Source organism: Xenorhabdus littoralis (genome assembly GCF_033949345.1).
Lineage (GTDB): Bacteria > Pseudomonadota > Gammaproteobacteria > Enterobacterales > Enterobacteriaceae > Xenorhabdus > Xenorhabdus littoralis.
The window spans coordinates 1-51,917 of record NZ_VCDP01000020.1; the positions used below are offsets into that span (position 1 = coordinate 1).

44 protein-coding genes and 1 tRNA gene are annotated in these 51,917 nt (G+C 44.6%); 11 read left to right on the forward strand and 34 right to left on the reverse strand.

Annotation, left to right across the window (positions count from 1 at the left end):
- Positions 1-116: 116 nt before the first annotated feature.
- The 19 genes from tilS to rpsB form a co-directional block, all read right to left on the reverse strand.
- The gene (gene tilS, locus FE394_RS05920) at positions 117-1,451 is read right to left on the reverse strand and encodes a tRNA lysidine(34) synthetase TilS (RefSeq protein WP_319925480.1); all 1,335 of its coding nucleotides are present in this window, start codon (positions 1,449-1,451) and stop codon (positions 117-119) included.
- Between the two features lie 9 nt (positions 1,452-1,460).
- The gene (locus tag FE394_RS05925) at positions 1,461-2,378 is read right to left on the reverse strand and encodes a DMT family transporter (RefSeq protein ID WP_319925481.1); all 918 of its coding nucleotides are present in this window, start codon (positions 2,376-2,378) and stop codon (positions 1,461-1,463) included.
- A 206-nt stretch (positions 2,379-2,584) separates the two neighbouring features.
- Entirely contained in the window at positions 2,585-3,544 is a 960-nt protein-coding gene (gene accA, locus FE394_RS05930; protein ID WP_319925482.1) for an acetyl-CoA carboxylase carboxyl transferase subunit alpha, read from the reverse strand.
- Between the two features lie 12 nt (positions 3,545-3,556).
- Complete coding sequence (dnaE, locus tag FE394_RS05935; RefSeq protein WP_319925483.1) at positions 3,557-7,039, reverse strand: DNA polymerase III subunit alpha; 3,483 nt, start codon at positions 7,037-7,039, stop codon at positions 3,557-3,559.
- A 28-nt stretch (positions 7,040-7,067) separates the two neighbouring features.
- Positions 7,068-7,658: a ribonuclease HII gene (gene rnhB, locus FE394_RS05940; protein WP_319925484.1), complete on the reverse strand. Its 591-nt coding sequence runs from the start codon at positions 7,656-7,658 to the stop codon at positions 7,068-7,070.
- The gene (lpxB, locus tag FE394_RS05945; protein ID WP_319925485.1) at positions 7,658-8,842 is read right to left on the reverse strand and encodes a lipid-A-disaccharide synthase; all 1,185 of its coding nucleotides are present in this window, start codon (positions 8,840-8,842) and stop codon (positions 7,658-7,660) included. The genes rnhB and lpxB overlap by 1 nt, the downstream gene beginning before the upstream one ends.
- 4 nt (positions 8,843-8,846) lie before the next feature.
- Complete coding sequence (gene lpxA, locus FE394_RS05950) at positions 8,847-9,644, reverse strand: acyl-ACP--UDP-N-acetylglucosamine O-acyltransferase (protein ID WP_319925486.1); 798 nt, start codon at positions 9,642-9,644, stop codon at positions 8,847-8,849.
- Between the two features lie 3 nt (positions 9,645-9,647).
- Positions 9,648-10,100 carry a 3-hydroxyacyl-ACP dehydratase FabZ gene (fabZ, locus tag FE394_RS05955; protein ID WP_319925487.1) on the reverse strand — a complete coding sequence of 151 codons (453 nt, stop codon included), beginning with the start codon at positions 10,098-10,100 and terminating at the stop codon, positions 9,648-9,650.
- 151 nt (positions 10,101-10,251) lie between these two features.
- Entirely contained in the window at positions 10,252-11,280 is a 1,029-nt protein-coding gene (gene lpxD / locus FE394_RS05960) for a UDP-3-O-(3-hydroxymyristoyl)glucosamine N-acyltransferase (RefSeq protein ID WP_319925488.1), read from the reverse strand.
- A gap of 4 nt (positions 11,281-11,284) precedes the next feature.
- Positions 11,285-11,782, reverse strand: a complete 498-nt coding sequence (gene skp / locus FE394_RS05965) for a molecular chaperone Skp (protein WP_319925521.1) — start codon at positions 11,780-11,782, stop codon at positions 11,285-11,287.
- A 153-nt stretch (positions 11,783-11,935) separates the two neighbouring features.
- On the reverse strand, positions 11,936-14,317 hold the full coding sequence (gene bamA / locus FE394_RS05970; RefSeq protein ID WP_319925489.1) for an outer membrane protein assembly factor BamA: 2,382 nt from the start codon (positions 14,315-14,317) through the stop codon (positions 11,936-11,938).
- 34 nt (positions 14,318-14,351) lie between these two features.
- The gene (gene rseP / locus FE394_RS05975; RefSeq protein WP_319925522.1) at positions 14,352-15,707 is read right to left on the reverse strand and encodes a sigma E protease regulator RseP; all 1,356 of its coding nucleotides are present in this window, start codon (positions 15,705-15,707) and stop codon (positions 14,352-14,354) included.
- A 6-nt stretch (positions 15,708-15,713) separates the two neighbouring features.
- Positions 15,714-16,577: a phosphatidate cytidylyltransferase gene (gene cdsA, locus FE394_RS05980; RefSeq protein ID WP_319925490.1), complete on the reverse strand. Its 864-nt coding sequence runs from the start codon at positions 16,575-16,577 to the stop codon at positions 15,714-15,716.
- Positions 16,578-16,586: 9 nt separating this feature from the next.
- Positions 16,587-17,282: a polyprenyl diphosphate synthase gene (gene uppS / locus FE394_RS05985; RefSeq protein ID WP_419836308.1), complete on the reverse strand. Its 696-nt coding sequence runs from the start codon at positions 17,280-17,282 to the stop codon at positions 16,587-16,589.
- A 313-nt stretch (positions 17,283-17,595) separates the two neighbouring features.
- Positions 17,596-18,792: a 1-deoxy-D-xylulose-5-phosphate reductoisomerase gene (gene ispC / locus FE394_RS05990; protein ID WP_319925491.1), complete on the reverse strand. Its 1,197-nt coding sequence runs from the start codon at positions 18,790-18,792 to the stop codon at positions 17,596-17,598.
- 216 nt (positions 18,793-19,008) lie between these two features.
- Positions 19,009-19,566, reverse strand: coding sequence for a ribosome recycling factor (frr, locus tag FE394_RS05995; protein WP_319925492.1), 558 nt, complete (start codon positions 19,564-19,566; stop codon positions 19,009-19,011).
- Between the two features lie 158 nt (positions 19,567-19,724).
- Positions 19,725-20,453: a UMP kinase gene (gene pyrH / locus FE394_RS06000; protein ID WP_319925493.1), complete on the reverse strand. Its 729-nt coding sequence runs from the start codon at positions 20,451-20,453 to the stop codon at positions 19,725-19,727.
- A 144-nt stretch (positions 20,454-20,597) separates the two neighbouring features.
- Positions 20,598-21,455, reverse strand: a complete 858-nt coding sequence (gene tsf / locus FE394_RS06005) for a translation elongation factor Ts (RefSeq protein ID WP_319925494.1) — start codon at positions 21,453-21,455, stop codon at positions 20,598-20,600.
- 240 nt (positions 21,456-21,695) lie between these two features.
- Positions 21,696-22,421, reverse strand: coding sequence for a 30S ribosomal protein S2 (rpsB, locus tag FE394_RS06010; protein ID WP_319925495.1), 726 nt, complete (start codon positions 22,419-22,421; stop codon positions 21,696-21,698).
- Positions 22,422-22,798: 377 nt separating this feature from the next.
- On the opposite strand from rpsB, the gene map reads away from it, so the two are divergent.
- From map to dapD, 3 genes are all read left to right on the forward strand, one after another.
- Positions 22,799-23,596, forward strand: coding sequence for a type I methionyl aminopeptidase (gene map / locus FE394_RS06015; protein WP_319925496.1), 798 nt, complete (start codon positions 22,799-22,801; stop codon positions 23,594-23,596).
- Positions 23,597-23,749: 153 nt separating this feature from the next.
- On the forward strand, positions 23,750-26,404 hold the full coding sequence (gene glnD, locus FE394_RS06020; protein ID WP_319925497.1) for a bifunctional uridylyltransferase/uridylyl-removing protein GlnD: 2,655 nt from the start codon (positions 23,750-23,752) through the stop codon (positions 26,402-26,404).
- Between the two features lie 40 nt (positions 26,405-26,444).
- Positions 26,445-27,269 (forward strand): 2,3,4,5-tetrahydropyridine-2,6-dicarboxylate N-succinyltransferase, encoded by an 825-nt coding sequence (dapD, locus tag FE394_RS06025; protein WP_319925498.1) that lies wholly within the window; start codon positions 26,445-26,447, stop codon positions 27,267-27,269.
- 64 nt (positions 27,270-27,333) lie between these two features.
- Here dapD and FE394_RS06030 read toward each other — a convergent pair whose 3' ends face one another.
- Positions 27,334-27,981 (reverse strand): hypothetical protein, encoded by a 648-nt coding sequence (locus FE394_RS06030; RefSeq protein ID WP_319925499.1) that lies wholly within the window; start codon positions 27,979-27,981, stop codon positions 27,334-27,336.
- Between the two features lie 267 nt (positions 27,982-28,248).
- Here FE394_RS06030 and FE394_RS06035 point away from each other — a divergent pair, with 267 nt between their 5' ends.
- Positions 28,249-28,635, forward strand: coding sequence for a DUF3461 family protein (locus FE394_RS06035; RefSeq protein ID WP_319925500.1), 387 nt, complete (start codon positions 28,249-28,251; stop codon positions 28,633-28,635).
- Positions 28,636-28,746: 111 nt separating this feature from the next.
- Here the strand turns inward: FE394_RS06035 and FE394_RS06040 are convergent, their stop codons facing one another.
- The 4 genes from FE394_RS06040 to syd all read right to left on the reverse strand — a co-directional run bounded on the left by FE394_RS06040 (position 28,747) and on the right by syd (position 31,456).
- Positions 28,747-29,193, reverse strand: a complete 447-nt coding sequence (locus tag FE394_RS06040) for a flavodoxin (protein ID WP_319925501.1) — start codon at positions 29,191-29,193, stop codon at positions 28,747-28,749.
- A gap of 35 nt (positions 29,194-29,228) precedes the next feature.
- On the reverse strand, positions 29,229-29,981 hold the full coding sequence (gene truC, locus FE394_RS06045) for a tRNA pseudouridine(65) synthase TruC (RefSeq protein WP_319925502.1): 753 nt from the start codon (positions 29,979-29,981) through the stop codon (positions 29,229-29,231).
- 3 nt (positions 29,982-29,984) lie between these two features.
- Positions 29,985-30,311, reverse strand: a complete 327-nt coding sequence (locus FE394_RS06050; protein WP_319925503.1) for a YqcC family protein — start codon at positions 30,309-30,311, stop codon at positions 29,985-29,987.
- A 593-nt stretch (positions 30,312-30,904) separates the two neighbouring features.
- Complete coding sequence (syd, locus tag FE394_RS06055; protein WP_319925504.1) at positions 30,905-31,456, reverse strand: SecY-interacting protein; 552 nt, start codon at positions 31,454-31,456, stop codon at positions 30,905-30,907.
- Between the two features lie 698 nt (positions 31,457-32,154).
- Between syd and FE394_RS06060 the strand changes: the two genes are divergently transcribed.
- The 4 genes from FE394_RS06060 to xni all read left to right on the forward strand — a co-directional run bounded on the left by FE394_RS06060 (position 32,155) and on the right by xni (position 37,574).
- Entirely contained in the window at positions 32,155-33,876 is a 1,722-nt protein-coding gene (locus tag FE394_RS06060; RefSeq protein ID WP_319925505.1) for a cholesterol oxidase substrate-binding domain-containing protein, read from the forward strand.
- 562 nt (positions 33,877-34,438) lie between these two features.
- Complete coding sequence (gene queF, locus FE394_RS06065) at positions 34,439-35,284, forward strand: NADPH-dependent 7-cyano-7-deazaguanine reductase QueF (RefSeq protein WP_319925506.1); 846 nt, start codon at positions 34,439-34,441, stop codon at positions 35,282-35,284.
- Positions 35,285-35,385: 101 nt separating this feature from the next.
- Positions 35,386-36,753 (forward strand): nucleotide 5'-monophosphate nucleosidase PpnN, encoded by a 1,368-nt coding sequence (gene ppnN, locus FE394_RS06070; protein ID WP_319925507.1) that lies wholly within the window; start codon positions 35,386-35,388, stop codon positions 36,751-36,753.
- 62 nt (positions 36,754-36,815) lie between these two features.
- Entirely contained in the window at positions 36,816-37,574 is a 759-nt protein-coding gene (gene xni, locus FE394_RS06075; protein ID WP_319925508.1) for a flap endonuclease Xni, read from the forward strand.
- A gap of 169 nt (positions 37,575-37,743) precedes the next feature.
- Here the strand turns inward: xni and FE394_RS06080 are convergent, their stop codons facing one another.
- From FE394_RS06080 to FE394_RS06115, 8 genes are all read right to left on the reverse strand, one after another.
- Complete coding sequence (locus FE394_RS06080; RefSeq protein WP_319925509.1) at positions 37,744-39,135, reverse strand: TolC family outer membrane protein; 1,392 nt, start codon at positions 39,133-39,135, stop codon at positions 37,744-37,746.
- Positions 39,136-39,140: 5 nt separating this feature from the next.
- Positions 39,141-40,478: an HlyD family type I secretion periplasmic adaptor subunit gene (locus tag FE394_RS06085; protein WP_319925510.1), complete on the reverse strand. Its 1,338-nt coding sequence runs from the start codon at positions 40,476-40,478 to the stop codon at positions 39,141-39,143.
- Positions 40,479-40,541: 63 nt separating this feature from the next.
- Positions 40,542-42,338, reverse strand: coding sequence for a type I secretion system permease/ATPase (locus FE394_RS06090; protein ID WP_319925511.1), 1,797 nt, complete (start codon positions 42,336-42,338; stop codon positions 40,542-40,544).
- Positions 42,339-42,357: 19 nt separating this feature from the next.
- Positions 42,358-42,690, reverse strand: coding sequence for a protease inhibitor Inh/omp19 family protein (locus FE394_RS06095; RefSeq protein ID WP_319925512.1), 333 nt, complete (start codon positions 42,688-42,690; stop codon positions 42,358-42,360).
- Positions 42,691-42,859: 169 nt separating this feature from the next.
- A complete protein-coding gene (locus tag FE394_RS06100) occupies positions 42,860-44,290 on the reverse strand; it encodes a serralysin family metalloprotease (protein ID WP_319925513.1) in 1,431 nt (476 codons plus the stop codon).
- 372 nt (positions 44,291-44,662) lie between these two features.
- A complete protein-coding gene (rlmM, locus tag FE394_RS06105; RefSeq protein ID WP_319925514.1) occupies positions 44,663-45,760 on the reverse strand; it encodes a 23S rRNA (cytidine(2498)-2'-O)-methyltransferase RlmM in 1,098 nt (365 codons plus the stop codon).
- Positions 45,753-46,148: a DUF423 domain-containing protein gene (locus tag FE394_RS06110; RefSeq protein ID WP_319925515.1), complete on the reverse strand. Its 396-nt coding sequence runs from the start codon at positions 46,146-46,148 to the stop codon at positions 45,753-45,755. Before FE394_RS06110 ends, rlmM begins: the two co-directional genes overlap by 8 nt.
- A gap of 82 nt (positions 46,149-46,230) precedes the next feature.
- Positions 46,231-47,148 carry a transcriptional regulator GcvA gene (locus tag FE394_RS06115; protein WP_319925516.1) on the reverse strand — a complete coding sequence of 306 codons (918 nt, stop codon included), beginning with the start codon at positions 47,146-47,148 and terminating at the stop codon, positions 46,231-46,233.
- A gap of 405 nt (positions 47,149-47,553) precedes the next feature.
- On the opposite strand from FE394_RS06115, the gene csdA reads away from it, so the two are divergent.
- Positions 47,554-48,759: a cysteine desulfurase CsdA gene (gene csdA / locus FE394_RS06120; RefSeq protein ID WP_319925517.1), complete on the forward strand. Its 1,206-nt coding sequence runs from the start codon at positions 47,554-47,556 to the stop codon at positions 48,757-48,759.
- Between the two features lie 266 nt (positions 48,760-49,025).
- Positions 49,026-49,484: a cysteine desulfurase sulfur acceptor subunit CsdE gene (gene csdE, locus FE394_RS06125; protein WP_319925518.1), complete on the forward strand. Its 459-nt coding sequence runs from the start codon at positions 49,026-49,028 to the stop codon at positions 49,482-49,484.
- A gap of 8 nt (positions 49,485-49,492) precedes the next feature.
- Here the strand turns inward: csdE and tcdA are convergent, their stop codons facing one another.
- Together tcdA and mltA are read right to left on the reverse strand one after the other, a co-directional pair.
- The gene (gene tcdA, locus FE394_RS06130) at positions 49,493-50,305 is read right to left on the reverse strand and encodes a tRNA cyclic N6-threonylcarbamoyladenosine(37) synthase TcdA (RefSeq protein WP_319925519.1); all 813 of its coding nucleotides are present in this window, start codon (positions 50,303-50,305) and stop codon (positions 49,493-49,495) included.
- Between the two features lie 74 nt (positions 50,306-50,379).
- Entirely contained in the window at positions 50,380-51,474 is a 1,095-nt protein-coding gene (gene mltA / locus FE394_RS06135) for a murein transglycosylase A (RefSeq protein WP_319925520.1), read from the reverse strand.
- 227 nt (positions 51,475-51,701) lie between these two features.
- On the opposite strand from mltA, the gene FE394_RS06140 reads away from it, so the two are divergent.
- Positions 51,702-51,778, forward strand: a tRNA-Met gene (locus FE394_RS06140).
- The last annotated feature ends 139 nt before the right edge of the window (positions 51,779-51,917 follow it).

Below are 51,917 nucleotides of genomic sequence, written 5' to 3' on the forward strand. Positions count from 1 at the left end.
TGGCTAAAGCCATAAATAAAGAGATTGATCAAGGATGATTCAATCTCTCCGAACAAAAATTCATTGGGCCATATCTCAACCGATAAATGGTAACCTCTATAGTTCAATACCGGGCATCATTTTTTCCATTGAACCGAAAATCCCCTATCATCAACCAAACTCTGACCTTCTTTCGTGACGAAAACGCCCAGTGCCGCAATCAGTTTTTCATCATAATAGAGCAAAGGAGTTCTCTCTCTAAGCCAGGGGGCAACTTTCAATTCCTGCCACAATTTTTTGCTATGACGGGAATGCTGGCGCCCCACAATACTGATATTCCCTTGATGGACACCAAAACGAACCGTCACGTGCTCATTGCTATCCGGTTTCCTCACTTTGGTACCATTTTCTTCGGAACGAATGAGCATCCCCAATCCATCAGGCAATGTCAGCGCTTGTTCCACATTCCATTCAATAATAATATCCGCCAAAGGCGGATATTGAGGAACCAGCCAAAGTTGCTGCTGATAGCGACGAATGTCATATTGTCCTAACCTAAAACGAGGTTCTGCATCTTTCCGGGCAAGCGCCACTTCTAACCAAATTCGTTGAATGTGCTCCCGTGATGGCATTTTTACACCGTGCTGACTGAGCCATCGACGCAACAAGGCATTTCTTTTAGCTTCAGAACAATTTTCCAGAGGCGAAATAGATATCGCGCCTTCTGGTGTAACCAATGAGTTCAACGACTCACTCAATAACTCATCCAGCAATTGTTCTTGTTCACCACATAAACTGGCACTACGGGACACGGCTTGCGGAAAATGAAGCCAACGCTGATTCAATAGCGGCATAATATGCAATCGCAGAAAATTGCGATCATAACGATCATCCTGGTTGCTATCATCCTCAATCCATAGCAATTCCTGCGTCTGCGCATAAACTTCCAATTCTGCACGGCTAACGCCCAACAACGGTCGAAGCAATATCGTTCCCGCAAATGACATGCAAGCAGGCATGGAAGATAATCCGGCAGGGCCACTGCCCCGCTTCAATGCCAACAGAAACGTTTCTGCCTGATCATCAAGGTGTTGCGCCGTGATTAAAATTTCATCTTGCTGTAATTCACGCTGGAAAGATTGGTAACGAGCATCCCGAGCAGCAGCTTCAATACCATTCTGACGGGTATCTAACCTGACTTTTTCAGTCAGGAAATCAACCTGCCAGTCAGCACAAATCTGGCGACAATGTTCAACCCAAAAATCCGCCTTTGAGTTTAAGCCATGATGAATATGAATCGCTCTTAACGCTATTTGATCGCGGCTTACTTGTTGATATTGATCTCTCAGGCGCACCAGTAAATGCAGTAATACGGTGGAATCCAATCCACCGCTAAACCCAATCAAAATCTTTTTATGTAGCCCTATGTATTCGGACAACATGGTGAGCAGAGGTTCATGAATGTTTGTCATTTTATTAGCTCAATCTTCAATCAAATCATCCGTCAGTTTCTTCTGTCCTGAAACCTTACGCTTGGCACTGATACACAGTAAGCCTGAGATAATAACAAGTGCCAATCCCATCACATAAGCCGGAACAAAAGCATCACCAAAAAACAGAATAATCCACATCATCGACAGGACTGGCGACAAGAATAAGATTGAGGCAATTTTATGAGAATCCGGGCTGCTCATGGCTTTAAACCAAATGATATAAGAGATGCCGTTCAGTATGATACCGTTGAGCAACGTTGGCATCAGTGAATCACCAGCAGGTAAGTTGATGCTGCTGAAGGCAAACATAAACACTGCGGAAACTAATGTGGAACAAACAAAGACCCAGAACGTACTGATATAAGGATCAATGGCGAATTGTCTTGATAATACGGACATCAACGCAAAGCAAAAGGCTCCGCTAAATACCAGCAACAGTGCCTGAGGGTGTTCGACCGCAATTTCAGTGATATTGCCTTTTGTGAAGGTAATTACGACCGCAGTGAATCCCATTGCAATACCAATCATCTGTCTGATCGATAATTTCTCTTTGAATAAGAAAAATGACAATCCGATAATCATGAGCGGCCAGCTATATTGGATCACTAAAACAGCAACACCATTCTCAATGGAATAGCCATAGTAAAGCAGCAGATAGAAGAAACAATCTAATGCGCCCAAGATCAATACCTTGAGCATGACGGAAAAAGGAATGCATACGAGTTGCTTCCAGTTTCGCCCCATAATAAGAGCAACAACAAATACCGCAATAACAGATAAAACGTTTGACCAGAACAAATATTGGAAATGATCCATATCCTTCTGACCAAAACGGGCGACAGCCGGAATAAAGCTCCAGATAAATACACAAGAAAATGCATAAATAATATGTTTATATTTAGCCATAGGAAAACTCAACTTATTATTTTAAATCCCAGCCAATGAGGTATCCGATTTCATCAAGAATAATATCAAACGGGACAGAATGTGATGATTTTACCCACCATATACAACAAAACAGGTGGAAATACTGAGGAATTATAACTCCTCAGCGCTTTCCACCTGTTATTAACGAGATTAAATAGAGAGCTATGATTATTTAATTTTTAAATTTAGCAATAACCATATTGCATTAAACGTTCGTAACGACGGTTAACTAACTCTTCCTCATTCAATTCGCTCAACTCAGTGAGATCAGCCAGCAATTGTGTTTTCAATGATGCTGCTATTTCTTCATAGTTACGGTGCGCACCACCCAATGGTTCAGAGATAACATTATCAATCAACTTCAACTCCTTCAGACGTGGAGCCGTATTTCCCATCGCTTCAGCCGCCAATGGCGCTTTATCAGCACTTTTCCATAAGATGGAAGCACAACCTTCTGGAGAGATAGTAGAGAATGTACTGTACTGCAACATATTCACTTTATCGCCGACACTGAGTGCCAACGCGCCACCAGATCCACCTTCACCGATAATCGTACAGATCACCGGAACGGAGAGACGGGACATTTCACGCAGGTTACGGGCAATAGCCTCTGATTGACCGCGTTCTTCGGCACCCACGCCAGGATACGCGCCGGGGGTATCAATGAACGTAATGATTGGCAATCTGAAACGCTCAGCCATTTCCATCAATCTCAGTGCCTTGCGATATCCTTCCGGTGATGGCATACCAAAGTTACGACGGATTTTTTCTTTCGTTTCACGGCCTTTCTGGTGGCCAATCACCATAACCGGACGACCATCAATGCGAGCCAATCCACCTACAATCGCTTTATCATCAGCATAGGCACGATCACCTGCCAACTCTTCGAAGTCAGTAAAAACGTGCTTAATATAATCCAGCGTATAGGGACGGAGAGGATGACGTGATAACTGGGAAATTTGCCATGCCCCTAGATCAGAGAAAATCTTGCGGGTCAGCTCAAGACTTTTCTCCCGCAGACGCTGGACTTCTTCATCCAGATTTATATCTAGCTTTTCATCTTGACGGCTAACTGCGGTGAGCGAATCAATTTTCGCTTCCAACTCAGCAATCGGCTGTTCAAAATCCAGAAAATTCAGACTCATAACGTTCCTATTTTAGTCAAATTCTAATTCTACCTGCTCGTTACCCAGCAGAGTTCGCAGATCTGTCAACAGGGTGTCCGTTGGCGTTACCCGCCATGTTGCACCGAATCGTAAACGGGCACGGGCATCCACCCGCTGGTAATAAAGATGAACCGGTATCGTACCTGAACGATGTGGAGCCAATACGCCACGAAGACGGTTCAATAATTGTTCATCAATTTGCCTGTCTGACAACGAGATAGCAAGCCCGCGTGCAAATTTTTCACGGGCCTCACTGATGTCCATTAATTCACGGACCGTCATTTTAAGGCCACCACTGAAGTCATCAAAGCTGACTTGTCCAGTAGCAATCAAAATTTTGTCCTGCTCTAATAAATGCTGATACCTTTCCAACGCATCAGAAAACAGCATTATCTCCAGACGTCCTGAGCGATCATCCAATGTACTGATACCAATGCGATTACCTCGTTTGGTTGTCACTATCTTGGATGCCAGCACCAAACCTACCACAGTCGTCACTTGACCACGAGGTGTCGGGTTCACATCTTTTAGACGCAACCCGTTCGTATATCGTTCAATCTCTTTTAAATAACTTGTGATTGGGTGACCGGTTAAGTACAGCCCCAGAGTTTCCCGCTCACCATCCAAGACCACCTGATCCGGCCATTTCGGTGTACTCGCATACGAACGCTCGACCTCTTCTGGCTCTTCGGCCAACACACCAAACATATCCGTTTGGCCAATAGCTTCTGCCTTGGCATGTTGACCCGCTGCTTTTAAGGCATCTTCCAAAGAAGACATCAACGCTGCACGGTGCGGCCCAAGCCGATCGAAAGCACCAGACATAATCAGCTTTTCCATCACCCGACGGTTTAGCTTTTTGATATCAACACGGGCACATAGGTCGAAGAGTTCCTTGAAGTGTCCCCCTTTCTGGCGGGCTTCGATGATAGCTTCAATCGGCCCTTCACCGACGCCCTTAATCGCCCCGATGCCGTAAACGATTTCACCTTCATCATTGACGTGAAAATGATACAGCCCACTGTTAATATCGGGTGGCAAGACCTTAAGCCCCATACGCCAGCATTCATCCACCAGCCCAACGACTTTTTCGGTGTTATCCATATCCGCCGTCATCACTGCCGCCATAAATTCTGCCGGATAGTGAGCTTTCAGCCATAAAGTTTGATAAGAAACCAGTGCATAAGCTGCGGAGTGAGATTTGTTGAAGCCATAACCCGCGAATTTCTCCACCAAATCGAAGATTTTCATCGAGAGTTCGCCATCAACGCCCTGACTTATCGCGCCTTCCTCAAATACCGAACGCTGTTTAGCCATCTCCTCAGGTTTTTTCTTACCCATTGCACGGCGAAGCATATCGGCGCCACCGAGGGTATAACCCGCCAATACCTGAGCAATCTGCATTACCTGTTCCTGATACAGGATAATACCGTATGTTGGCTCCAATACAGGTTTTAAGGATTCATGCTGCCATTCAACATCAGGATAAGAGAGCTCTTCCCGTCCGTGTTTACGGTCGATAAAGTTATCTACCATGCCGGATTGCAGAGGCCCGGGACGGAACAACGCCACCAGTGCGATCATATCTTCAAAGCAGTCGGGACGCAGGCGTTTGATCAGGTCTTTCATACCGCGGGATTCAAGCTGGAAGACCGCCGTCGTTTCGGAGCGTTGCAGCATATCGAAACTTTGCTGGTCATCCAATGGGATTGCCGCAATATCAATCAGCTCCAGACCCTTTTTGGCATGACGGACATTCACCATCTCAAGTGCCCAATTGATGATGGTCAGGGTTCTCAGGCCAAGGAAGTCAAACTTCACCAGACCCGCATATTCCACATCATTCTTGTCAAATTGGGTTACCGGGTTTTGCCCTTCAGGATCGCAGTAAATCGGGGCAAAGTCGGTGATCTTGGTCGGTGCAATAACAACACCTCCCGCATGTTTACCCGCATTACGGGTAACCCCCTCCAACTTACGCGCCATGTCGATCAAAGCCCGGACTTCTTCATCCGCTTCGTAAATTTCAGGCAGTTGTGGTTCTGCGACAAAGGCTTTCTCAAGCGTCATGCCGGGATCAGGAGGGATTAATTTCGATATCCGATCGACAAACCCATAGGGGTGTCCAAGTACACGTCCAACATCACGGATAACCGCTTTCGCGGCCATTGTACCAAAAGTGATGATCTGCGATACCGCATCACGTCCGTACATATCTGCAACGTGATCAATCACCTGATCACGTTTTTCCATACAAAAATCGACGTCAAAGTCGGGCATGGAAACACGTTCAGGATTAAGAAAACGTTCGAACAGCAGATCGAATACCAGCGGATCGAGATCGGTGATTTTCAAGGCATAGGCCACGAGGGAACCCGCACCGGAGCCACGTCCCGGCCCAACCGGAACGCCGTTATCTTTCGACCACTGGATAAATTCCATCACTATCAGGAAGTAACCGGGAAACCCCATCTGATTAATGACTTTCAGCTCAATATCCAGACGATCATCATATTCCTGGCGTTTTTGTGCCCTGATTTCCGGATCGGGATAGAGAAATGCCAGACGCTCTTCCAAACCTTGTTTGGATTTTTCAACCAAGAAATCTTCGGTACTCATTTCTCCCGTCGGAAACTGCGGAAGAAAGTATTCACCGAGACGGATTGTGACATTACAGCGTTTAGCAATTTCTACGCTATTTTGTAGTGCTTCAGGAATATCAGAGAAAATCTCACACATTTCCTGTTCACTGCGCAGATATTGCTGAGAACTGTAATTTTTAGGTCGTTTCGGATCAACCAGCGTATAGCCATCATGGATAGCAACCCGAATTTCATGGGCATCGAAATCTTCACTTTCCAGAAAACAGACATCATTAGTGGCTACAACAGGAAAGTTTTTTTCTGCCGCCAATGCAACAGCAGCATGAAGGTAATTTTCTTCATCCTGACGACCAGTACGAATCAATTCAAGGTAGTAACTGTCAGGGAAATGCTCCTGATAAAAATCAAGGCACTGATCCACCATTGCACGATTACCACGCAACAGGAATTTACCTACATCCCCCATCCGGCCACCCGATAACAGGATCAATCCGGCCTTATATTTTACCAGCCATTCCCGTCTGATAGTCGGGCCAATCGCTCCGTAGCCTTTTTGATAAGCTTCAGAGATCAGCAACGTCAGGTTTTGATAACCTTCGTTATTGCGGGCTATGATCGTCAGATGGGCATATTCATCCCCCAACAAATCACTTTCCACAAAAAAATCAGCACCAATAATCGGCTTGATACCCGCATCATGCGCACTACCATAGAATTTCACCAATCCACATAGGTTGGTAAAATCCGTAATCGCAAAAGCCGGCATACCCAACTTGGCGATTTTTTTCACCAGTGGGCCAGTCTTAGCCAAGCCATCAATCATTGAATAGTCGCTGTGAACACGTAAGTGTACAAAACGTGGTTCTGTCATAATCTGCCCAGATCCTTATCCCAGATTTTTATCCAAGACCCAGTGCCCGTTTGACCGGGGCAAAACTTTTACGATGATGTTCCGTAGCGCCCAGCAGTGCTAGTTTTTCCAGATGCAGGGCCGTAGGATAACCTTTATGTTTGGCAAAGCCGTAGTCAGGAAGCTGTTTATCCAGTTCTGCCATTTCCCTGTCACGCGTCACTTTAGCCAGAATAGAAGCGGCGCTTATTTCAGCAACCAGACTATCTCCCTTAACCACCGCTTGCGAGGGCATTGCTAATGCCGGACAACGGTTGCCGTCAATCAGGACATAATCAGGTGTGATCGCCAAATTCGCCACTGCACGCTGCATGGCAAGCATCGTGGCATGAAGGATATTAAGCTGATCGATTTCTTCCGGCTCCGCGCGTCCCAGACTCCAGCACAGCGCTTTTTCTTTAATTTCCAGATACAGTGCTTCACGGCGTTTTTCCGTGAGTTTTTTCGAATCCTTCAAACCCGCAATAGGGTTAGCAGGATCAAGAATAACCGCCGCAGTAACGACAGCACCTACCAATGGGCCACGCCCAACTTCATCAACACCGGCAATCAAATTCGCCTGAGGATAAACAAAATCCATTATCTTCTCGCTAATTCCAGAACGGCTTGCGCAGCCTGTTCATCAGCATCACAGCGAATGCTTTTATGCAAATACAGGAATGTCTGTTTCAACGCTTCCACACCAGCACCACCTTGCAGAAGAGGCAATAACGCCTCCGACAACGCTTGTGGTTCGCATTCATCCTGCAATAACTCTTTGACTAATTCTTTACCTGCCAGCAGATTAGGCAAGGAAACATACGGGGTTTTCACCAAGCGTTTTGCTAACCAGAATGTAAAAGGTTTCATTCTATAACCCACCACCATTGGGCATTTGGCCAACATACACTCCAGTGCCGCTGTTCCGGATGCCAATAAAGTGGCATCACTGGCAATCATTGCTTCACGGGCTTTGCCATCCAGCAAATGAATCGGCAAATCCGGCGCAACTTCATCTTTAATTATTTGAAACTGTTCACGCCGTTTGGCATTCACCAAAGGAACCAATACATGCAGATCAGGTAATTTTACCCGCAATAACTGTACGGTTTTTAAGAAATCAGCACTCAGCATTTCTACTTCGGCATGGCGGCTACCCGGTAATATCGCCAGACAATGAGCATGTAGTGGAACATCCAGTACTTCTCTGGCGGCGGTTTTATCTGTTTGCAGAGGCATCGAATCAGCCATTGTGTGACCGATGAAGCGACATGGTATGTTAAACCGATCGTAGAACGCTTTCTCGAATGGCAGGAAAGCCAGTACCAGATCTGTTGCCCGACCGATTTTAAACACACGTTTCTGACGCCAAGCCCATACCGATGGGCTGACATAATGGATCGTCTTAATGCCCTGCTGTTTCAACTTTCCTTCTAAGGTAATGTTGAAATCAGGGGCATCAATGCCAATAAACACATCCGGCTTTAAGGCAGTAAAACGTGCCGTCAGGTCTTTGCGAATTTTCAGTAAACGAGGTAAGCGCCCAAGAACTTCAACGATCCCCATCACCGCCAACTCTTCCATCTCATACCAGGCTTCACAACCTTCTGCCTGCATAAGAGGGCCGGCAACGCCCACAAAGCGGGCATCCGGGGTTTTTACTTTCAATGCGCGAATCAGACCAGCTCCAAGAATATCACCGGATGTTTCTCCGGCGACCAAACCAATTGTCAGCGGGCGCTGATTGTTAACAGAAGAAGAGGTAGTCAAAGGAGTATCCTTCATCTACTTAACGAATGATGCCACGGCTAGATTTTGCGGAATTTTCCAGAAAATCACTGAATACTTTCACATGTGGGTTATTTCCCGCTTGAAGATCAACCTTTTGTCTGGCTTCTTCCAGCGTTTTTCCGCTACGGTAAAGCGTTTTATAAGCATTACGGATTGCATGCAGCGATTCTTTGTCGAATCCACGGCGTTTAAGCCCTTCGAGATTCAGTCCGAAAGGTGTTGCATGATTTCCCTGTGCAATAACGTAAGGAGGTACATCCTGAGCAACGCCAGAACAACCGCCGATCATAGCATGGGAGCCAATCTGGCAGAATTGGTGAACCGCTGTCATTCCACCAATAATCACGTAATCGCCCAAAATCACATGCCCGCCCAAAGTACCGTTATTTGCAATGATACAACGATCACCGACGATACAATCATGAGCGATATGGGTGTTGATCATCAGCAAATTGTCACTGCCAACTTTGGTCAAGCCACCGCCCTGAACAGTGCCTCGATGGATTGAAACACTTTCTCGAATGCGGTTACGATCACCAATTTCAACTCGGGTCGGTTCACCCTGATATTTAAGATCCTGATTCACTTCACCGATGGAAGCAAACTGGTAGATCTGGTTATCACGACCAATTTTAGTTATGCCATTAACCACAACATGGGATTTCAGCTCAGTCCCTTCACCAATTTCAACTTGGGAACCGATATAGCAAAATGGGCCAATGCGAACATTAGCACCAATAACAGCACCCTCTTCAATAATGGAAGAGGGATGGATAACTGCGGTCTGATCAATCATGGATTAAGCCTCTCGACGGCGAGCACACATCATTTCAGCTTCGCAAGCCACTTCTCCATCGACTTTCGCTACGCCTCTAAAACGTGCAATACCGCGACGTTCTTTAATAAATTCTACCTCCATGATCATTTGATCACCTGGCAGAACCGGACGCTTAAAGCGAGCGCCATCAATAGCTGCAAAGTAATACAATTCGCCTGGTTCCAGCGCTCCAATAGATTTAAATGCCAGAATTCCCGTAGCTTGAGCCATTGCTTCAAGGATCAAAACACCCGGAAAAATCGGTTTTCCTGGAAAATGTCCCTGAAAGAACGGTTCATTAAATGATACATTCTTGACTGCGCGCAGAAATTTGCCTGCCTCAAAATCTAAAACACGGTCTACCAACAAAAACGGGTAGCGGTGAGGCAATAAATCTAAAATCTCTTCAATTCGCAGAGTATGATTATCACTCATCTAAATACTCTTCCTGTCTATAATAAGAATCATTGTATTAACGACACGGCCTGCGTTAACTCCAAATTCAGAGTTATCAGGCAGGCCGCAAAAATTAAAAACACAACCAAAACAATCAGTAAAAAACACCTAATCAAACATATTGTCAGGATTACTTATTTTCACCGTCCAGCTTGCGTTCCACTGACTTCAACCGCTTATTTATTTCATTAATGCTCATGACGAGAGCAGTAGTTTTACGCCAAGTTTTGTTCGGTTGTGATGGGATACCCGATGAGTATACGCCAGGTTCTGTGATTGCACGTATTACCATGCTCATGCCGGTAATGGTCACTTTATCACAGATTTCCATATGTCCATTAATGACACTGGCTCCACCAATCATGCAGTAACGACCCACTTTCAGGCTGCCCGCCATAATAACACCACCAGCAACGGCAGTATTGTCTCCAATCGTCACGTTGTGGGCGATCTGACACTGGTTGTCAATGATAACACCATTACCGATAACTGTGTTATCCAACGCACCACGATCGATGGTCGTGCAAGCACCGATTTCAACCTTGTTCCCAATGATGACAGTGCCCAGTTGTGGGATTTTAACCCAATTTCCGCGATCATTTGCATAACCAAAGCCATCAGAACCTATGACTGTGCCTGATTGGATCAAGCACAACTCACCAATTTCAACATTATGGTATACCGATACATTGGCCCAAAGGCGGGTTCCTGCGCCAATTCGCGTATTTTTTCCAACAAAGCAACCTGCACCAACGATAACATTATCACCAAGCACAACACCTGATTCGATAACCGCATTTGCGCCAATCGCCACATGCTTGCCTAAAACCACGTCGGAAGATATCACCGCTGACGGATGAATATCCTGTGCAGGTTGTGGTGTTGTATCCATGATTTGTGCCATGCGAGCATAAGCAAGATATGGATCACTTACAACCAGTGCAGCAACTTTACAGTGAGGAAGGTCTGCTTCACGCAACACAACAGCCGCAGCCTGACATTCAGCTAGCTTGGCAGTATAACGGCTGTCGGATAAAAATGTAATTTGTTCGCTATTCGCTGAATGCATCGGCGCAATACCGGTGATGACAATGTCGCCATCACCCTGTAATTGTGCATTCAACTGCTGAGCGAGATCAGCTAATCGAATTGAAACCATTTACTTATTTAACCTGTTTCAGTACTTCTGCAGTAATGTCTTTACCAGATGCTGAATACACAGCGGCACTCGCATCAAGAACAATATCGTAACCTTCTTTACCTGCAATCACTTTAACGGAGTCCTGAATGCGGGTCAGAATTTTGTTACGCTCTTCCATCTGGCGACGACGGTTATCGTTTTCGAAAGTCTGAGCTTTCTGTGCGAATTCATCGCGTTTCGCTACAACTTCTTTTTCTAATTTTTCACGATCACTGGCTTTCATCGTTGAGCCATCACGCTGTAATTTCTGAATCTTGGTCTGTAAATCAGATTCCATGCGCTGCAATTCGGAGGCTCGGCCTTTAAACTCGTTTTCTAACTGTTTTGCTACAGCTTCACGAGCAGGTAACTGTTGGAAAACTTCAGCAACATTCACTAAAGCGATTTTATCTGCTGCCTGAACACCCGCAGAAAACGCTAATGCCATACCCAGGCTCGCTGCACACAATACTTTTTTCACCATAAACTCCTCTGACCCACGCTATTTTTACAGGTTCGAAAACTTAGAATCCGTCTCACTCAGGCTATTTTATTTGCCATTTTGAATCAAAGACAGTCTCTTAATATCGCTCTATCTAATAATAGAGCGATTTTTACCAAAAATGATTAATTATTACCAAGTTCCGCCGATATTGAATTGGAACTGTTCCGATCTATCACCTGCGTATTCTTTGATTGGCTTCGCGTAAGAGAAGACCAATGGACCTAATGGTGACAACCATTGCAGGGCAATACCTGTTGAGACACGGATATTATTTGGCTTGCTATAATCAGGCAATCCAGCACCTGTCTTAGTCCAGTTGGTATCCCATACCGTTCCTGCATCAATAAACAAAGAAGTCCGAACAGAATTAGAATACTTCGCATCCAAGAACGGTGTTGGTGTAATCAGTTCAAAACTAGCAACCGCTACCGCGTTACCGCCTACGGCATCACGGGATGGGCTATTTTTCTCTGGCTCACCTGTCTTATCTAAATAAATCGCTTTCGGGCCAATATTGTTCGACCGGAAACCACGAACACTACTGGAACCACCGGCATAGAAGTTTTCATAGAATGGCATCTCTTTGCCACCAAAACCACCGCCATAACCCAAACGTGTACGTCCCATCATCACCCATGAACGATTATCATCCAGAGGGTAGTAGCCTGCTGAGTTCCAGGTAACTTTATAGAATTGGTTGTTTGAGCCGGGAATAGTTACTTTTCCATCCAGCGATGATTTCAGACCAGACGTTGGGAAGAAACCACGATCAAGGTTGTTGTAAGACCATCCCAATGTCATCGAGAAATCATTGGAATCGAATTTTGCCTTATCATCAAAGTTCTCTTTTTTGCCCATTTTATTCAAATAACGCCACATTGCGACTTGTGGACGCATATTAGACAAGGAGTTATGCGTATAACCCAGTCGCAATATTAAGGCGTTATTTTCATTCAACGGGAAGCCGAGCGTTCCCTCAGTACCGTAAGCTTTATTGGTATAATTCGAAAGATCGGCATCATCAGCGCGGAAATCATTATAAAACACACGACCGCCCAGACTGACCCCATTAACGGTGAAGTAAGGGTTGGTCACGGATAAATCGGCGGATGTTGAGTAGTCGTTCTTACTGGCACTGATCCCGACAGAGTTCCCCGTTCCCAGCCAGTTTTCCTGTTGGACACCAATTTGGAAGCTCATGCCGCTTTCTGTACCGAAACCAACACCAAAGTTCATAGAGCCGGTATTACGTTCTTTGACTTTATAAACTACATCAACCTGATCCGGGCTACCTGGTACACGTTCAGTATCAACATCAACACTTTCAAAATAGCCGAGTCGATTTAAGCGCTCTTTACCCTGCTCAACTAAATCACTGCCCAACCATGACCCTTCCATTTGGCGCATTTCACGGCGCAAGACCAAATCTTTGCTGATATCATTGCCTGAGAATCGGATGTTACGTACATAGAAACGGTTGCCAGAATCAACATTTACATGCAACTTAACCGTCTTATCGCCATCATTAATTTCAGGTTGTGTCATCACGCGAGGATAGGCATATCCATGACGGCCAAGCAGATTTTTGATGGATGTTTCCATCTTGGTTACTTCTGCGCCGTTGTACAGGGAACCTGGCTCAATCTTGGTCAATTCCCCTATCTGCGACTGATAGCCTGCCAAATTACCGTTCAATTCGACACCTGCAATTTTGTATTGATCGCCTTCGGTAATATTGACGGTGATATAAATGCTTTTCTTGTCTGGGGTCAGATTAACCTGAGTGGAATCAATATTGAAACGAGCATAGCCTCGGTCAAGATAGAAACTGCGCAGAGTCTCAAGGTCACCTGCCAATTTTTGTTTCTGGTATTTTTGGTCAGCCGTCATGTTCCACCAGGGAACATCATCCCTTAACTGAAAATGATTCAACAGCTCATTGGTAGAAAAGGCTTTATTACCAACAATGTTAATTTGTTGGATCTTGGCAGAAACGCCTTCTGAAAAAACGAGTTTCAAGTCAACACGGTTGCGGGGCAGTGGCGTGACAACGGCTTTCACTGTCGCATTGTATTTACCAACACTGTAATAAAAATCTTCCAACCCTTTTTCAATATTAGACAGCATGGTGCGATCAAGGGCTTCACCAACACGAACTCGAGAAGCTTCAAGGTTCTGCTTGAGCATGTCATCTTTCACCGACTTATTACCGGAGAAAGTAATGCTGGCGATGGTTGGTCGTTCTTTTACCTGAACGACAAGTGAATTGCCATCACGTAAGACACGAACATCTTCAAAGTTTCCAGTCGCGAATAGTGCATGGATCGCGCGACTAATATCTTCATCGCTGACCGAATCACCTACGCGAACGGGCATGTTCAGTAATGCTGCACCAACGGTGACACGTTGAAGACCCTCAAAATGAATGTCCCGAACCACGAATCCGTCTGAACCGTATGCAGTGGCGCTGCCGAACAGCAGCGACGCTATGAGCAACTTTTTCATCGCCATCGTTGTTATGCGTTTTCCTAACCGGTCTCCCACCTTAAAAGCGGGAGAAATCATTGAAAAGTGCAAGCCCCATTAATAACACCAGCAATATAGCACCAATGCGATAACTGAAGTCTTGTACACGCTCGGAGACTGGCCCTCCCTTAATCTTTTCGATAGCAAGGAAAAGCAAGTGTCCACCATCTAGTACGGGTAATGGGAACAAATTAATGATCCCAAGATTGACGCTAATCAGCGCCAAAAACATTAGATAATACACCAAGCCATAATCAGCTGATACTCCAGCCCCTTTGGCAATGGAAATCGGGCCACTCAGATTATTGAGTTTCACATCTCCCACAATCAATTTGCCGAGCATATTGACGGTCAGCTTCATTAATTGCCAAGTTTTATCCCCTGCCTCATAAATGGCAGAAAAAGGCCCGTACTGTTGAATAATCTTGTATTCATCCGCCAGTGGAATGACTTTAAGCTCAGTGCCAGCAAACCCTTCCTCACGGCCATTGGACAATTTTTTGGTTTCGGGAGTCAGGGTCAAGGAAACCATTCTGCCCGCCCTCGCAACATCCAATTTTAGAGGAATATCCGGATTATTCCTGACAAAAGATGAAAAAGTGTGCCAGACATCTACATCCTGACCATTGACTTTAACGATCCTGTCCCCACTTTGTAAACCCGCTTTTTCAGCAGGTGAAGCCGGATAAACTTTCTCTACTTGTGAACTAATCCGTGGAACAACGGGCATAATCCCCATAGACAGTAAGATATCCTGCTTGGATGGTTCGAAGGCCCAATGACGCAAATCCAATGTTTTTTGGATTCTGTCAGTGGCATTCAGTGGGGTGACTTCCATAGAGACAGATGCCTCACCCACTTTACTTACCATGGCAAGTCGTACCGAATTCCAATCAGGGGTTTCGAGTCCATCAATGGCTTTTAGTTCCATTCCGGGCAAAATATTTGCCTGTGCGGCAATAGAATCTGGCTTAACATCCAGCACTACAGAACGCACAGATGGCACACCAATCACAAACACCAGCCAATAAGCGATAATCGCCAGAATGAAGTTTGCGATTGGCCCAGCGCTGACTACAGCCGCGCGCTGGCCGATCGTTTTATTATTGAATGCCATATGACGACGTTCAGGAGCAACTTCCGCAGCCCGTTCATCGAGCATTTTGACATATCCCCCAAGGGGGATAAGGGAGATAACGAATTCTGTTCCCTGTTTATCTGTTCGACGCCAAAGCGTTTTACCAAATCCAATGGAAAAACGTTCAACGTAGATACCGCATCGTCTGGCGACCCAAAAGTGACCAAACTCATGTACTGTGATGAGAATACCCAACGCAACAATAAACGCAGCCAGATTCCAGAGAATATCCATTATGTACCTTCAGAGAGTAAATCCAGAAGAAATCAACAACACCAATCCGGCAAATACAGGAATGGCAGCCGTCAAACTATCAACCCTGTCCATGACACCGCCATGTCCCGGAATCAATTGACTGCTGTCTTTGACCCCTGACTCCCGCTTGAACATACTCTCAGTCAAATCACCAAAAACTGAGGCAATGACCACTACCGTGGAAATCAGCAACAGGTGTTCAGGCATGACAGGAACAGGGGCGAATTTACCGAACAACCACGAAATCAGCGCTGCGGTTAACAGCCCACCGACAAGCCCTTCAAGTGTCTTGCCCGGTGATACTTTCGGTGCCATTTTGTGCTTACCCATTGTCCGGCCAAAAATATAGGCACCTGAATCAGCAGCCCATACCAGCAGCATCACATACAATAGCCACCAGGCGCCATCATAGGTATTGTTTTCATAGCCTTGAGTACGCAGTACCATCATTCCACAATAAAATGGCACGATAGTCAGAACCCCGAATAGCAAACGCAATACAACCGATGATTTCCAGAGAGAAGCAGAAGCAGGGTAAGTAACCACTAATAAAATTGCAGCTACCCACCAAAGCATGCCAGCCCACAATAGGTACACAACCTGTGGTTTTTCAATGAGGTGAGAAAAGTCGGATAAGGAGTACTGTAAGACCAGTAATCCTACAGCAAATGCTGCTGCCAGCGTAATACGTTTCGCTTGAGTCAGAAGACCCGCAAATTGGCCCCATTCCCACGCAGCAAGTGCTGAAACAGCAATGACAACCAGTCCAAATCCTGATGGAGGAAGAAAAAATAGTGCTGCAACAACAAGTGGAATCAAGATCAACGTAGTTAAAAGACGGTACTTCAGCAAGTTCTCCTCCTATGATCCCACTTCGGCATCGTCTGGTATTGTTCCGCCAAAGCGGCGTTCTCGTTTAGCAAAGGCATTAATAGCACCTTCAAAAGCAGTTTCATCAAAATCAGGCCAAAGTATATCGGTAAAATACAATTCTGCATAAGCGATCTGCCATAACAGGAAATTACTGATACGATGCTCGCCTCCGGTTCTAATTACCAGATCAACTTCAGACTGGTTGCTTAAATTGATGAAGTTGCCAACTGTATCCTCAGTAATATCCTCAGGAGCCAGTTCATTCTCCCTAATTTTTTCAGCGATCTGTTTGACACTCTGGAGCAAATCCCAACGTCCGCCATAGTTGGCGGCAATATTAAGCTGCAATCCGGTATTGCCCGCTGTCAATTCAACTGAACGGCGGATACGTTCCTGCAACCGCGAGCTAAAGCGACTGATGTCACCAATAACAGACAATTTCACATTGTGCTTATGCAGGCTCTTTACCTCATTATCAAGAGCAAAAACAAACAACTCCATCAATGAACTGACTTCCTGCTGTGGGCGATTCCAATTTTCACTGCTGAACGCATATAGCGTCAGTGACTCAATCTCATGTTTAACTGAAAAACTTACTGCACTCCGCACAGCTTTAATTCCTGCACGGTGACCAGATATTCTTAATTTTCCACGCTTTTTTGCCCAACGGCCATTACCATCCATAATGATGGCGACATGTCTGGGTAACGCTGGTAATGAGTCACTATCACTGGGAGATATCACTCAAAATAATCCTTAAATAACTAGACTGGCTCTTCAATAAATTCAATTACTTCCAAACATGAAAAAAGCCGTGTCTACATGTCAGCGACTGCCACGGCTATTTCCGCACGGCCTGAAAGCCTTTATCTCTGGTATTTACCATCAAAATACGGACACCAGATAATTGAACTGGCTATTATAACAACTATAATTTACCCGCGAACTATATCATTTGCCAAAAGGCAAACAAACATATACTTATTAACAAAACTCGCTATTTGGTAAAGGTTCTAATAGTTTCCCTAGCCAAAATTCTGGCTATATTATCGATTTCTAAGACCTCTTCGATGTTTTGAGGTTCAGATAAATTTAATTTTTCCACGACCAGCCGATTGATTGTCGCGATATCGGTGAAACGTATCCCATCTTTCAAAAAAATATCAACGGTTTCTTCATTTGCTGCATTCAGTGCTGTTGTTGCTGCCTGCCCTTCATGGCAAGCCTCAATAGCCAATTTCAGACAAGGATAACGCTGATAATCCAGAGCTTCAAAAGTCAGCATACTCAGCTCGGTAAAATCCAGTGGTTTCGCGCCAGATGAAATGCGATTAGGATAAGCCATGGCATAAGCTATTGGGGTGCACATATCCTGCGTTCCCAATTGGGCAATGATACTGCCATCCTGATAACGAACCATAGAGTGGATTACTGATTGAGGATGCAGTAATACTTCGATTTCATCAGCGGATGCATTGAACAGGTAACGAGCTTCAATGTACTCCAGTCCCTTATTCATCATCGTGGCTGAATCAACAGAAATTTTACGTCCCATTGACCAAATAGGATGAGCGCATGCTTCATCTGGTGTAACGCCGGGCAACGTTTCCAGCGCTGTTTTGCGGAATGGCCCGCCAGATCCCGTCAGGATAATGCTGGAAATACCGTGATCCTTCAAACTTACAGTACCAAGATTATGCTGGATCTCCTCTGGCAAGCTTTGGAAAATGGCATTATGTTCACTATCGATTGGTAACAGTTGCGCCTTATGCCGGACAACCGCATCCATAAACAAGCGACCACTGGTAATCAGGGATTCTTTGTTAGCCAAGAGGACTTGTTTACCCTTACGGATAGCTGCCAGTGTCGGCAATAACCCTGCCACACCCACAATGGCAGACATGACTTGATCGACTTCGTCCAGTGCTGCTAAATCACAAATCGCCTCTTTGCCGAACAGCACTTCGGTTTGACTTCCCTGCTCCTGCAATAACTGACGCAGAGCTTTTGCCGACGTTTCATCCGCCATTGCGGCGTATTGTGGATGAAACTCCAAACACTGCTGTGCCATAACTTCAATATTTTTCCCGGCGACAAGTGCGATGACACGGAATTTCGCTGGATTATTTCGGACAACAGAAAGCGTACTTTTCCCAATCGAACCCGTTGAGCCAAGAATAGTTAACCGTTTCATTTTAATACTCTGAATATGCTACTGATAGAAAATCGCAATAGTTTGAGCGGTAGAGATCGTTATGTCCATCGCTTGAGAAAGAAATGTGATACGAGGTGTAATATAAAATATAAGACAACGCCGCAGGGAATGCGGCGTTGCATACCCATCATCTTTCAAGTTGCTACTTTGGCGGCGACAACCCGAAATCTATTGGGTAGATTAATTAAATGGAAATTAGAAATCCATCAATTCAGTTTCTTTATTTGCCAGAGCTTCATCAATCTTCTTAATGAAGACATCGGTCAACTTCTGAACTTCGTCCTGTGAACGACGCTCTTCATCTTCACTGATTTCTTTGTCTTTCAGCAAAGCCTTGACCTTATCGTTAGCATCACGGCGAATGTTACGGACAGCTACACGACCCTGTTCCGCTTCGCTGCGAACAACCTTGATGAGATCCTTACGGCGTTCTTCTGTCAGCGGTGGCAATGGAACGCGGATAATGGTTCCGGCAGAAAGTGGGTTCAGACCCAGATCAGAAGCCATAATCGCTTTTTCGACAGCGGCCGTCATGGAACGGTCGAATACAGTGATCGCTAAAGTACGAGCATCTTCTGCAACGACGTTTGCAATCTGACGCAGTGGAGTCGCTGAGCCATAATATTCAACATTAATCCCATCCAACAGGCTAGGAGAAGCACGGCCAGTACGAACCTTGCTGATTTGGTTTTTCAGTGCTTCGACGCTTTTTTCCATGCGGTCTTGTGCGTCTTTTTTGATTTCATTAATCACGTTACAAACCCTTGGGATATGGTTATTTTTTAGGCCACATATGCGTAAGTAACAGATACGCAAATATCAAGAAAATATCAATAAGTGGCCCAGTGTCATTAAGCTTGGCGCATCAGGACGCTGATCATACCGTCAAATCTTGCCGATGTCTCTGAGCATTAGACGTTAGAAATTAACGTACCTTCATTTTCACCCATAACAACACGGCGAAGTGCGCCTGGTTTATTCATATTGAAGACACGGATAGGTAAGTTATGATCACGAGCCAGAGTAAAGGCTGCGAGATCCATGACTTTCAACTCACGCTCCAATACTTCCTGATAAGCCAGGTTATCATAGAGAACGGCTTCAGGATCTTTCGTCGGATCAGCAGAATAAACGCCATCAACTTTAGTTGCTTTTAATACAACATCCGCTTCGATTTCAATGCCACGCAGGCATGCAGCAGAATCTGTTGTAAAGAACGGGTTACCAGTACCCGCGGAGAAAATCACAACACGACCGTGACGCAGTAAGCTGATTGCTTCAGCCCAGCTATAGTTGTCACACACTCCATTCAATGGAATGGCGGACATCAAACGAGCGTTCACATAGGCGCGGTGCAACGCATCACGCATCGCCAAACCATTCATCACAGTCGCCAACATGCCCATGTGATCGCCTACTACACGGTTCATTCCTGCTTGTGCCAAACCAGCACCACGAAACAGGTTACCTCCTCCAATAACGACGCCGACCTGAATACCCAGCTCAACCAGTTCTTTGATTTCCTGAGCCATGCGATCTAAGACTCTAGCGTCGATACCAAAACCTTCTTCGCCTTGCAGGGCTTCGCCACTGAGCTTAAGCAGGATTCTCTGATATACGGGTTTTGCATTGGTTGCCATGGTGTTCAGTCCTAAGCAGATAAGGATATTGGGGGTTTATTAAGATTGACTTAACGACTACACATCCACGCTATACAGCCCAGATGTCAAAAATTCATAATAAGATAAAACAGAACCGCCAATCGGCGGCTCCGTTTAAGAAAATTAAGACTGTTTGCTCATTGCAGCAACTTCTGCTGCGAAATCAGCTTCAACTTTCTCAATACCTTCACCTACTTCGAAACGGATGAAGTTGATTACTTTCGCGTTGTTTTCTTTCAGCAGATCACCAACAGATTTGCTTGGATCCATCACGAAGCTCTGACCAGTCAGAGAGATTTCGCCGGTGAATTTGTTCATACGGCCAGAAACCATTTTCTCTGCGATTTCGCGAGGCTTGCCAGACTGCATTGCGATGTCCAGCTGGATCTGATGCTCACGCTCAACAACGTCAGCAGGAACGTCAGTTGGGTTCACGTATTCTGGTTTGCTTGCAGCAACGTGCATTGCGACGTGCTTGATCAGTTCTGCGTTTGCGCCTTCAGCAGCAACCAGAACACCGATACGTGCGCCGTGCAGGTAAGAACCTACTGCTTCGCCTTCCAGGATTTCAACGCGACGGATGTTGATGTTTTCACCGATTTTTGCTACCAGAGTAGTACGCTGTTCTTCGAACTTAGCTTTCAGTGCATCGATGTCAGCGTTTTTGTCAGCCATAACGGAAGCCATAACTTCTTTACCGAATGCCAGGAAACCAGCATCTTTAGCAACGAAGTCTGTTTCACAGTTCAGTTCAACAATACCCGCAAATTTAGCATCAGCAGCAATTTCAGTCAGGATAACGCCTTCAGCCGCAACACGGCCTGCTTTCTTAGCAGCTTTTGCCTGACCTGATTTACGCATGTTATCGATAGCCAGCTCGATATCACCATTTGCTTCAACCAGTGCTTTTTTACACTCCATCATGCCAGCGCCAGTACGCTCACGCAGTTCTTTTACCAGGGCAGCGGTAATGTCAGCCATTTGTTTTATTCCTCGATGTGTCTCGCGGGAAGATAATATTCCGCGTGGAAAGTTCTATATCAGATAATAGTTCTATATCAGATAATAGTTCTGTATCAGATAGCTAAAGGGGGCCATAACAGGCCCCCTAACCAACATATATCTGTCATATTTCAGGTTGCTGCTTTTGGCTACAGCCTGAAACCTATTGGATATATTTCATTATCTGGTCAATAAGGGCCCAAAAACGAGCATGCCTTATTATTCAGCGTCTACAAGACCTTCTTCAGCCTGAACAGCCAGATCCTGAGAACGACCTTCACGAACAGCAGTAGCTACTGCGGTCAGGTACAGTTTTACTGCACGAATTGCATCGTCGTTACCAGGAACGATGAAATCAACACCGTCTGGATCAGAGTTAGTATCAACGATAGCAAATACTGGGATACCCAGGTTGTTTGCTTCTTTGATAGCAATGTGTTCGTGTTCAGCATCGATAACAAACAGAGCATCAGGCAGGCCGCCCATGTCTTTGATACCGCCCAGGCTGTTTTCCAGTTTGCCAAGCTCACGAGTACGCATCAGCGCTTCTTTTTTGGTCAGCTTGTCAAAAGTACCGTCCTGAGACTGAATTTCCAAATCTTTCAGACGCTTGATTGACTGACGAACAGTTTTCCAGTTAGTCAGCATACCACCTAACCAACGGTGGTTAACGAAGTATTGGTCACAGCTCAGTGCTGATTCTTTGATTGCTTCGCTAGCAGCACGCTTGGTGCCGACAAACAGAATTTTGCCTTTACGGGAAGCAATTTTGTTCAGCTCTGCCAATGCATTGTTGAACATTGGAACAGTTTTTTCCAGGTTGATGATATGAACTTTATTACGAGCACCAAAGATGAAAGGTTTCATTTTTGGGTTCCAGTAACGAGTCTGGTGACCGAAGTGAACGCCCGCCTGCAGCATATCGCGCATGGAAACAGTTGCCATTTTAAACCTCTATAAAGTTAATTGGGGTTATGCCTCCACAGATCCCATGACACCGACTCTTTGGCTGGGGCTATTCATATAAATCAGCCACATGAGAGCACCCCGGTGTATGTGCCGATCTGTGTGTGTTATTTACACATAATGAGTTTATTTAGTATCCCTGTGAATCGCATCATATCGGAAACAATTACGCAGAATACCGGCGCGCTTTATACCATAAATCACCACCATACACCAACATTTGTTACAGCTTTCTGATAGTCTTGCTCGCAACGGTTATTGGCAGATATTCGGTGGGCTGATACCATTACCGACAACATTTTTCCTTAGTTAATATCACGTAGTCGGTCACTTTCCGACTTAAATGGAACCATTTCATGGCTATTTCTATCAAAACAGAAGAAGACATACAGAAAATGCGTGTTGCCGGACGTCTGGCAGCCGAAGTTCTGGAAATCATTGAGCCTTACATTAAGGCTGGTGTTACCACAGGTGAGCTTGATCGTATCTGCCACAAGCACATTACCGAGAAACAACAGGCTATCTCAGCTTGTCTGGGCTACCACGGTTTCCCTAAATCCGTGTGCATTTCCGTCAATGACGTGGTTTGTCACGGTATTCCGAGTGATGACAAGGTGCTGAAAGAAGGTGATATCGTCAATATTGACGTCACTGTCATCAAGGATGAATTCCACGGCGATACCTCCAAAATGTTCATTGTCGGCAAGCCAACCATTCAGGGTGAGCGTCTGTGTCGTGTAACACAAGAAAGCCTGTACCTTGCCCTGAAAATGGTTAAACCCGGCATTCGCCTGCGTACCATCGGCAAAGCAATCCAGCAGTTTGTAGAAGGCCAGGATTACTCCGTTGTCCGCGAATACTGCGGTCACGGTATCGGTAAAGGCTTCCACGAAGAGCCACATGTTCTGCATTATGATGCAGATGATGGCGGTGTTGTCTTGCAAAAAGGCATGGCATTCACCATTGAACCGATGGTCAATGCGGGCGATTTCCGCATCCGCTCCATGAAAGATGGCTGGACAGTCAAAACCAAAGATCGCGGTTGGTCTGCGCAGTATGAACACACAATTGTCGTTATCGACAACGGCTGTGAAATCATGACATGGCGTAAAGAAGAAGAGCCACATATTTCAGCGGTCTTAGTAAACGCATAATTGCAATTTACCCGTTCTCATTAATGAAGTTCTCTGCCCATTTTCGAGAACTTCATTCTCTGCCAATAATACCTGTTCATCTCACTATTTTCTCAGTAATCTGATCATCATGGTTTGTTTCCTCATGAGCTTTCTCATAATAGGTTTCTATATATGCCAGCCGATATCTCCTTAGCACAAACGCCCACTCCTCCTTGTTCTCCTGTGGAATTTACCCACAACGATCTCCAGCTCCCAGCCCTTAAACAGCATATCGATGAATTTAAGTTATGGCTTCAACAGACGTTCAAGGCAGGGGTGTCACCCAATAAGCTGATTTACGTCCGCAGTGACTATATTGACCAACTTTTAAATCGATTATGGCAAGAGCAGGAATTTGATCAGATAGCTTCCCTTTCTCTAATTGCAGTCGGTGGTTACGGGCGTCGAGAGTTACATCCGCTGTCTGACATTGACCTGTTAATTCTGAGTGAATCGCCATTAACCGAAGAGCAGTCTTCCCGTATCGGCCAATTCATTACGTTGCTCTGGGATATTCGTCTGGAAGTGGGTCACAGTGTCAGAACATTCGAAGAGTGCCAGCAAAAAGGGCTTACCGATCTCACTATCGCCACAAATCTCATTGAAGCACGTTTAATTTGTGGGGACTTACCGTTATTTTTACAGTTGCAGAAATATATTTTCAGTGATGATTTCTGGCCATCTGCTCAATTTTTTGCGGCCAAGATCGTAGAACAGCAGGAGCGTCATCAACGTTATCACAGTACCAGTTACAATCTGGAACCCGATATAAAAAGCAGTCCGGGGGGATTACGCGATATCCACACTTTACTTTGGGTCGCCCATCGCCATTTTGGGGCAACATCCTTAGATGAAATGGTCAATTTTGGCTTTCTGACCCAAGAAGAACGCAATGAACTGAATGAATGTCAAAATTTTCTCTGGCTCATCCGTTTTGCCCTTCATCTGGTCGTCACTCGTTATGATAATCGGCTACTGTTTGAACACCAACTCAGTGTCGCCCAACTGCTCGGCTATGAAGGAGAACGCAATCAACCCGTCGAACGGATGATGAAAGATTTCTACCGTGTGACCCGCCGTGTCAGTGAACTGAACAACATGCTGCTGCAACTGTTTGATGAAGCCATTCTGGCATTGCAGCCCGATGAAAAACCCCGACCCTTGAATACAGAGTTCCAATTGCGGGGAAACCTCATTGATTTAATCGATGAAACGCTGTTTAGCCGTGATCCTGTGTCAATATTAAGAATGTTTTATCACATGGCTGAACATCGCGAAATTCAGGGGATCTATTCTACGACCTTACGCCAACTCCGCTATGCTCGCAGAACCTTGACCGTTCCTTTATGTGAATTGCCCGAAGCACGAAAGATTTTCATGGATATTCTGCGCCATCCCCATGCAGTCAGCAGTGCTTTGCACCCAATGCATCGCCATAGTGTATTAGGGGCTTATATGCCGTTTTGGAGTAATATTGTCGGCCAGATGCAATTTGATCTTTTTCATGCTTATACCGTTGATGAACACACTATCCGGGTGCTGCAAAAACTGGAAAGTTTCACTGACGAAAACACCCGTGTGATCCATCCGTTATGTGTTGAGCTGTATCCCCGTCTTCCTCAACCGGAATTGCTGCGATTAGCCGCTTTTTTCCATGATATTGCCAAAGGGCGCAATGGCGATCATTCTGAGCTTGGTGCCAAAGATGCCTACGCTTTTGCACAGCAACATGGCCTGACGAACAGAGAAGCCGAATTGGTGGAATGGTTAGTTCGCGACCATTTGTTGATGTCAGTCACTGCGCAACGGCGGGATATTCAAGATCCCGATGTGATCCGACAATTTGCCTGCGTGGTTAAAAATCAGGATCGTCTGAATTACTTAGTTTGCCTGACCGTTGCCGATATCTGTGCTACCAACTCTAAATTGTGGAATAGCTGGAAACAAAGCCTGATACGTGAACTCTATTTCGCCACTGAAATTCAATTACGCCAAGGCATCCAGAATCCCCCAGACTTAAGAGAACGAGTTCGTAACAATCGGTTACAAGCATTGGCTCTATTGCGGCAAGAAGATATCGACGAACAACAATTACACAATATCTGGAGCCGTTGCCATGCAGATTATTTCCTGCGCCATACTCCCGATCAATTAGCATGGCATGCCAGCCATTTAGTCCACCATACCTCCCCTGAACCAATGGTGCTCGTCAGTACCGCTTTTTCTCATGGTGGCACAGAAATTTTTATTTGGTGCCAGGATCGCCCCTCACTTTTCGCTGCCGTTGTCGGCGAATTAGACAAGCGTAATCTCAGTGTGCACGATGCTCAAATCTTTACCAGCCGTGATGAGATGGCAATGGACACATTTGTGGTATTGGAACCTAATGGTCACCCATTGTCACTTGATCGCCACGAATCAATCCGAAGAGCCTTACTCAAAGTGGTCAATGATCCTCATCCTAAAGCCCCTAAAGCACGCAACTTGCCTACTCAATTGCGTCATTTTGATGTCCCTACTAAAGTCAGTTTCTTGCCGACGCAAAATGTCCGCCGCACCTATATGGAACTGGTTGCGTTGGATCAACCCGGATTATTGGCGCGAGTAGGCAATATTTTCGCCGAATTAGGCGTTTCCCTGCATGGTGCCCGCATTACTACCATTGGTGAGCGTGTAGAAGATTTTTTTGTGGTGGCAGATAAAGATCACAATGCGTTACATAAAAAAATCAGAGATGAATTATCAGAAAGGTTGACAGAGGCCCTCAACACACGGGATAAACTATAACAAGACTCTCGGATTAACATAAATCAGGAACCGCATAATTATGCAGCAATTACAAACTATTATTGAAAGTGCGTTTGAAAACCGTGTAGACATCACACCAGCAACTGTTGATGATGCAACCCGCGAGACTATCAACCAAGTCATTCAAATGCTGGACAGTGGTAAACTGCGTGTCGCTGAAAAAATTGATGGACAATGGGTAACGCATCAATGGCTGAAAAAAGCCGTATTGCTCTCTTTCCGCATTAATGACAATCAGGTCATGGAAGGCGCTGAAAGTCGCTATTTCGACAAAGTTCCAATGAAATTTGCTGATTATGATCAGGCGCGTTTCGAGAAAGAAGGATTCCGCGTCGTGCCTCCTGCGGCTGTCCGCCAAGGTGCCTATATCGCCCGTAACACTGTGCTGATGCCATCATACGTCAACCTCGGAGCCTATGTAGATGAAGGCTCGATGGTAGATACTTGGGCAACTGTAGGTTCCTGTGCACAGATCGGCAAAAATGTTCACTTATCCGGCGGCGTTGGCATTGGCGGCGTTCTGGAGCCATTGCAGGCTAATCCGACCATTATTGAAGATAACTGCTTTATCGGCGCACGTTCTGAAATCGTGGAAGGCGTTATCGTGGAAGAAGGCTCGGTGATTTCAATGGGTGTTTATATAGGCCAGAGCACCAAAATCTACGACCGTGAAACCGGTGAAATCCATTATGGCCGCGTACCTGCGGGATCTGTCGTGGTATCCGGTAATCTTCCTTCAAAAGATGGCAGCTACAGCCTGTACTGCGCCGTTATCGTGAAGAAAGTTGACGCCAAGACTCGTGGTAAAGTTGGTATTAATGAATTGCTGAGAAATATTGACTAATATTTCAAAAATAGCGGATGACACATCCGCTATTTTAAGAATTCACGCCGAAGAACATTTTACTTTAAGTGAAATCATTTCGTTGATTTGGTAGTCGTATCTTAGAGATTATGGCTAATCTATTCATGTAATGCTCTGAGCTGCCCCATAACCAAGACTGATAATTACCCACGTCATTCTCATTAGAGATTTGTATCATATCGGCACTCATAACATCATAGCCATAGACGTATAATCCATAATGTAACGCTTCATACATTCTGGCCTGCCAGAATGACATACCTTCAGTCGTTTGGTTGATATCAGAAGCTACAACATCATAACTTTTAATCAAATAATGAAAGAATATTTTTGAAGCCAAATCAGTTAGCGCGGATTTATGCTGTGGTTTTCGTGTGCGCCAAATCAAAACTTGAGATACAGGCCTGCAATTAAGTTCTACATCATTAGTAACTATCACTTTATTATAATAAACTACTTCATCGGTGATATCGCACAATAAAGCAAGTTCAAAGTGAGTTCTATTCAAATTTAATCGACTATCAACCCGGACCAATCGATACCCCGGCGATAGAATTAACTCATCAACATCCTTTACTATCTCGTGAGCCGATAGATTAAGGATGTTATACAGTGCCTGATTGCGTACAGATTCATTCAAGTGACTGAAATCAGCAGCAACCTTATCTATATTTTCAAGATGAAATGGCATGCTTCCCCCTAATCTAAAAACATCACCTTTCGCAGATTAATAAATATACTTGGTTAATAATAGGGTCATGTTGATATCAAATCAATAACTGAAATTGTATTTTTATTGTTCTAATGACGTTTAAAATAAAAACGTAAAATTCCATGAAAATGTACTTTAACTCTCTCAATCACCATTAACCAATTGACTTTTAACAACGTCAAAATGGATAATAAATCCACTATTTTTTTGCCTTTCCATTTCATTTAGGTGACTAGGTGACGCGCTATGTACGATAATTTGAAAAGTTTGGGGATCACGCATCCTGAAGATATTGATCGCTATAGTCTCCGTCAGGAAGCGAATAACGATATTCTGAAGATTTATTTCCGCAAAGATAAGGGCGAATTCTTCGCCAAAAGCGTTAAATTTAAGTATCCACGTCAACTTAAGACCATCTCTGACGAGAATTCAAGCCTGGGCTACAAAGAAGTCAAAGAGATCAACACCAACCTTCGTTATGCGATAGAAGAACTGGATCAGATTTGCAAACATGATCAGATTGAAGTGGATTTGAAGCACAAAATCCTCGACGATTTACGTCATCTCGAAGCTGTTGTTGCTAATAAGATTGCAGAAATTGAAGCTGATTTGGAAAAGCTGACCCGTAAGTAATTACGGCAGCAATATTATACACCGCTTATCCTCTCCGATGTCCCGAATACAATAAAGGCATAAGCGGTGCGACAAAAAACTATCTACAAAAACTACCTACCAAAAAGCTATCTACAGCAAAGTCCCCCACGTCTCAATCCAGTTTTGGGCGAAGACTTCCGGTTCAACCACTTCAATCGCATCGATCAACAATACTTCTCCGACTCGTTTGGCTTTATGTTCTTGCAATAATTTATCAAAAGTACGACCACCACCGCAGAAAGTGTCGTAACTACTATCACCTAACGCAATCACACCGTAACGCAAGTCGGGCTGGTAACCCAATTTATCATTCAGATCTGCATAAAGTGGCTCGATATTATCAGGAAGATCACCTTGTCCTGTCGTTGAAGTGATGACTAACACAACCTGTTGCAAATATTGTTGCCATTGCGCTAAGGTCGCGTCTTCAAAAATCTCAACTTCATGCCCTTGCTGTCCTAGGATCTGCTGCGCTTCTTCCGCAACGGCTAAAGCATTACCATAAATTGTACCAACGAAAACACCAATTTTTGCCATAAATATTGATCTCTTTAATCGGTTTGATACTGCGTTCATTCATGAGTAAATAAACATTCCAAATCAGGAACAATACCCTGCCAACCAAATTGTTCAAGTAAATGTTTCCACGATGCATCCCACCGTGCTGTCAGAAGAAGATCTTCTCCTGTTACGGGGTGTTTGAGTTGCAGATGGCTAGCATGCAGCATTAACCTGCCAGTTTGATAATATTTAGCAACGCCCCGGTTTTGTCGCAAATCGCCGTGCGTGGTATCGCCGATAATAGGATGTCGGATATGAGCCATATGCCGCCGCAATTGATGCTTACGACCCGTTTTTGGCGTCAGCTCCAACAAACTGAAACGTGATGTTGGGTAACGTCCGATTTCAACCGGACACTCAATTTTTGCCAATGAACGGTAATGCGTCATTGCTGATTGGGCCTCTCGATCAGTATCAGCAAATTTATCCGCAATTTTGTCCAACTGCTCCATTAGGGCATGGTCGATAATACCATCGTTTTCAACATAACCACGTACGATCGCATGATATGTTTTTTGTATATGGTGCAATTCAAATTGTTGGGAAAGTGATCTTGCAACCTCACTTGACAGTCCCATCAATAAAACGCCGGAAGTTGGCTTATCCAATCGATGAACAGGAAAAACATGTTGTCCGATTTGATCTCGCAGTGTCTGCATCACAAACACGGTTTCATGACGATCCAGCCAGCTACGGTGAACCAGCCATCCCGCAGGCTTATTGACTGCAACGATATGTTCATCCTGATAAATAATATCCAGCATATATTAATTACCCTGAACAAACAGATTGTCCAATTCCTTCAGATGTTCAAGCAAAGGCAAGTAACGCTCTGTTTCTTCTTTATAAGCCTCTTCAAAATACGGTGCGATGGAAAATGCCGTCGGCAAGTTAACTTTCTGCTCTATCAAAGCCCGCATTCTTGGCATGAGCACCCACTGAAGCCACTCATTCGCAGACATTGTATCAATAGCGAAAGGTTCTTTACTGTCAAAGGCTTCAGGTTTAGGAGGATAAGTTTGCCACACATCAACCATTTTCATGGTGTCTTCAATTAGCTGTAATTTATGCAGAATTTGTTTCTCAATACTCATGATATTTCGTCTGATTATTATTTATTGCTCAGATGACAGAAACTGCCACCACGTCATTGGGACGTAAGAGTATCATTGATGTGATTTCAGCGGAAAACTTGCAGTAAGGTAAAACGAAATAAAAAAAGAGGAGAGATAATATCTCTCCTCTTAGACTGGCTGTCATAGCAATCCTGCTAAATAGGTCGCTCCCTGCTCATTCCCTGACAAAAATACGTCCCTGTCAGTTATCCTTTACTCAATCGTTGTACTGCTCAATTATTATACTGATAGTATCTGGCGATGATTGTATCCGCGCTCCTGCCTGTACCTTAGCCATCCTTGAACCACCTTCCCGGTGGATTTATTCCCTGGTTATTATTTTACTGTGGTTCCTTAAGGAACGGTGACAGGATCTAATATTCAGGCCATTGAAACAAGTAACTGAATCGGATTATGAGTGATGCAACAAAAAGGAATTGCAATCTAAAAACTCATGTTATTGATATACCATGAAAATAATATCAGCGAATAATATTCACGCCATGATTAATAGAGATATCTCACGTTTCATGTGAGATATCTCTTACAAAAAATCAAACCAATATCTGCAATTAGTTGCACGCAACGGGTTTAAGGGTAGAAAGGAAACTGGCTAAATCTGCGGATAAGACTGTCCGTTCATGGCTGCCAAACTGCTCAAGAATAACCTGCCCATTCAAATTACAGATAGAAATCAAACCCATATCGGAATCAGTAGTCCCAATAAATACGGTTGGTGAAAGCTTTAACCGTTTCTGTGTGACAAGATGACCAATAAGATTTTCCTGCAACCGAATAAAGTCATCTTCACTCCATACCTGAATCAAACTGAGGTTTTGTCCCTCAAAATTGGCGGTCATATCCCCGGCAAACTGCGTTACATAGTAATCGTGGATAGATTCCTGCAAACTGATTTCCAGTGCTGCTTCTACCTTGTTGAGCTTTTCTTGAATAGAAAATGGCTGAGGAAGCCAATGCACCACCTCATCACCCGTGCGCTCAATGCAAGGTGAAGGTATACCATAGAGATCACTACTGACGGGTGGAAATCCCGTTTTTTCTTGCCACAATTCAATATAACGCCGGGTAAAGTCAGAGAGAGCCTCTGTTACGTTAAAGATCATATGATTATATTATCCACATTTTCAGGTTTGTAATGTTATTCTGCTTATTCCTATACACTTTTTAGCAAAATAGCAACCAAGGGATCATGTGACCATTTTATGAAAAAATATTGATATGAGCTGTATCTCCTAAATCGCTATCGTCTATTTCAATAAAATTGAAGGATCATAATACAATCTATAACACCATCTGTTTAGTATACGTTCATTCAAGATCATTATTTAAAATATAAAAATCACAAAAAATATAATTTCAAAAATAAAGATTATAAAATAATGCACACACCGAAATAAGAAAAAAAGATAATACTCTACTCAGTAAGAGTATAGCTACCCAACATAAACATTACCTGTCGACTTTCTCTCCTGATGTCAAATATGGATATCGTGACTTTAAAAATTTGTTGATCATGTACTCGCGGTTGTTAAGTCTCTGCGGTTGCTTTATTGAAAAAATACGATCCACATCTCGTATTTAGATCGCCATTATTAGAAAGATTATTTTCTGTTTAATCTCATCTATTAAATAATAGATATGAAAATACCGACTATTTAATAAATTACTACATTAATACCAACTTTGAATAATCCCCTTGATTTTTATTTTCAAAACAAACCATTATCTCAATTAATGGATTTATTTTGAAATTTATATTAAAAACAAACCCAACCAAATAAAATATTAAGGAAATAAGAAAATGGTTACATCCAGAACAATCCAAAAAGGAAATAGTCCATCACAAAAAGATATCATTTCAGAAATTGAATGTTACTTACCTAACTTTCCGAAAAATGTAACATGTAAAAAGAAAACATTTAAAAATTGGTCCGGGGAAATCGAAGTTGATAATATTCCCTTTTGTATACCTCATTCTAATGAAGAAGTTATTTCAGTTGTCAACTGGGCATGGAAGGAGAATTATAAGCTAAGAGCCGTCGGACAGTCTCATAACTGGTCACCACTCATATTAGAAACAGAACTATTAGAAACAGAGCTATTAGAAACAGAGAGCACTGCCAAAAATCGCGTAATATTGATGGATCTTTCTAAACATTTCACTCTTGTCAATATAGAGCATCACTCTCAATTCTCCATCGTTACAGCACAAACAGGCGTATTGATGGAAACACTCATGACTAAAATGGAGAATAAAGGCGTTGGTTTCATCGCCACCCCAGCCCCCGGTGATTTAACATTAGGGGGTGTTCTCGCAATCGGCGGACACGGAACCGCCATTAAAGCAGTCGACGAAACGCTGCAACCCGGTCATACATTTGGTTCTTTAAGTAATACGATATTGTCCCTGTCTGCTGTCGTATGGGATACAGAAAGCCAGCAATATACCATTAAGCGATTTGAGCGAAGTGATCCAAATTGCGCACCTCTATTAACTCACTTAGGCAGCGCCCTGATTTTGGAAGTTCAGTTTCAAGCAGGTAAAAACCAGCGCTTACGCTGCCAAAGCTTTACAGATATTCCCGCTGCTGAGTTATTTGCCCAGCCAAAAGACTCAAAAAAGAACCGAACTTTTAGCCACTTTCTGGATAAAAGCGGTCGGGCTGAAATAATTTTATTTCCCTTTACGGATATTCCGTGGCTGAAAGTCTGGAGTGTGGCACCAACCAAACCCGTCTCAAGTGTTGAAGTTAAGGCTCCCTATAACTATCCATTTTCCGACAATATTCCTCCCGCCATATCGAATATCCTGGATAATATTCTGTCTCATTTCCCACAGATAACATCTGAAATAAGTAAAATACAATATGAGCTGGCACATGCCTCCTTACAAGGCGACGGAAAAGATATTTGGGGCTGGAGCAAAAACCTGCTGCTGTATGTAAAGCCAACAACATTGCGCGTTACGGCGAATGGTTATGCGGTATTAACTCGCCGTGCTGATATTCAGCTTGTACTGAATAAATTTTATACCGAGTTGCAAAGGTTAATGCGTAAATTTGCAAGTCAGGGACGATATCCCATCAACGGCCCTATCGAAGTTAGAGTCACCGGATTAGATGATCCCGCTGATGTAATGCATAAAGGAGCAGTTGTTCCCAGTTTATCCGCCATTCGTCCCCATTTGGATCATCCTGAGTGGGATGTCGCTGTCTGGCTCGATGTTCTGACCTTTCCTGATACTCCATACTCCATTGAGTTTTGTCACCAATTTGAACAATGGCTATTCAAAGAATTTGATGGCTCTTACGCTTCTGCCCGTGTTGAATGGAGTAAAGGTTGGGCTTACAGTTCTAACGCCGCATGGGAGGATAAGCATGTCCTGACAAAAATAATTCCGACTTCATTTACTGATGGTTTGCCAGCTGATAACAATTGGCGTTCGGCAGTTGCCACATTGCAGAAATATGATCCACATCACGTATTTAGATCTCCATTATTGGATAAGTTATTTCCTGATTAATATAACTCTAATAACTAGTAGGTATTCTTATTCTTACTAAATAGCGTTTCAAAATGATAGGAGTAAACCTTGTCCCCCGCGACGCGGGGGACAAGGTTACAAACTCTCACTATTATGAAAATTTATTTAGTTATCAATTGGTGGAGAAATAAAATGCATAGAGTAAGCCTATTTAATGATATAAACCAAATTGAAAATAAAAAAAGCGAAAACTAACAATTCAGCAATATTAAAACACACCAAAAATAAACATTAATCACCTAAATTTTCGGAGCTAAATACAGATAAGAAGACAGGCTAGAATTATCGAATAGTATTTTTCAACCAAGCTATCAATTTATTACTCATTGATGCCTATTTAGCCCGACATTCAGATATGAATGACCCAAAAGTCAATAGACGGCGGAACGGAGAAAAAAGACTCAGTCTTGCAAAAGCAGCTCTACGATGGCTCGGTGAACATGGCGAATAATGCACAATAAAAATACGAAGCTTTAGGATTCCTTGATACACTACAGACTTACCTCATAGTCTAAAAAAACTTCAGTTTTAAGGAACCCTAATGTCTTTATATCAGGATAATCAGGCACTTTCCCAACTTACGTTAGGCAAGCCAACCCCCTACCGAGATAATTACGATCCTACTTTATTACAGGCAGTTCCCCGCAGTATGAACCGTGAACCCCTCGGGCTATATCCTGAAAATCTCCCTTTTCACGGTGCGGATATCTGGACAATGTACGAACTCTCCTGGCTCAACGCACGTGGCATTCCCCAAGTTGCCATCGGCCACATCAGTCTGGATTCAGCCAGTGAAAATCTTATTGAATCAAAAAGCTTTAAGCTTTATCTGAACAGCTTTAATCAAACGCGCTTTGCTGACTGGGAAACGGTACAAAAAACCCTGCAAAAAGATTTATCGGCGTGTGCTAACGGCAATATTGAGGTTGTTTTATATCCTCTGCACGATTTCAGCCAGCAGCCAATTGCCGAGTTTGAGGGTGAATGCATCGATAATCAGGATATTGAAATTGATGATTATCAGTTCAATCGCGATTATCTTAATCATGCTGCAATCGGCCCTGTCATTGAAGAAACTTTAGTCAGCCATTTGCTCAAATCAAATTGCCTGATCACTAATCAACCCGACTGGGGTTCTGTCATGATTCACTATAAAGGTGAAAAAATCGATCAGGAAAAGTTATTGCGTTACTTAGTTTCTTTCCGTCATCACAACGAATTTCATGAGCAGTGTGTTGAGCGTATCTTCAATGACATAAAGACATTATGCTCACCTGAAAAGCTCACCGTTTATGCCCGTTATACCCGTCGGGGAGGTCTGGATATCAACCCGTGGCGCAGTAACGAAGAATTTACTCCGGCAACAGGAAGGTTAGCCCGCCAGTAATCGAATGATACCGCTTAGTGACAGGTAGCCAAACGGCTGGAAACAATTATTCCGGATACAATCATTATTGAGGAGATCCCTCAGGGGAAAAGGAGCCATTCTTGATTACACATGTCAGCCCATTAGGATCAATGGATTTACTCTCTCAGCTTGAAGTAGACATGCTTAAGCGAAGCGCAAGCAGTGATTTATACCGCCTGTTCCGTAACTGTTCACTGGCGGTTCTTAATTCGGGGAGCCAAACCGATAACAGCAAAGAGCTGCTGTCGAAATATGAAGATTTTGACATCAACGTACTGCGCAGGGAACGTGGTGTGAAGCTGGAACTTGTTAATCCACCAGAAGCTGCTTTCGTTGATGGCAAAATCATTCGCGCCCTGCAAGCCAACCTGTTCGCCGTGCTACGGGATATTCTGTTCGTTCACGAAAAAATTGCCAACGAGCAGATAATACATCATCTGAATATGGAAAATGGTATACACATTACCAGCACCATATTTTCTATCCTGCGTAACGCCAAAGCCCTTCATCTCGCAGAAGACCCTAATATGGTTGTTTGTTGGGGAGGTCATTCTATCAATGAAAATGAATACCTTTACGGGCGCAAGGTGGGGAATGAGCTGGGATTGCGTGAACTGAATATCTGTACTGGCTGTGGCCCCGGAGCAATGGAAGCACCGATGAAAGGCGCGGCGGTAGGACATGCACAGCAACGCTACCAGAAAAGTCGTTTCGTCGGCCTTACCGAGCCTTCAATTATCGCGGCTGAGCCACCTAATCCGCTGGTAAATGAACTGATTATCATGCCCGATATCGAAAAACGGCTGGAAGCATTTGTCCGTATGGCTCACGGCATAATTATTTTTCCGGGTGGCGTGGGAACAGCAGAAGAGCTGTTGTATCTGCTGGCGATCCTGATGAATCCTGACAATAAAGAGCAAGTCTTGCCTCTGGTCTTGACCGGGCCTAAAGAGAGTGCGGATTACTTCCATGTGCTGGATGAATTTATCGTTAATACTCTGGGAGTTCAGGCGCGCCAGTACTATAAGATTATCGTAGATGATCCGGCTGAAGTGGCTCGCATAATGAAAAAAGCCATGCCGCTCGTCAAAGAAAGCCGTCGTTCCACCGGCGACGCTTACAGCTTCAACTGGTCAATAAAAATCCATCCCGATTTACAGACTCCGTTTATCCCATGTCATGACAATATGGCTAATCTGAATTTATACCCTAATCAGTCACCCGAAAAACTCGCCTCAGACCTGCGACGTGCATTTTCCGGTATTGTGGCGGGGAATGTAAAAGAGGCCGGTATTCATGCTATCGAGAAATACGGTTCATTCAAAATACATGGTGATGCAAACATCATGCATCGCATGGATAACCTACTGAAAGATTTTGTGGGACAGGATCGCATGAAATTGCCCGGTGGTACTGCTTATGAACCCTGTTATGAGATAATCAAATAAACTCACTAATATTCAATGAGGCTGATGCCAGGGAATGAATCCACGGACGGAGCATAATAACCATGATACACCTTTTGATTGTAGACGCCCTGAATCTGATTCGGCGCATCCATGCAGTACAGGGAAACCCTTGTGTTCCTGCCTGCGAACATGCTTTAAAGCAATTAATCATGCACGCATCACCAACCCACGCAGTAGCAGTGTTTGATGAAGATGATCGGGGCCATAGCTGGCGCCATCAACTACTTCCCGACTATAAAGCGGGGCGCTCTGCCATGCCGGACGATCTACAGCAGGAAATGCCGCTGATTAAGCAGGCATTCAATGCACTGGGCGTCGCTTGTTGGCATGCAGAAGGACATGAGGCAGATGATTTAGCCGCAACACTGGCAACTAAAATTTCCGGTTCCGGGCATCAGGTCACGATAGTTTCAACGGATAAAGGTTATTGCCAGCTTCTTTCCCCCAATATCCAAATTCGTGATTACTTCCAGAAACGCTGGCTGGATCTGCCTTTTGTTCAGCAAGAGTTTGGCGTTACCCCTGACCAACTTCCCGATTATTGGGGACTGGCTGGTATCAGCAGCAGTAAAATTCCCGGGGTCCAGGGAATTGGCCCCAAAACAGCGGTTACTTTGTTACAACAAGCCGGATCGCTGGATAACTTATTTCAGGGACTGGAAAATCAACCCGATAAATGGCGGAAGAAATTAGAAAATCACAAAGAAATGGCTTATATCAGCCGCGAAGTGGCCTCCTTAAAAACTGATTTATCGCTACAGGGGAATTTACAGCAACTCAGGCTGAGTCATGCATCATAGAATCAATCATAGAAAGTCAGAATCTATCCCATTAAGCATTCATATCCAATGTATTCCGAGTTTCAGCTAATAAAAAACAGCATGCCTTTATCATCGGACATGCTGTTTCATCTATAACTTATTAAATATAATTAAAACAATAAAAAGAGTTACTTTATATAAAATCAGGTCAACCAAAATAATCAGAAATTAATTTAATATGTTCACCATTTAATTTTCCTGATTCATTCAGTAACCCAATCCAGGCTTTCATATAATCATATTTCGCCTGAGACAGATCCCGGCGGGCAGTATAGAGTTGTTGTTCAGCATTCAGGATATCGACATTCACTCGCTGGCCCAGCGCCACGCTTTTCTGAGTAGCTTTCACTTGTAATGCAGCCGCTTCCACCGCTGTTTCATAGGCTCGTATGCGTTTTTCGCCATTTACGCAGGCGTTATAATTGCGTCTTAGTGCATTCAGGATTTCTCCCGTCTGGGCATCCATCTCATATTTTGTCTTGCCATAATTTGCTGCCGATTGACGCAATGCCGCCGCAGTTCCCCCGCCATTATAGAGATTCATGGAAACCCGCAGGCCAACGGAATCTGTCCGGTACTTTTGATCGATACTGTTATCGCTACTGGATTTGTTTTCGCTATGGGAAGCGTACAACTCCACTTTCGGGAGGTATCCTGCCCGATTGCGTTCGATATCCTGATACGCCATATCAACTTTCTGACGGGCAGCCGCTAATTGTGGATTCTGGTGTAGTGCCAGTTTCTCCCAATCAGCATAGCGTTCTGAATTGAGTTTAATGGCTTTGAAGTGTGGAGCGTCTGATAAACGATTAACAGGTAAATCCATCGGCAGCGAGATTCCAACCAATAACTGCAAGTCACGGATAGCGGCATCCAATTCATCCTGTACCGTCAATTCATCAGCCAGTACCTGACTATAGCGAGTCTGCGTTTCTGCCACATCAGTACGGGTACCTTCACCAGAGGAAAATAGTTTCTGATTACGTTCCAGTTGCTCCTCATAGACGGCCCGTTGCTGCATGATCTGCGCCAGCTTATCCTGCGCATAGGCCACCGTCACATAACTGTTTACTACCCTGACCGCCAATTGCTGGCTATCAGCCCGAAAGCGGGCATCACTCATCAATGCATAAGCCTGACGAGTCCGATAACGCGCCCATGCTTCGAAATCGAACAACGGCTGAGTCAGAATAATTGCACCGTTATAACTGTCATATTGCCGGTCACGTCTCTCTTTGACGGTTCTGCGCCATCTGTCTACAGAATGAGATTCCATTTTCTGCCAATTTTTAGGTGCATTCTGGTAGCTGAGTGATAACTTGGGCAGCAGTTCTGCCAGCCCAAGATTTTTTTCTTCCTGCCCGGCTTCCTGCTCTTTGATTGCAGCCTGAAAGGTGGGATCATTCTGCAATGCCAGCGCATAAGCCTCCGTTAAGGAAAGCGCTTTAACAGAACAGGGAAAAAGTATCGACCACAGTACAGTCAAAAGCAGCAGCAATAACAGAGAACACTTATTAACAAGGTAGTGATATTTCAACATCTCCATTATTCCTCAATCAGCGATGTAGATGCCCTATCAATCAATGGCTTGAAAAGATAGCTCAACAGAGAGCGTGAGCCGGTTTTGACAAACACCTCAACCGGCATCCCCGGCTTGATATGCAAGCCCGCCAGTTTTTCCATGCCTTCAGGAGTAACCCTCAATCGCATCTGGTAATAAGGTTCCCTTGTGACCCCATCCACCAAACGGTCGGCAGAAATCACCGCCACATTTCCCGTGATTTTCGGCGTTCGGTTCTGATTAAATGCAGTAAACATCAAATCAACATCCTGCCCGACAGTCACTTTATCAATCAGATTGACCATCAAACGCGCTTCTACTTCCAGCACACTTTGGGCCGGCAGGATTTCCATCAACTTCTCACCGGAAGCGACCACTCCGCCTTGAGTAAACACAGTTAAGCCGACTATCGAGCCATCTACCGGCGCTATAATTGACGTGTGAGATAAATCAAACTGCGCGGTTTCAAGATTATTTTTCAATTCATTGGCCAATACCTGCACATCTGCCAGCTGGCTGCGTACTTCACGCTGGTAGTCTGCCTGACGCTGGATCACCTTCTGCTGTGTTTCCTGTCGCTGCTTTTCAAGCTGGCCAATGCGCCCCGTCATCTCAGCCATATTGCCACTCAATTCACTTTGATTACGCAGCAATTCCAGATAACGATTACGGGGAAAATATCCCTCTTCTGTCAAAGGCCGCAGGTTCGTGACCTGCTCCTTGAGCGAGATTAACTGTTGCTGCTTACTCGTCAGCGCTTCCCTCAACCCTTTAACTTGGGCATTCAGGCCCTCTTCCGCTTGCTGCATCCCGGTCAAATCACTTCGCAACATTTCACGACGTGACAAAAAAAGCTGTTTCTGCAACGCCAGAATGTCGTGAATACGGGGTTCCGATTGCCGGGTCAGTAAAGTAGGCGGAAAGACAATCGCATCCACTCCTTGCTGTTCAGCCAGCAATCGGGCTTCCGTTGCCAATTTGGTATAAAGCTGCTGTTTCAGGGAATCAATCTGAGCATTGACTTGTACTTGGCTGAGCTGAACCAAAACCTGCCCTGCCTTGACATACTCGCCTTCCTTGACCTGAATTTGCCTGATAATACCGCTAACGGGAGACTGTACCGTTTTACGGTTGCCATCCACCACAACAGTGCCGGAAGATGCAACGCCTTTATCAAGTGGTGCAAACGCCGCCCAGATGAAAAAACCTAAAATGCCAATACCAATAATTAGCCAGCCGGTTCGCAGGTAACGATTCGCATCCAGCGGCAATAATCCTGATGCTTCTTTTGAGGCATCTTTTGTATGAGTTCGATAGGGCATTTTTACTCCCAGATTGAAATATCCCAAAAACTGCAATACGGCTGAATCATGTTACGAAGTACGTTAGATCGCGTCTGACTGTTTTTGTGACGAAGACTGCACTTGTGACGAAGACTGTACTTGTGACGAAGGCTGAGCCTGAGATAGCGCCGCCATAACCTGCTGTGAAGGGCCAAACATTTTCATTTTTCCCTGAACCAGCAGCAGAATCTTGTTAGTTTGCGAAAGCAATGAAGGTCGATGGGTGATGAGCACCACTGTTTTGCCCTGTTCCCTCAACTGAGCTATCGCACTGTTCAGCGCCTTTTCACCAATATCATCCAGATTAGAGTTAGGTTCATCCAATACCACAAACGATGGATTGCCATACAAGGCACGAGCCAGACCAATTCTCTGCTTTTGTCCACCGGACAGCCCCGTACCACCCGTACCAATCACCGTGTCATAACCCTGTTCAAGATTAAGCACCAACTCGTGGACGCCTGCTTTTTTAGCCGCCTCAATAACTTTTTCAGGTTCGACGTCATTAAAACGCGCGATATTCTCAGCAATCGTGCCACCAAACAGTTCAATGTCCTGCGGCAGATAACCAATGGATGCACCCAATTCATCTTTATTCCACTGGTAAATATCTGCATCATCAAGCCGTACTACACCTTCCTGTGCCGGCCAGATCCCCACCAGCAAACGAGCCAATGTAGATTTTCCTGACGCGCTGGGACCAATTATCCCCAGAACATCACCACTGCTTAAGGCGAAGCTGAGATCCTGCAAGACATGCTGGCTATTTTTCGGCACCGGATTTTGAGCTGATTGATGTTGAATTGCTCGCATTCTGCCGGGTGGCATTGCTGAGACGTTCTCCAACAGCAATGTGCCCTTAGGCGGCGGCAATGACATGCCACTTTTGCGTTCTGGCTGAGCTTTCAATAACGCATCCAGCCGCTGCCATGACAAGCGGGCAGCACTCCAGCTCTTCCAGGCTTGTATCAATTGCTCAATCGGGGATAACGCCCGTCCCATCAAAATAGAACCTGCAATCATCATTCCCGGAGTAATATTCCCCTCAATCGCCAACCAGCCTCCCAAGCCCAGAATCAACGATTGCAAAGCCAAGCGCACCGTTTTGGTCAGCGCCGTAATGGACGCAGCCCGTTCACTGGCAATACGTTGAAAATTCAGAAAGCGCTCATGTAACCCAAACCAGCGATGACGCAATACAGGCAACATTCCGAGTGCTTCAATCACTTCAGCATTGCGCAAATTAGTACTGGCCAGATTCGCTGAACGTAAAGAAAGATGGCTTGCTTCCGCTAAAGGTGCCTGGGATAACCATTGGTTCAATACCGCCAGAAAAATCAGAATGATCGCCCCAACCAACGCCAACAATCCCAAATAGGGGCTAAACAGAAAAATGACGCACAGGTAAATGGGAAACCACGGCGCATCAAAAAAGGCAAACAGTGCATTCCCTGTGAGGAACTGGCGAATAGTCGCCAAATCATTGAGCATCTGCCCCGCATCTGTTGAGCCACTTTTTAAGTTGGATTCGTATGAAGCGGTATAAATCCTCTGGTTCAGACCCATATCAAACTGACTGCCAATGCGGATCACCACCATACTTCGGATATATTCCAGTCCTCCCATAATGGCAAACATGCCAAGCGTGATCAGAGTCAACATCAGTAAAGTCATTTCATTACTGGATGGCAGTACCCGATCATATACTTGAAGCATATAGACGGAAGGAACCAGCATCAGCAAATTGATACAGGCCGTAAATAGTCCGATAGTCCAGAATACTTTGCTGCGTGCACGGATAACATCCGTTATCTCATCTTTCGGAAAACGTAATTTCACAGCAATCCCTTCATCATTTTTATTTTGTCACTGCATTCGCGGTGCCACTAAATGTCATGACCAACTCCCTGCCATCAACAAGATAGGCAACCCATTGTTCAGACTCATGCCCAAAAAAGGCCAAACTATTGCCATCATCATCGGTCAATGTGATGCCATCGGGTGTCGGACGCCATCCTTCAACGGATTCTCCAAGCAACTCCGTCAAGCAAGGAGCACCGTTCAATGCCCAAATTGAGCCTTCGGGTAAACGGGTATCGGTTAATTCGATACTGCATAGCTGATGCCCATCTGAAAGTTGCCAGAATCCTTTCAACTCATCAGCGGGGGGAAGTCTCAAACTACTGGCCATACATCCTCCTACAAGAAAAAGGGACAAAATTATCGATAAACTCGATTTTGATAAGAATGAGAAAACAGGTATTGTCCCAAGACAGCGATATAACACGGTTACCTCCTTTCTACAGAATTGCCGTATTCATAAAGGAATACGGCAATATTCAGTTATAGTGATGACATCATCAGACGATGAAATCAGACTCAGTCAACGGTTGCCCGATAACTTTCACCAGAAAATCATTGCCAGCCAGATCACCGCCGAGGCTAATCGCCAAATCGTTTACATCATTCGCTTTATCATAAGTAAGCAGAACTTCTCCAGCCTCACCTGAGAACGAATTTACAAATTTGATATCGCCGCGACCACCGAAATTGAAGTAAGAGAGATCGATCTTGTCTTCACCGGAGGTAAAATCGTGGATCCAGTCTGGATTGTCTTTCAGTGATTCTTTACCGCTCAGATAAACAAAGGTATCTTTGCCTTCACCGCCCCAAAGATGATCACCGCCCAGACCGCCATAAATAATGTCGTCTCCGGCACCACCTTTAAGGGTGTTATCTGCGCTGTTACCGACCAGAATATCGTCACCGCTACCACCAATCGCATTCTCAATAACGACGCCGCGAGCGATAGAAACGTTGCCTTTCAAGCCACCAACATCAGAAAAAGCACCTTCATTCAGATTAATACGCTGATTTTGGCTAAAACCAGAGAAATCAAAGGTATCTTCGCCGCCAGCATCCCAAACACTGAATAACAGTTTGCTGTTAGCATCAGTTGCTGTCAGGAAATCACGATCGGTATTAGAATTGAAACCATATACGGTATCACCCTTACGGGTTTCCATATTCGCACCATAGAGTTCCTGAATGGCGGAAATATCATTCAGTAATGGTGCCGATGAGTAATTCCCTTTGTAATCCTGCCCCGTATAGCGCTCCTGAAAATAACTCATCACGGTATAAGCACGGCTATCTTCGAAGTATTCAGCGACATTATTATAAGTCGGCCTGACTTTATCAGAAGCATCATACTCAGCGGGATGTTCCAAACCTAATGTATGACCGATTTCATGGACAAATGTTTGACGCCCATATCCATTTACACCGATGTCATTATCTTTGAAAGTATGACTCTCAGAATTATACCAAGAATACGTTAACTTCTGTCCTCTTGGTAAAGTCGCAAATGCATAATCTCCCGTCTCACTATAATCAAAGAAGCCAAAGGTAATATTGGCCCCTGAGAGTTTACTGACTTCGGTGAATTTTACATTAGCGACATCAGACCAAGATTGTAGGGAAAGCCTCGCAGCCTCTTTTTGTTCATTATTAAAGGAACTGAATCCACTAATATCGAATAGAGGCATAACAGAGGGTGCTGTCTGTAAAAAATGATATGACAATTCTACCGTTCCAGAATGCACTACCTTACCCGACCAATGGTAATCACCTCTCAAAAGCTCATCAGGCGCTTTATCGCCTAATGGCTTATGAGCAACGCGAATAGAAGGATCATAATTCGGAACGTAGGCTTTGAGAAATGCATTTACATCCTGAACAAAATTAGAATCAGATAACCCCACATAGGTATATTTTTTCTTTGAGGTCATATAAATCTCCTGTACACGAGACAACTATCTTAAAACCCGAAATATTTAAAATAACGGGAGCAAGAGTTTTTAATTCTTTCCGGTCGATCCCGGAAATAAAACTCCAGAACAAAATAGCGCTAGTTCTTTCTCATGTAAAAACAATCAATATATCTTTTTAGCATATATATTAAACAAATTTGGTTTATATATTTAATTATTAATTCTCGAATGATTTTTTTTGACAACAAAGAAACAGTATTATTTATTAATAAATAATACTGTTTTTTACTACGGTAAATTAGCTCTAAGAAAGAATTATCTATTTATTTTTTTCTTTCCTTAATTGATTATTTCTAAAACAACCAAGAGTTCATTGATCATCCTCTCTGATTAAAAATCGCGCTCATGGGCATATACAGACCACATGCGACGAACATGTACCGTGACTTCTTCACGATCGTGATACAAATGTTTCGCCTGAATCTGAGCATTGACACCATTCTCTTTCAGTTGCTGCTCTATTCTCTGCAATATATGAGCAACTTCTTCGTAGCGTTTTTTCATCGGCAGCTTAAGATTGAAGATCGCCTCCCGGCACCAGCTTTTCACCAACCAATCAGTCATCAGCTGAGCAACTTTTGCCGGTTTCTCAACCATGTCACACACCAACCAATGAACGTTTTTCACTGATGGTTCATATTTAAAGCCATCCACACGGTGATGCTTCACCTGTCCGGTATCCATCAGGCTGTCAGCCATCGGGCCATTGTCTATCGCCTGAACCAGCATGCCACGCTTAACAAGCTGGTAAGTCCATCCTCCCGGACAGGCACCAAGATCGACGGCATGAAGACCGCTATCCAGACGTTCTTCCCACTCGTCATAAGGGATGAATACATGAAAAGCTTCTTCCAGTTTCAGCGTTGAACGGCTTGGCGCATCTGACGGAAATTTCAGGCGGGGAATACCCATATAAAAACGGGAATTGTTATTACTGTAGGAATACCCCACATAACAGCAACCCGAAGCAATGAAAAAAACATGGATTATGGGACGATGGGGATTTTCCTTTGCCAGCAAGAGCTTTTCCTGCCGCATCGCATTACGCAGCGGCACCGTAAACTTACGGCAGAATTTCATCAGCTCTTTGCTTTCATTGGTATCCGGTACTTCTACACGCAGCTCACCCGCTCGTTCAATCACGCCCATCAACATGCCCATAATCGGGGTAATGCGATCTTCTTGCGGTAAATCTTTCAGCAATTCACCCACAACCAACATTTGGCGGGCAAAAATCAATTCACTGAACGGAATTTCACGGATCAGACGATCGGCATCATCCACCTGATAACACTCAAACAGCACATATCCGCTGTTTTCTTTTACGCGGGCGAAACCGTAAATTTCTTTCTTACCCGCCTTATCAGTAATTTCTGCCGCACACTCTTTTTCAAAACCCGGACGGCAATATAAAGCAACTTTATTCATGGCTAGGCGCCAATTTCCTTAGACGCAGAGCGCCAATTAATACACATAACCAACCAATGAGAAAACTGAACCCACCGATTGGTGTCAAATACACCAAAAATTTTAGCGGTAAAAAAGCCAGGCAATAAAGACTGCCACTAAACAGCACAATTCCCGCCGTGAAAAAAATACCACTCAGACCAAAGAGTGCCACTGGCTGGCGCATCAATAAGGCTGCCAGTGCCATCATTGCGAGGGTATGCAGCCCCTGATATTGCAGGCCGGTATGAATCCATTCCATCTGACGTGGTGTCAGGACAGGGGCCAACATATGTGCCCCCATCGCTCCCAGTGCCACGTAGAAAAAGCCACTGATCCCAACAAAAACAAGCATGGCTCGACTGCTCATCACACAGCTCCTATTTCTGGTTAATCCCTCTTGGCTATATATAACTATCAGGTATAACTTCAGGTATAGCTATCGGGTATAGCTATTGGGTGATAAATCCTAACCTTTCTTGCTCAGTCGCAGCTTGCGTCAGTATCCATTTTCGAAAAGCCGCAATCTTGCCCAATTCTGCCTGATTATCATGGCAAACCAAATAAAATCCATTCTTACTGACCAAAACATCATTGAATGGGCAGACAAGACGACCTGCATCAATTTCGTTCTGCGCCATAACATTATTGGCAAGAGCCACTCCCAGCCCATGAACAGCCGCCTGAATCACCATGGCACTATGACTAAAAATGGGCCCTTGCTGAACATTAATCTGCTGCTGCATATCAAGCTGACGAATATAGGCTTGCCAGTCCCGCCGGGATGAGTCATGCAACAGAGTGTGTTTGGCAAGGTCAGAGGGCGTTTTCAATGGACGATCCCCCGTTAGCAGCGCAGGAGAACAAACTGGCAGCAAATATTCTGGGTAGAGGCGATCCGTCCGCAATCCCGGCCAGTTACCTCTGCCATAAAAAATCGCTACATCAACATCGTCGGCTAATTTATCTTCTTCCCGATCCACCGCCTGAATTCGGACATCAATGCCGGGGAAGCTCTGATTAAAACCAGATAACCGGGGCACCAGCCATTGAATGGCAAAACTGGGAGATAAACTCACCGTTAACGCTCCTTTAGCACTGCGCGCCAGAAGCTTGCGGGTCGCATCATTGATGGCGGTAAAAATTTCTTTGATATCGAGATAGTAACTCTGCCCGTCCTCCGTCAACAATAACGAACGATTACGACGGCGAAAAAGCTTTAATCCCAGAAAATCTTCCAGACTTTTCATTTGGTGACTGACAGCGGCCTGAGTCACAAATAATTCTTCTGCCGCCTTAGTAAAACTTAAATGACGGGCAGCGGCATCAAAAACGCGTAACGCATTGAGTGGAGGCAGACGTTTGGACATATTGGTTTCTTATATAGTGGTGACGATACCGGTAACTCTTTTCGTTTAGGTATTAGTTTTTATAATCCGAATCATTATAATTTGTCCATTGATGATATACCAGCAAATCCCTATAGTGTGCGCACTTCCTAAGCCGGAACGAAAAGTCTCTTTGTAGCGATACATTGACACTTTTGGCTTTGTGGTTGTGATGTTGTGTTTGCAAGTTGTCTGGGTCAACCAGGCTTTGTAGCTTAAGCTACTGTTTTTTTTCACTTCCTGTACATTTACCCTGTCTGTCCATAGTGATTTTTTAATGCACCGCAATTGCGGTGCTTTTTTTCTCGACTTTCCTGTAGAATTCCTCTTCATTTGGTTAAAGAAAAACTCATTCTTTATCACACAACGATTAAATAACTACCGTTTATGAAAGCCTTTGACTCAGAAAAGTTCCGCCTACAGTTCCCTGCTCTGCAACAACCGACCATATTTCTGGATAGTGCTGCGACGGCATTAAAACCAAACTGTATGATTGAGGCAACCGGGCACTATTACCAAAATCACAGTGCGACGGTGCATCGCAGTCAGCATTCCACCGCACAAGCAATAACTGCCCGTTATGAACAAGCCCGTTCTCTTGCAGCAGAATTGATCAATGCGCCATTACCGGAAGATATTATCTGGACGAAAGGAACTACCGAGGCCATAAACCTGAGCGCGCAAAGTTATTTCCGCCCCCGGTTGAGTGTGGGTGATGAAATCATTGTCAGCGAACAAGAACACCACTCCAATCTGCTGCCGTGGTTGATTCTGGCAGAACAGACAGGTGCCAGAATTGTTAAATGGCCGATGGGTCATCAGCGCCAACCAGAAATAGATACTCTCGCCGGGCTACTGAATGAAAAAAGCCGATTAGTTGCCATTAGTCAAATGTCGAACGTTACCGGCGCAACGGTAAACCTGTCTCAGGTCACAAAACTCGCTCATCAATATGATTGCCGGGTGTTGGTCGATGGAGCTCAGGGCATTGTTCACTCGCCTATTGATGTTCAACAATTGGATATCGATTTTTATGCCTTCTCAGCCCATAAACTGTATGGCCCGAATGGGTTAGGCCTGTTGTATGGCAAGACTGAGCTGCTGAACGCGATGTCGCCATGGCATGGAGGCGGAAAAATGCTGACCCAAGTCTCATTCGATGGTTTCATACCGGAAGCTGTGCCTTACCGCTTTGAAGCGGGAACGCCTAATGTTGCTGGTGTCGTCAGCTTTGCCTCGACGCTGGAATGGCTGAAAACCATTGATATCCAGCTCGCTGAATCCCATGCAATCGCCCTCACTGATTATGCCGAACAACAACTCAGCACTTTACCGGGTTTTATCAGTTACCGAGTGGCAGGTTCCAGCCTGCTGGCGTTCAATATCACAGGAATACATCACAGTGACTTAGCGACACTGATTGCAGAACAAAATATTTCTCTGCGTTCAGGACAACACTGCGCCCAGCCATTACTGGATGCCCTTGGGATCAGCGGCTGCCTGCGAGCCTCATTCATGCCTTATAACAATCAGCAAGATGCAGACAGATTAGTTAACGCCGTGAAATTTGCCCTATCGCTGCTGGATGATTAATATCACCTTGCCCTGATATAAAATAGCGTCTAACACCAGCGTTATTCTGGGCAATAGAATGGGAAATGCTATTATTTCGGCTTGCCAGTATTCAATAACTGTCTTCAGCGTGCTTAAAGAAACTGATGCCAGTGGAGGCTGGTCTGCCGTAGATTGGCCTAAAAGGAAAAAATAATATAAGGTAGTTTGAAAATATGACTGCTATGATTCTGAAACCGCTATTAAGCGAATGATTAGCAATACAGCACATGTAAGATACATAACCGATGACACAACTTTCAGACACCCTCCTTGCTCCGCATCCGTTTGGAACGGAAATCACGAAGCAACAACTTATTGAAAACTTCCAGCAATGCAAATTATGGGAAGATCGCTATCGGCAGCTTATCCTGCTGGCCAGAAAACTGCCGAATTTATCGGATGCGCTAAAACAACAACACATTGAAATGTCAGGCTGCGAGAATCGGGTCTGGTTGGGGCATCAATTACTTTCGGACGGCCGATTGCATTTTTACGGCGATAGCGAAGGACGCATTGTCAAAGGGCTATTGGCAATTCTCCTGACCGCCGTAGAAAGCAAAACGCCAGAACAGGTTTCACAAACACCTTTAGCCGAATTATTCCAACAACTCGGCCTGGAACAGCAATTGAGTGGATCACGGATCAACGGTGTGAAATCCCTGATTAACACCATTCAGGAAATTGCCCGTACTCATATTCAGTAAGTATCGTATTACAGCGTATTTTCCCGCTCGGCTTTCGCCACCATCTTTTTCAATGCGTGTGAGACTGCCACAAAACCGAAGGTCGCCGTAACCATCGTTGCGGCGCCAAAACCAGAAGCACAATCCATCCGCTTCGAACCATCCGCAGTGCTCTTCGCCGCACAGACTGTACCGTCAGATTGAGGATAAACCAGCTGTTCCGTTGAGAAAACGCAGTCAATGCCCAATTTGCCCTTGCCATTTTTCGCGACGCGATAATCCGATTTCAGACGTTCTTTCAATTTCGCGGCCAGTGGATCTTGTACCGTTTTAGCCAAATCCACCACCTGAATCTGGGTAGGATCAAGTTGCCCGCCTGCCCCGCCAGTTGTCACAACAGGGATCTTATAGCGACGACAATAGGCCAATAACGCTGCTTTTGGTCGTATGCTGTCAATGGCATCAATCACATAACTGAATTCTGCGGACATCAGTTCGGCTACATTATCAGGAGTAACGAAATCATCAATGCACGTCACTCGACACTCGGGATTTATCGCTCGTATCCGCTCGGCAATCACCTCAGTTTTTGGTAATCCCATATTCTGAACCAAGGTGTGCAACTGACGGTTGGTATTGGTGATGCAAACATCATCCATATCAATCAGCGTGACAGCACCAATGCCTGTACGTGCCAGAGCTTCTGCGGCCCATGAACCGACACCGCCAATACCTACCACACAGACATGTGAACGGGCAAATAATGAAAGCGCTTTCTGGCCATATAATCGGGCCGTACCAGCGAAACGCCGGAGATAAGCATCAGAGAGAGAAACTTGCATCGCTAAATAAATCCTGCATAAAACCTATCTCAATGGAGATAGGTTATCGATTGATGGTTTAAACTGAGGGGATCTTACTGGTTTGACGCAAAAACACCAGATGATGATTTCTTCAATACCCAGACACGTCCATAGTGATTATAGAAACCAGCCATTTCACCGGCTGTCTCACCAACGCCGTGATAAATATCGAAATGATTTCCTTTGATTGCACCACCAACATCTAATGCGATCATCAAGCGCATCCGGTACTGCCCGGAAAATTTGCCTTCATTATCCAGCACAGGTACTTCAGCCAATAATGCCGTTCCGGGAGGGATCAATAATTTATCAGATGCCACCGAGGCTTCAGCAACAAGAGGAACTGCACTGGCCCCCCTGACAAGGGTATAAGGCTCAGGTCTAAAGAAAACAAATGAAGGATTTTGTTCCAGCAATTCTCTCACTTCAGATTCGCTGTGCTGTTCTCCCCACTGACGAATGGCTTTCATTGACATTTTTTGGCCGGGAACTTGTTTTCGGTCAATCAGTACCTTACCAATACTGCGGTAAGCATGTCCGTTCTTTCCGCCATAGCCAAAAAAGGTCAGGGGAAGTCTGTCACCAAAATCGACATAACCACTTCCCTGCACTTCCATCATAAAATTATCCATCTGGGAATTACTGTACCCGATGATAAGTTTTTTATTCAACGCTCCATTATATATTGCTGCGCGATTTGGTAACCGGTGGTGTGATTTAGCCGGCATCCGGTACAGTGGATATTTAAATTCTCCCTGACTGACACGACGTGCCTGCAACACAGGGGTGTAATAACCCGTAAACCTAACGTTGCCATAGTTATCCTCACCTTCCATCTGGTAGGCGAGCAAATCAAACTCTTTTAAATGACGCGTATCCCCACCGGACAACATCCAGTGCTCAATCGCACCGAATGTTTCACGGTTATTGTTATAAAGCCGGGGAGATGATTCACGGATAAATTGAATTTGAGTCGCAAAATCCTTGGCATTAACCGGAGAACCTTCGGCATTAGGTGCATTAACCAGTTGGAGGTTATGGGTAATTCGGCCATCTTTATACTGCTGTGCCTGATCCGTCGGTAACTGACATCCCGACAACAACGAAATGACAAATCCACATAAAAGATATTTGTCCCAAAGTTTCATATATATATACCCTATCTCCAACCGTCACGATCTGACGACGAACAATATCAAACGCTAATAAATAATGAAATGTAGCTAGAAAAAAATAGGTTATCGTTTTACAACACGAAGTGAACGAAAACAAAACAGCCCGACTAACTTTCAATCAAAAAACAAACAAATTCAGTAAATACCAATAAAAAAACTTGCAACGGCTCAGTTCAAGAGTATAGTGTGCCGAAATCAGACGCGGGGTGGAGCAGCCTGGTAGCTCGTCGGGCTCATAACCCGAAGGTCGTCGGTTCAAATCCGGCCCCCGCAACCAAATTTTCTATGATGTTATTGTTAATGCGATATAACATAGACAAAATCTGATAGTAAAGAATGTCATCATTCAGTATTTGCATTCAATTTTTATGAGCGAATTTAATCATAAAAGTGTGTAAATAGACGGACGCGGGGTG

What these genes read in the sequence shown, in the direction of transcription:
- tilS (WP_319925480.1), bottom strand. Translation starts at nt 1,451, where the DNA reads ATGACAAACATTCATGAACCTCTGCTCACCATGTTGTCCGAATACATA.
- FE394_RS05925 (WP_319925481.1), bottom strand. Translation starts at nt 2,378, where the DNA reads ATGGCTAAATATAAACATATTATTTATGCATTTTCTTGTGTATTTATC.
- accA (WP_319925482.1), bottom strand. Translation starts at nt 3,544, where the DNA reads ATGAGTCTGAATTTTCTGGATTTTGAACAGCCGATTGCTGAGTTGGAA.
- dnaE (WP_319925483.1), bottom strand. Translation starts at nt 7,039, where the DNA reads ATGACAGAACCACGTTTTGTACACTTACGTGTTCACAGCGACTATTCA.
- rnhB (WP_319925484.1), bottom strand. Translation starts at nt 7,658, where the DNA reads ATGGATTTTGTTTATCCTCAGGCGAATTTGATTGCCGGTGTTGATGAA.
- lpxB (WP_319925485.1), bottom strand. Translation starts at nt 8,842, where the DNA reads ATGAAGGATACTCCTTTGACTACCTCTTCTTCTGTTAACAATCAGCGC.
- lpxA (WP_319925486.1), bottom strand. Translation starts at nt 9,644, where the DNA reads ATGATTGATCAGACCGCAGTTATCCATCCCTCTTCCATTATTGAAGAG.
- fabZ (WP_319925487.1), bottom strand. Translation starts at nt 10,100, where the DNA reads ATGAGTGATAATCATACTCTGCGAATTGAAGAGATTTTAGATTTATTG.
- lpxD (WP_319925488.1), bottom strand. Translation starts at nt 11,280, where the DNA reads ATGGTTTCAATTCGATTAGCTGATCTCGCTCAGCAGTTGAATGCACAA.
- bamA (WP_319925489.1), bottom strand. Translation starts at nt 14,317, where the DNA reads ATGGCGATGAAAAAGTTGCTCATAGCGTCGCTGCTGTTCGGCAGCGCC.
- uppS (WP_419836308.1), bottom strand. Translation starts at nt 17,282, where the DNA reads ATGGATGGTAATGGCCGTTGGGCAAAAAAGCGTGGAAAATTAAGAATA.
- ispC (WP_319925491.1), bottom strand. Translation starts at nt 18,792, where the DNA reads ATGAAACGGTTAACTATTCTTGGCTCAACGGGTTCGATTGGGAAAAGT.
- pyrH (WP_319925493.1), bottom strand. Translation starts at nt 20,453, where the DNA reads ATGGCAACCAATGCAAAACCCGTATATCAGAGAATCCTGCTTAAGCTC.
- tsf (WP_319925494.1), bottom strand. Translation starts at nt 21,455, where the DNA reads ATGGCTGACATTACCGCTGCCCTGGTAAAAGAACTGCGTGAGCGTACT.
- rpsB (WP_319925495.1), bottom strand. Translation starts at nt 22,421, where the DNA reads ATGGCAACTGTTTCCATGCGCGATATGCTGCAGGCGGGCGTTCACTTC.
- map (WP_319925496.1), top strand. Translation starts at nt 22,799, where the DNA reads ATGGCTATTTCTATCAAAACAGAAGAAGACATACAGAAAATGCGTGTT.
- glnD (WP_319925497.1), top strand. Translation starts at nt 23,750, where the DNA reads ATGCCAGCCGATATCTCCTTAGCACAAACGCCCACTCCTCCTTGTTCT.
- dapD (WP_319925498.1), top strand. Translation starts at nt 26,445, where the DNA reads ATGCAGCAATTACAAACTATTATTGAAAGTGCGTTTGAAAACCGTGTA.
- FE394_RS06030 (WP_319925499.1), bottom strand. Translation starts at nt 27,981, where the DNA reads ATGCCATTTCATCTTGAAAATATAGATAAGGTTGCTGCTGATTTCAGT.
- FE394_RS06035 (WP_319925500.1), top strand. Translation starts at nt 28,249, where the DNA reads ATGTACGATAATTTGAAAAGTTTGGGGATCACGCATCCTGAAGATATT.
- FE394_RS06040 (WP_319925501.1), bottom strand. Translation starts at nt 29,193, where the DNA reads ATGGCAAAAATTGGTGTTTTCGTTGGTACAATTTATGGTAATGCTTTA.
- truC (WP_319925502.1), bottom strand. Translation starts at nt 29,981, where the DNA reads ATGCTGGATATTATTTATCAGGATGAACATATCGTTGCAGTCAATAAG.
- FE394_RS06050 (WP_319925503.1), bottom strand. Translation starts at nt 30,311, where the DNA reads ATGAGTATTGAGAAACAAATTCTGCATAAATTACAGCTAATTGAAGAC.
- syd (WP_319925504.1), bottom strand. Translation starts at nt 31,456, where the DNA reads ATGATCTTTAACGTAACAGAGGCTCTCTCTGACTTTACCCGGCGTTAT.
- FE394_RS06060 (WP_319925505.1), top strand. Translation starts at nt 32,155, where the DNA reads ATGGTTACATCCAGAACAATCCAAAAAGGAAATAGTCCATCACAAAAA.
- queF (WP_319925506.1), top strand. Translation starts at nt 34,439, where the DNA reads ATGTCTTTATATCAGGATAATCAGGCACTTTCCCAACTTACGTTAGGC.
- xni (WP_319925508.1), top strand. Translation starts at nt 36,816, where the DNA reads ATGATACACCTTTTGATTGTAGACGCCCTGAATCTGATTCGGCGCATC.
- FE394_RS06080 (WP_319925509.1), bottom strand. Translation starts at nt 39,135, where the DNA reads ATGTTGAAATATCACTACCTTGTTAATAAGTGTTCTCTGTTATTGCTG.
- FE394_RS06085 (WP_319925510.1), bottom strand. Translation starts at nt 40,478, where the DNA reads ATGCCCTATCGAACTCATACAAAAGATGCCTCAAAAGAAGCATCAGGA.
- FE394_RS06095 (WP_319925512.1), bottom strand. Translation starts at nt 42,690, where the DNA reads ATGGCCAGTAGTTTGAGACTTCCCCCCGCTGATGAGTTGAAAGGATTC.
- FE394_RS06100 (WP_319925513.1), bottom strand. Translation starts at nt 44,290, where the DNA reads ATGACCTCAAAGAAAAAATATACCTATGTGGGGTTATCTGATTCTAAT.
- rlmM (WP_319925514.1), bottom strand. Translation starts at nt 45,760, where the DNA reads ATGAATAAAGTTGCTTTATATTGCCGTCCGGGTTTTGAAAAAGAGTGT.
- FE394_RS06110 (WP_319925515.1), bottom strand. Translation starts at nt 46,148, where the DNA reads ATGAGCAGTCGAGCCATGCTTGTTTTTGTTGGGATCAGTGGCTTTTTC.
- FE394_RS06115 (WP_319925516.1), bottom strand. Translation starts at nt 47,148, where the DNA reads ATGTCCAAACGTCTGCCTCCACTCAATGCGTTACGCGTTTTTGATGCC.
- csdA (WP_319925517.1), top strand. Translation starts at nt 47,554, where the DNA reads ATGAAAGCCTTTGACTCAGAAAAGTTCCGCCTACAGTTCCCTGCTCTG.
- csdE (WP_319925518.1), top strand. Translation starts at nt 49,026, where the DNA reads ATGACACAACTTTCAGACACCCTCCTTGCTCCGCATCCGTTTGGAACG.
- tcdA (WP_319925519.1), bottom strand. Translation starts at nt 50,305, where the DNA reads ATGCAAGTTTCTCTCTCTGATGCTTATCTCCGGCGTTTCGCTGGTACG.
- mltA (WP_319925520.1), bottom strand. Translation starts at nt 51,474, where the DNA reads ATGAAACTTTGGGACAAATATCTTTTATGTGGATTTGTCATTTCGTTG.